Origin of the sequence: Photobacterium swingsii, from assembly GCF_024346715.1 — a bacterium.
Taxonomy (GTDB): Bacteria; Pseudomonadota; Gammaproteobacteria; order Enterobacterales; family Vibrionaceae; genus Photobacterium; species Photobacterium swingsii.
In genome coordinates this window covers 807,283-864,953 of the sequence record NZ_AP024852.1, presented here as the reverse complement: position 1 = coordinate 864,953, position 57,671 = coordinate 807,283, and the positions used below count along the sequence as shown (strand labels likewise).

Here is a 57,671-nt window from a genome sequence, read left to right as displayed (position 1 = left end):
CAGGATCGTTACTGTTTGAGTTCTTAGATGATGACACACTCAAACGTGAAGCTGCTGGCGAGAGCGATAATGAAGTGATCAGCCTAGCGAGCTTGAGCCAAATATTCGGAGATCCAAGCCTGTGCCAGCAAATTTTGCAGCAATACTACCAAGCCTGTTTGACTGATTTTGCAGACTTAAAGCAAGCGGTATTAACGCAAGATACTGATAGTATTCGTCTGATTAGTCACCGAATGAAAGGGGCGGCAAGGATGGTGGAGTATCATGCGTTAGCACAGACCTGCGAACATATGGAACACGAAGTACAGCAATCACAGCAGCCAACAGAAGATGTGTTCAAACAGCAAGTCGACGAGATTGACCACCATATACAGCAACTAGAACAGCAAGTGTCAGCATTCAATGAAAGTACTGTTAATTGAAGACCACGCTTTTCAGCGTCAGATAATGGCAACCCAATTGGCTCAGTTACTGACTGAGCCAAATGATGAGATTCAAACAGCCACATCAGGCCTTGATGCTCTCACCATCATGTCAGGTTATTCCCCCGACTTATTGCTGTGCGACTTAAATATGCCGGAAATGGATGGGATTACCTTTCTCAGTAAAGTCGCTGAACAGGCGTTTCTTGGTAGTGTTGTCATAACCAGTGCGACCAGCCATGAAGTGATTCGCTCAGTCAGTAAAATGTGTGCCGACTATCAATTGAATCTATTGGGTGCGTTAGCAAAACCTGTCCAGCTTGAAACCTTATCAAGCATGATAAACAATGCACGCGAGGCTAAACCGAAAACTTCGCATCAACGCCCTGCGATGACTGTTGATACAAACATCGTTGAACAAGCTTTTGTTCAACGCTGGTTTGTCCCCTACCTTCAACCTATTGTTGATATTACAACAGGTCAATGGGTCTCTTGTGAGGCACTCATGCGCTTACATCACCCACAACAGGGGTTGATCTGCCCTAGTGCCTTTATTGAGCTTGTGAACCAACTAGGAAAAGATGCCGATCTAGCCTTATATACACTGCACTATGTCATCAAGCATGCCGATTTATTGCAAGGTAAACGCGTTGCTATCAACATCAGCTCCGCCACATTAGGTACATCTGGTTTTGTCGATAAGGTGCTGCTATTGGCACAAGATCACCCAGATCTACAGCATAAGGTGTACTTTGAGTTAACCGAATCAGACATGGTGAAAAATACAGGACGTGCTCTTGAGTCAGCTTCTCGACTAGGTATGAACGGCTTCACCCTTTCGATTGATGATTTTGGGACTGGCTTTTCATCACTCAAACAGCTTGAAACCTTACCCTTTGAGTCACTAAAAGTGGATATGGGATTTACTAAAGCAATCACGACCAGCCACACCGCATTGGCCATTGTTGAGTCTTGCCTATTTTTAAGCGAGCGTTTGTCGTTAACCTCTATCGTTGAAGGTGTCGAGAATATTCAGATCTGGCAGCAGCTACAAAAGCTAAACTGCCATCTAGCACAAGGCTATTTTATTGCCGCACCTATGCCAGCCGACAAACTCAACCAATGGCATATCCAATGGCAGCAAAAAGTAACTGAGTTACAACCACAAGGGTGAACATAACGCCAAGTCGACGAATAAAAGCACAAAACCCTTACATTTTCACAGACATTTCCGCTACTTTCACTGGGTGATTTGTAATAAAATGACAGGCAAAACACGCACCACTGCGGAGAAGTAAAGCAATGTCAGTAAAAGGTCGTATTCACTCTTTCGAAACTTGTGGAACCGTTGATGGCCCAGGTATTCGTTTCATCGTATTTATGCAGGGCTGTTTAATGCGCTGCCAATACTGCCATAACCGTGATACATGGGATTTGCACGACGGTAAGGAAGTTACTGTTGAAGAAATCATGAAAGATGCCACTTCTTACCGTCACTTTATGAAAGCTTCTGGTGGTGGTGTGACAGCATCAGGTGGTGAAGCCATGCTACAACCTGAGTTTGTTCGTGACTTCTTCCGTGCTGCTCAGGCAGAAGGTATCCACACCTGTCTTGATACCAACGGCTATATTCGTAAGCACACTGATGTGGTTGACGAAGTGTTAGATGCCGCAGATTTAGTCATGCTAGACATCAAGCAAATGGACGACTCAATTCACCAAAACCTTGTTGGTGTACCTAATAAGCGTGTACTCGATTTTGCACATTATCTCCACAAGCGTGGCCAGAAAACATGGATCCGCTATGTTGTTGTGCCTGGCTACACTGATGATGAAAAATCAGCACATCTACTGGGTGATTTCATTAAAGATATGGATAACATCGAAAAGGTAGAACTGCTGCCTTACCACCAACTTGGCGAGCACAAGTGGGAAGCAATGGGCTTTGAATACCAACTAACGGGGGTGAATCCTCCGCCAAAAGAAACCATGGAAAACATCAAGAATATTATTGCCAGCTACGGCCATAAGGTAATGTATTAATAGGTGCTATTAGCCTAAATCCTTCTAAAGGAGAGCAATTGCTCTCCTTTTTGCTATTCAACCTTCCCCCTCTCTTCGCCGTTTTATTCTGTTTATACCCCTTGTGAACTTTATGAACAAAATGGCCAATAAACCCCTTATTCTCTTTTTTTGCGCTAACTGGCCTAGCCACCAACATTGATTTAACTTTTTGTTAACTTGCTTTATCAATCAGCAGGCTATCCATCTGCTTTACTCCATTATTTCGCTGGTTGACGGCACCTCAATAACAAGGAAGAAAGGATAAAATCATGTTGAGTACCATCAGAAAACAATTGCATCGCCGCCTTGCTATAACAGTTCTCGCCTCTAGCATGGCTGCACTATCGGGTAGTGCAGTGGCAAGTAATGCCCAAACTGACAGCCTAGATAAAATTCACTTTTTGATCCCCGGTGGTGCAGGTGGCGGTTGGGACATGACCGCACGCGGCACAGGTGAGGTACTGAGTAAAGCCGGGCTAGTTGAGAAAGTGTCTTATCAAAACCTATCGGGGGGCGGAGGCGGTAAAGCCATTGCTCACTTGATTGAAACCGCAAAGCGTCAAGATGATACCCTGATGGTCAACTCAACTCCTATCGTGGTGCGTTCTCTCAGTGGTATTTTCCCGCAGTCTTTTCGTGATTTAACCCCCGTTGCTGCCACGATTGCCGATTATGGTGCCATTGTGGTTGCCGCTGATTCTCCTTTTACCGATTGGAAACAGGTCGTCAAACAGTACTCAGAAAACCCACGCAGCATCAAAATTTCAGGCGGTTCAGCACGTGGCTCAATGGATCACTTGATCGCAGCGGCTGCGTTCAAAGGCGAAGGGTTTGATCCTCGTAAAGTCCGCTACATTGCCTACGATGCTGGCGGCAAAGCCATGGCTGCGCTCCTCTCTGGTGAGACAGAACTGCTATCAACGGGCCTTGGTGAAGTGCTTGAAATGAACAAGAGTGGTCAAGTCCGCGTTCTCGCGATCACGGCACCCAAGCGCTTACCTGCCGCGCCAAGTATTCCAACCTTGGTGGAACAAGGTAACGACACTATCTTTGCTAACTGGCGCGGATTCTTTGCGGCGCCAGGGGTTAGCCAAGCGAAAATCGACGCATGGAATCAAGCCTTGTCAGGCATGTACACCACCAATGAATGGGCTGTGGTACGTGATCGAAACGGCTGGATTGATACCTACAAAAACGATAAGGATTTCTTCCAGTTTCTTGAACAACAAGAGAAGCAAATGGGCGATCTGATGCGTGAACTGGGTTTCTTGCAGTAGCCATCTTTGGGTTTGATACCACTCTCACATGAGCCAGCACCTTGCTGGTTCATGTTGACAACCACACCTTTGATTCTGGCTACAAAGAAACGCACACCGCTTTTCAATCAAGCATTAAACCAAAGGTACTGGTCACTTATACCGCAGAAGTGAGAAATATTATGCCGACGTCCCCTTCATCCCTTCACTCAAAAAGCCAAAGGCAACTGCTCAGCCGCGATCGTGTCGGTGCCTTAATTTTTTTAGTGATAAGCCTGATTTATGGCTACCAAAGCCAACAAATTCCACTCTTTCCAGGCGATGAATTTGAACCCTTTACTGCTCGTACCCTACCCAATTTACTGAGTATTGCAGGTGTTATTTTATCGCTACTGCTGGTAGTGATGGCCAAAGATGACCGACACAGTGGCGCAATCACAGGCTTTAACTGGAAGCTATTGATCGGTTTTTTAGTACTAATGGCAGCTTACGGTGTTGGGCTGACATGGCTCGGCTTTTTACTGTCCACCAGCTTATTCCTACTCGGCGGCTTCTTACTGCTCGGCGAGCGACGTAAAAGTGTGTTATTTGGCGCGTCATTCCCGTTTGTTACCGCTTTTTGGCTACTACTTACTCAAGGGTTAGATATTTACCTTGAGCCCGGCTACATCTTTTCTGCGTGGTAAAGGAGTACACGAATGTTAGACGGAATCCTTTCAGGTTTATCCACAGCCATCATGCCAACCAATCTAATGATGGTTATGGTCGGCTGTTTTGTCGGTACGTTTATCGGCATGCTACCAGGGTTAGGCCCTATTTCTGCCATTGCGTTAATGATCCCTATTAGCTACGGCTTGGATCCTGCTTCAGGCCTGATTCTAATGGCTGGCGTTTACTATGGGGCAGTATTTGGTGGCTCAACTTCATCTATATTGATCAATGCTCCTGGGTGTTCATCGACCGTTGTCACGGCTTTCGATGGCTACCCAATGGCACAAAAAGGCCAAGCAGGTAAAGCGCTTGCATTAGCGGCTTATTCCTCATTCACTGGCGGTACCTTGTCTGCAATCATGCTGCTTATTGCCGCGCCTGCACTGGCCTCAGTCTCACTCAGTTTCCAGTCTTCAGATTACTTTGCACTCATGCTCGTCGGGCTATCTGCTGTTGCCGCCTTTGCAGGCAAAGGTCAGGTTATTAAAGCATGGATGATGACAGTACTTGGCCTAATGCTGTCAACCGTTGGCATAGATAAAGGCGTTGGCGTTGAGCGTTTTACCTTCGGGCTCACCGATTTAATGGATGGGTTTAGCTTCTTACTATTAGCAATGGCGACCTTTGCACTCGGTGAAACCTTAATGGGCATCTTAAAGCCCGCCGATGATACCCGTGCAAAAGAACAGGCGCAGCTAGGTCAAATTGGTAGCATGAAAGTTACCAAAGAAGAGTTGAAAGAGGTCGCCCCAGTTTCAATTCGCTCGTCTATTCTTGGCTTTTTCACCGGCGTATTGCCAGGCGCAGGTGCAACCATTGCAGCATTTTTGAGTTACGGTTTTGAGCGCAGTATCGCGCCAAAAGACAAACAGGAAGAATTTGGTAAAGGCAGCATCCGCGGCTTAGTCGCACCTGAGTCTGCCAATAACGCAGCATCTAGTGGTTCATTTGTACCGCTGTTAACCTTAGGTATTCCAGGTTCTGGCACCACGGCTATCATGCTAGGCGCATTAATCGCTTACGGTATTCAACCAGGCCCTCGCTTATTCGTTGATCATCCAGATATTTTTTGGTCTGTGATTATCTCAATGTACTTCGGCAATATTGTGTTAGTGATCTTGAACTTGCCACTGATCCCTTACATATCCAAACTACTCATGGTGCCACGTACCGTCTTGTTACCTATGATCCTGTTCTTTTCGATCACAGGTGTTTATCTGGTTTCATTCAACACTGTCGATGTTTTCATTATGCTATTAATCGCCATGGCGGCTATTGCGCTACGGTTAGCCAATTTCCCGTTAGCACCATTATTGCTTGGCTTCATTCTGGGAGGCTTGATGGAAGAGAATTTACGACGTGCCTTGATGATCAGCGACGGAGAACTGAGTTTCTTGTGGGAGCGTCCAATCACGCTCGCGTTCACTGCCGTTGCTGCTTTAGTGTTAATAACACCTATGATCCGTACCTTGCTAGTACGTAATAAAAAAGCAAGTAGTGAAAAGCTGAAGGCGGGATAAGAAATAAAAGACATGAAATAAGAAATAGCGGCAATATAGCGGTATAACCAAAACGTTCATCCCTATATTGCCGTTGTTTTATATCCGTTTTTACGACTATTTAACGGGTATTTGCTTCAATCATCACAACCACAAAACTAATAAGACTGGCCATAATAAAGAGTGAGAGCAGCGCAGTATGCTGCCACTTAGTTACAGGCTCTTCTGGCAGCATCGCATGTGTAACGGCTTGGTTGTTAGTTGGTTTATTCATTTGTATTTATCTTCTTTTTATAGGCTGAGCACGCACAATAAAGAGAAGTCTTACAACCGCAAACAACCAGTAATGGAAAGCCAGTTTCCACTTTTAGCTATCGACAGTGGCACGTTAACTTTGCGCTATAAAATTCAATAACTTGCTCGCAATTATAAAATTAATAGCACCATTATCTGTAACTTTAATCCGCAATAATAATATCAATGGCGCATCATCATTTATTAAAGCTCATGCAAAAAGCCCTGCTCGTCTACACTCACAGGGCTTTAAACATGTTCGTAATTGAACCAGTCACACTAACTCAATACGTATTGTCAAACGGCATTTCGGTTATAGAGCCGCTTCTAACACTTTACGACTCACATCTAGTGTCATGTCGCCATGCTCACCGAGCGTTGTCATGCCATGCGCTTCTAATTGCGCGACTAAAACATAGATACTCGCAGCATCCAGATCTGCATCACTTAGGCGAACAGGCATCCCCATTTCTTTAAAGAAGGCTTCCGTTTTCACAATCGCTTGATCGATGATTTCATCTTCAGTGCCATCAACTATGTTCCAAACACGTTGTGCATACTGAACTAACTTGCCACGTTTTTGCTCACGCTGCACTTTCATAACAGCAGGCAACACAATTGCCAATGTACGTGCATGGTCGATACCATATTGGCCAGTTAGCTCATGACCAATCATGTGGGTACTCCAATCTTGTGGAACACCAGCACCAATCAAGCCGTTTAAGGCCATGGTTGCAGACCACATAATATTAGAGCGCACTTCCATATCATCTGGCGTCGCTAAGGCTTTCGGCCCTTCTTCAATCAAATTCAGTAATAAGCCTTCAGAGAAGCGATCTTGTACTTTCGCATTCACGGGGAAAGTTAAGTATTGCTCCATAGTGTGAACAAAGGCATCAACCACACCATTCGCCACCTGACGCTCAGACAAACTTAACGTGACTTTAGGATCCAAAACGGCGAATAAAGGCTGAACATAAGGCGACATAAACGCTAATTTAGTCGTACCACGCGTGATCACCGCCCCTGTATTACTTTCTGAACCTGTCGCTGGCAGTGTAAGCACACAAGCCATAGGTACGGCATCTGTCACTTTTGCATGCTTCGACAAAATATCCCATGGCTCAGCGCCTTCAAAACGTGCCGCTGCGGCAATAAACTTGGTACCGTCGACCACAGAGCCACCACCAACAGCAAGTAAATAAGTAATGCCTTCTTCTTTAATTTTCGCAACAGCTTTCATCAAAGTATCAAACTGTGGATTAGGCTCAATGCCTGAAAACTCACTCCATTGGTGATCTTTCAGCGCGTCGCTAACTTGGTCGTATACACCGTTAGCCTTGATGGAACCACCGCCGTAAGTCACAAGTACTTTAGCATCTGTCGGGATTTGCTTAGCGATTGCAGCGATCTGATTTTCGCCAAAGAAAATTTTAGTCGGGTTATGGAAGGTGAAATTAAGCATTGCTCATTCCTTTCGTAATTACGATGTCATTATTATGAATGCAATGGCTATAACACGAGCGGGGGATTCCTACTCGCGCTATAGTCGATTAAATTATTTTAAAGCGTTTAATAAGGCTTCTGCTACTGCTTCTGACGAGGCTGGGTTTTGTCCTGTGATCAGCCTGCCATCTTGAATGGCTAGAGGGTGCCAATCTTGTGCAGACTCAAACTGTCCACCACGTTTTACTAATTCATCTTGCAGTAAGAATGGCACTACTTCAGCTAAACCAACAGCCGTTTCTTCTGAATTTGTAAAGCCAGTCACCGCTTTACCCGAAATAATAAACTCACCATTCTGGTCTTTAGCATTAAGTAACACAGCTGGGGCGTGACACACAGCAGAAACGGGCTTTCCGTCTTGCCAAAATGATTCAATCAAAGCAATTGAGTCTGCATCATCAACCAAATCCCACAACGGACCATGGCCACCAGGATAAAAAATTGCATCAAAGTCTTTCGCTGAAACGTCTGCCAATTTAAATGTATTTGCCAACTGCTGTTGAGCATCTTCATCATGATTAAAACGCTCTGTTGCCTCAGTTTGAGACTGCTCAAGTTCACTATTTGGGTCAATCGGCGGCTGCCCACCAGCAGGAGACGCTAAGGTAATATCTGCATTCGCATCTAAGAAGCAGTAATACGGCGCAGCAAACTCTTCTACCCAAAAGCCTGTTTTGTGTTCGGTATTACCGAGCTTATCGTGTGAAGTTAGCACCATTAAAATTTTCATTAGTAGCCTCGTGTCATCCTATTGAGCAAGTAATGAAAGTCTATGCCCTCACTGGCGAGTAAACAATGGTGATAAACTTGGCATCATTGTTCTAATAATTAAACCAATAAGCTTTTTAAGCGATAGAGGCAAGGTAATGGATGTATCTTTTGAACAACTGAAAAGCATGGTGGTCTTTGCTCAAATAGTAGAGCAAGGCAGCTTTTCTGCCGCAGCACGTAAACTAGGGATTTCACGAGGCGTGGTGAGTTATCACCTTAAAAAGCTCGAGGATCATATTGGGATCCCACTCTTGAATCGAACAACCCGCAGTATCAGTCTCACCGATGCAGGACAACGCTACTACCTACGCTGTAAGCGGATCAGTGAAGAAGCCGCTGCTGCCAATCAACAAGTTGAAAATTTACGGGAAGAGCCAGAGGGAAAAATTACGATTAGCGCGCCTGTTAACATCAGTATGCACACCATAGTGCCGGCACTAAATACCTTTAAAACTCTGTACCCTAAAATAGAAATCGACCTTAACCTCACTGATGACATCGTTAATATTATCCAAGAAGGTGTTGATTTAGCGATCCGCGGTGCACCTTTGGTCGACTCTGGGCTATATGCTCGTAAACTCATGACGATGAAAAACGTGCTTTGCGGAGCACCGTCCTACTTCAACCAACATGGAGTACCTCAAACGCCAGCCGAACTGGCACATCACGAATGGGTGGTCTATAAAAAGACGTCAAAAATTCAAACACTGACCAAAGGAACACGCTCTTACAATGTCAAAATGCAAGGCAGTATTACCACCAATAGTGCCTCTGCAAGAACCGCATTTGTTGTTGGTGGACATGGCATTGGCCGCTTACCCCAATACGATGCCTTGCCGTTGGTAAAAAAAGGGAAACTACAGATGATTTTGAATGATTATCAGCTCAGTGATATTCAAATTTACGGCGTGTACCCGCCACGAGCAGCGGATTCAAAAAAGATGCAGTTACTGCTCGATTACTTGCAGTCGCATTTTACGCAGCAACTCGCCGACAACGATTAAGCAGACTACCAGACTAACGCTTTAGGTAGGCACGCTCTGGTCGCCCAACCGTGCCGTAATGAAGGTCTGCTTCAACTTCTTGACTGGTGATCAAATATTCTAAATAGCGACGGGCAGTGGTACGGCTGGCGCCGATCATTTTCCCTGCCATTTCAGCCGTTAGCTGGTTATGAGAAGCAAATAGCTGTCGCACTTTATCCAGTGTTACCGCATCGATCCCTTTGGGTAAGACAGTATTGCCCGCCCCCAGAGTACTGTGTTCTTTTTGACGTGCAAGCATAGCATCGACGTCGCTTTGGTCGATGGTATTTAACTCAGCAATGGTCACTTGGGTATCAAGGTATTTATGAATGGAGGCCTCTAATCGGCTAAACACCACAGGCTTAAGCAAATAGTCCACCACACCACCACGCATGGCTTCTTGCAAAGTCTCGACGTCGCGCGCAGCAGTGATCAACAGCACGTCGGTTTCCTGTTTTTCGGCGCGAAGCATACTAAGCAGGTCCAGTCCACTTCCATCAGGCAGTTGTACATCTAACAAAACGAGATCTGGCGTCAGCACATCAAATAAGGTCAGTGCCTCTTGGTAATTATGAGCCATCGCTTGTACTTCGATACCGGTAATCTGGCTGAGGCAACGTCGATGCAGTTCAGCAATACCAGCATCATCTTCTACAATTATCACTTGTTTCACTGACATTCTGCACTCCTTGCTATCAATGATGGTCACTCTCCTCGCCCAGTCACAGTGTGGCACAGGTGGTAGGTAAGCGTCTTGCTAATCAGTGAAAAGCCTATACTTGGGTATTACACGCATCGCTTGGCTCACTCTTTGGCAGATAAAGGGTAAATCGTGCCCCTGTCGCTACTTGCTCACTGGCTAATGGTACATTGGTCGCACTGTTTTCCATCTCTAGCTGTCCACCGTACTTTTTCATTAATTGTGAGACCAGGTAAAGCCCAACCCCATGATTAGATTTTTTCTTCGAAGACACACCACGCTGTAACCATAAATCGGCATTTTCCCCGACAGGGATCCCAACACCTCGGTCTTCCACTTCAATGATAATATCCTGACCATAATCACTGATATGAATATGCACTTGACCATTCGTGTGTTTAGCAGACAAGGTGGCATCAAAAGCATTATCAATCAGATTTCCCACTATGGTAACAATATCTTCCGCAGCAATATGAGGCGGTAACCTTTCTAAATGGCAGCCTTCATCAATCACGAGTGTCATACCTAGTTCACGGGCTCGCTCACTTTTTCCTAACAAAAGGCCAGCAATTAATGGCTCTGTGATGGCATCACGTAAGAACCCAATTAAACTCTGATAATGCAGGCTTTCTTGACCTATAAATTGGCACACATCATCATACGCACCAAGTTGGATTAACCCCGCTATCGTGTTTAATTTGTTTCTGTGCTCGTGGGTTTGTGCCCGTAACAATTCTGCGTATTCAGTCACTTTTGACAACTGAAGATTAAGCTCTGTTATTTCATTTTTCAAACGAAAACTGGCCACCGCCCCTATTTGCTTATCCGCCTGAAATAGCGGCTCTCGATTGGCAACGACCTCTTTACCATTGAGAAATAGTTCAACATCATGTTCTGCTTGTTGCGTCGATAATAATCGCTCTAATCGACTATCCGGCAAACTTTGTTGAATCGGCTTATCTATGGCCGATGCCTTGTCGACCCCCAGCATGGCACAAGCACTGCGGTTAATCGCACGTAGGTATCCACGATTATCAATACAAACAATCCCTTCCCGAATCGTTGCCATGATCGCCGCTTGCTCTGCATATAAACGACTAATTTCTTCAGGCTCAAACCCTAATAAGGCACGCTGAAAACGCTTTGCTAGCATACTGGCCAACAAACCATTCGCGATGACCACAATAATTGCCATCACAATTAAAAACATCAAAAAAGGCAGTAATTTATCGTGGATCCCTGTGAGTAAGTAGCCAACGGAGACCACCCCGATAATATTGCCTTGAGCATCAAAAATGGCGGTCTTTCCGCGAACAGAGTGCCCCATCGAGCCTTTCGCATAAGAGATGTAAGACTGACCATATTTAAGGGCTTTATTATTGTCTCCCCCACGCATCGGTTTACCAATGCGCTCTGCAATAGGGTGAGCAAGCCGCACGCCTTGGTGATCACCGACCACAATAAAAGCAGCGCCAATTGCGATACGGAAACGTTCGACGCCTTCCCGTAATACCTTAGTGTCTTGTAACTCAACAGCCTGTATAATCTCAGGCGTTTGAGCAATATACTCTGCAATACCAATTGCCTTTTCACCTAAGTCGGTAGATTCCCATTTTTTGATATAGCTAAAGCCTGCCCCTGAAAGCACGAACAATTCGAGCAACCCAGACATTGTCATGATAATCAGCAGCCGACGGCGAAAATTGAGTTGGCTCCAACGCATCTGATTCCAATTCACTGTTACTCCTTTGTTATGGTTTGCCTACTGCTTGCTGCATCATGGAATGATTACCAACCTTAGCCTGAGTGCTTATTCAACCACGATGAAAGTAATTCTGTTACTGACCACACAATTAACAAAATTGAAACAAGAGACAAAGTCATTAATTCAAAGACTTTTAGCTAGTTCTCGGAATTGAGGTTTTTATAGTGTTATAAACACCAACAAATCAACAACAGATATATCGGAATAAAACTATATAAGCATGATAAAATTGTGGTATAAAGCCACCGCAAACGATTGCGTGACCTGCCATAGCAGCTCAAAGCAGTGCTTCCCCATTGTTTAAAAAGGTATGAGCCCACATGAAAAGCGACATTCAAATTTGCCGCGACACCGCACTCACTCCTATTGACCACATCGCGCGTAATGCGGGTATTGAACCGCAAGATTTAACGCCCCAAGGGACGTTAAAAGCCAAGGTCAAAACATCAATCCTAAAGCGTCTTGCCGACCAGCCTGATGGTAAACAAATCCTAGTCACGGCCATTACACCCACCCCTTTAGGTGAAGGTAAAACCGTGACTACCATTGGCCTATCACAAGGTTTAGCAAAAATAGGCCAAAACGTTATTGCCTGTATTCGCCAACCTTCAATGGGGCCAGTATTTGGTGTTAAAGGCGGTGCTGCGGGCGGGGGCTACTCACAAGTCGCGCCAATGGAAAAGCTCAACTTGCACCTTACCGGTGATATTCATGCAGTGACTGCGGCGCACAACCTCGCTTCTGCTGCTATTGATGCCCGTGTATTTCATGAAGATCGCCATGGTTTCGAGGCATTTAGTGAGAAAACTGGCTTGCCTGCGCTTCGTATCGATCGCAATCGTATTGTTTGGCGCCGCGTTATGGATCACAACGATCGTGCCCTTCGCATGATCACTGTCGGTAAAAACGAAGAAGGAAAAACCATTAACGGTATCGAACGTGAAGACGGATTCGATATTTCAGCAGCGTCTGAGCTAATGGCTATTTTAGCGCTTTCAACTGATCTTGCTGACATGCGCCAACGCATTGGTCGCATTGTGGTGGCTTACAACCTTGATGGCGAACCTGTGACGGCAGAAGATTTGCAAGTGGCAGGTGCAATGGCCGTGACTATGTGTGAGGCCATCGAACCAACCTTAATGCAAACACTCGAAGGCGTACCAACACTGATCCACGCAGGTCCTTTTGCTAATATCGCGCACGGCAACTCTTCGATTATTGCCGACCGTATTGCACTCAAACTCAGTGATTTCACTGTCACAGAAGGCGGTTTTGGTTCAGATATGGGCTTTGAAAAAGCCTGTAACATCAAAGCACAGCAGGCTGGACGTGGTGCTGACTGTGCCGTAGTGGTTGCAACACTTCGCGGCTTAAAAGCAAACTCGGGGTTATACGACCTACGTCCTGGCCAAGCACTGCCAGATGCCATTTTCGAAGCCGATGAAAAAGCACTTATTGCCGGTTTTGATAACCTAAAATGGCATATTCGTAACGCAGCAAAATACGGTGTACCTGTGGTGGTAGCGGTTAACCGTTTCCCACAAGATAGCGACGCTGAACTTAACCAACTCAGAGATATGATTGCTAATGAAACATTCGATACTTATGTCGATGTTGCGATCAGTGAAGCCTTTGGTAAAGGTGGCGAAGGTGCCATTGAACTTGCTCAAGCAGTTGTTAGAGCCTGTGAGACGCCGGCTAACTTCAAGCCGTTATACCAGTTATCACAGCCGCTTGAAGAGAAGCTAATGATAGTAGCTGAAGTCGGCTACGGTTGTCGCGGGGTTGAACTATCTGACTTAGCGAAACAACAACTGGCAGCACTCAAGGCACAAGGCCACGATAACCTTGCGGTGTGCATGGCAAAAACCCCACTGTCAATCAGCCATGATCCAAGCCTTAAAGGGGCACCAAGCGATTTTATTCTGCCTATTCGCGAACTCAAGTTATGTGCGGGAGCGGGCTTTGTTTATGCCCTTTGCGGTAATGTGATGACCATGCCAGGGTTACCCGAAAAACCGGCTTTCATGAATCTTGATATTGATGCCGATGGCAACATCATTGGCCTAAGTTAATCATCAAAGCTCAGCCATAGAAACAACAAGGCCACGCATTGCGTGGCCTTTTTATTAGCTTGTTACTCGCACATTTAAAGCGCCAGTGAAATAAACAAGCCTGCAACCGTTGCATTCAATAAGTTTGCTAAGGTTGCTGCCACCAGCGATTTCATGCCCAGTTTCGCGATTTCATCATAACGCGTTTGTGCCATCAGCCCCATACAGCCCAGTAACACTGCAATTGAACCAAAGTTAGCAAAACCACATAGTGCAAAAGCAATGATCACTTCGGTGCGTTTATCGAGTACACCACTGTCGATCATCGGTGCTAGCTGAGAAAACGCGACAAACTCATTGATGGTTGTTTTGGTACCAAATAACGTTGCCATCTGCTGAGCGGCATCGAAATCCCACAAACCTGCAATATAAGCAAACGGCAAGAATAAGTAACCAAACACTAAATCCAGCGATAAACCTTCAAAACCAGCCAGTGAGCCCGCCCACCCCAATAACGCATTCAGCATCGCAATCAAGCTGATGAAGGCTAACAACATGGCACCAATATTGAGTGCAAGCTGCATCCCCTGAAGGGCACCTTGTGCTGCCGCATCAATAATGTTGGCAGGTTTCTTCTCTTCTTCCGTGCTTTCCGCAGAGTCGCAGGTTTGCTCAGTTTCAGGGATAAGCAGCTTTGCCATCATTAGACCTGCAGGGGCCGCCATGAAAGACGCCGCCAATAGGTATTCCAATGGGATCCCCATTTGGGAATAGCCAACCAAAACAGAACCCGCTACCGACGCCATACCACCGACCATAACCGCAAAAAGCTCAGAACGAGTCATACGCGCAATATAAGGTCGTACTGTTAATGGGGCTTCGGAAATCCCCAAGAAAATATTTGCCGTTGCTGAAATAGACTCCGCGCGGCTAGTGCCCAAGACTTTCGACAAAGCGCGGCCTAGTGTCCCCACCAAAAATTGCATAATACCGAGGTAATACAATACTGCGACAAATGCCGAGAAAAACACCACCACAGGCAATACGCGAAAAGCCATGATGAAGCCACCGCCAGCAAACAGCTCAAACATTTTGTCTGAAACTAATCCACCAAATAAAAAACTAATACCTTCATTGCTGAAATTAATGATGTTTTGTACAGCACTCGAAAATTCGCCCAGTGCAGCACGACCACTCTCGCTATATAACACAATAGCGGCAAAAATCATTTGAATGGCTAACGCACCTAATACTGTGCGCCAGTTAATGTGTGAACGTTTCTCTGATAAAAAATAAGCGATTAAAATTAAAGCCAGAATACCGACCAAACCAGAAATCAATTGCATTGTTATTACTCATCTTATCGAACAATAAAACTTGTTCGCTTCGTTTCATCAACCTATTCCGTTTATCTACGGCTGTAAGGTCAATACCAAATGCGCTCGATTTCCTTTTGCTCTCCTTGATCCATGCCATCCTAGCAATCGATTTCTCATCATTAGTAGATAAACAACATTCAAAACATTGCCATACTTTGCCGAGCTATCGGGGATTTAATGCAATTTTAGAGTTACCGACTTATTTGTCGGGCGCGGAAGATTAAAGGTAACGATACAATTGTTCAATGCTCACAAACTCAGTCGGAGACTTATCAATCAATAAAGGAAATAAACGAATAAGATTAAGGCATCAAAATTTCTGGCGAGTGGTCAAATGTTCACGAATATCCAGTCTATGACACTGTCATGCCTTCCTTAATATGCAAGATAGTGTTTATTCCCCCTCTCCAAACTAAAAGCGAAATGTCATAAAAACAAGATAAAGCCATGTTAAATATAAGGTTGTCTTATTCTCTACATAGCCAACTGATTAACCTTTCACCAGCTTATACTTTTTAACAAAAAAACATGTGCTACACGTAGTCAGATCATGTTTTTTTGCATCCAAACTGCTAATCTCAGCGTCAGAAGATAAAAATTATTAAAGGCCTATCACAATGGAAATGACCAACGCACAACGCTTAATCTTATCTAATCAATACTACCTAATGTCTCAATTAACACCTGAGAATGCAGCTAAATACCGCCGTCTACAAACAATTGTAGAGCGTGGTTACGGCTTACAAATGCGTGAACTAGATAAAGATTTTGGTAACCTGAGTGATGATACTTGCCGTCAAGTGATCGATTTCATGGAAATGCACCACGCGATGCAAGAGTCACACAAAATGCTAAGCGAGGAAGATCAAGGCCAAGTTGATACGCGTCGCCTTAAGTTCTTAGGCTTTGATGCTGCCACTGAATCTCAACTTGTCCATTACGTTCGCTTCCTAACAGAAGAAGAAGGTCTATACCCTCAGTTCGATAAAACTGAGCATCACTTTAACAGCCAAGTCGCTATGCTAGATAAATACCAGCGTATGCTACAAACATGGCGTAACTGTCCACGCCAGTACCACCTATGTGCGACAGAGCTACAACAAATTCTGAGTGCATAACTCGTAACAATACGATGTGTGTAACGATATAAACTGGAGCTTGCTCCAGTTTTTTTGTGAGTAAGATAAATAGATTGCCAACAGATGAGTCACAACTAACTCATATAAGACAGGTTTAAGAATAAAAGCCTATCCAAGCTCAAGAATGCTTTCTCACGCTTTTTTTTCAGTATAATCCCCCGCAACAACCCGATACATTAATTCACTTAGCATCAAATTTAATTAGCCTTCAAAGCTAACCACCTAACATGACGTTGTTCCTATGTACCGCTTTATTATTATTTTGCTGATGCTACTTCCACAGGCAGTGTTTGCTTACAACACGCCTATCATAGTGCTTACAACTTTCAGCCCCAATTCCTTAAGTACATTGATTGCTGACTACAAAGCAAAGCACCCTAACGTCAACATAAAGGTACTGCATCGCCACGAAGATGCCGCGGCTCGACTACTCGGTGATCCAACACATGATATTGACATGGTGATCACAACATCAATCGGTCTTTTTGAGTTACTACAGCGGAGTAAAACGCTCATCACCCTACCAAGCGTTAACGACGAGTTTGCCAATGAAGAAGTGAAAGCAACGCTGCAACACTTCAATAATCGTGTCGCACTATTGGGTTACTCTCGCTATGGTTTTATGTGGAATCAGCGCTATTTGGAAAAGCATAACCTTGATCGGCCTAGTAGTTGGGAAAGCCTGACTCACCCGCAATATTTCCAACATATCATCATGGCAACACCATCACGATCCACTTCAAGCCATTACATGGTTGAGAGCATTTTACAGCAATACGGTTGGCAAGCAGGTTGGAAGCTCTTGTACCAAATCAGCGGCAATCTCGCCTCGGTTTCTATGTTCAATGTCACTGACCAAATATCTCGTGGCTTAGTCGGTGTCGCGCCTGTAGTGGATGCATTCGCGTTCAAAACTCAAAAGCCTTTCCCTTTTATTGGCTTTAGCTATCAGCCAAATAGTCCGGTTTTACCCGCTTATATGGCTAGCATCAAAAATTTACACCACTCCACACAAACGGTAAATTTTTTGCAATACCTAGAAGCATTTCAGGGTAATAAGTCACTGCATCCAAAATCTCAATTAGACTATCGTTTGCCCCATAAAAACGAGGCATTAGAAGTGAGTCAACGTCTTGATTTTTCCCTGATAAATCAACGCAGTGATATTGTAAAAAAACTCTTCACCCACACCATAGTGCACTCCCTTGCCCTGCATAACAAAGCGTGGCAACTCATTCATAAAGTGCAAACATTTAGCCAGCTCACGGCACAGCAACACCAACAGCTAAACCAAGCAATAACACTGGCAACAACACCACCAATTTCTGAGCAAGATGTTGAAGCCATGATCAATGCTAGCGAGCGAGATGCTGCCAAGGCTCAACAAAACGAAAATGATAGTCACTTATGGTGCCTCGATATGTATGAGCGACTCAATGCATCCATTACCATGACAGAAAATATCGTGATGGAGTATGAGGTATATAACCATGGTTAATATCAATACCATAGGTAACCGCCTTATTTTTGCGATTGGCTTTATGGCCCTATTAACCATAGGTGTCAGTGGCGTTGCTGTGTACAACTGGGAAACACTTGACGATCACATTGAAGAAATTGTGACGGTCAATATGCCGACACTTCGCTCTAGCTACCAACTTGAGCGAAACACGGCAGGTCTTCAAGCAGCGCTGAATAAGATTAGCATGAATACTGATCCTGTTGTGCATAAAGAGTTACAGCAAAAGATCACAGCTAAACTCCAGCTGATCAACCTCGCGATAAAAGACACGGTCAGCATGGAGCAATACAATGCGATCCTTGCCACTCAAAAAGGGTTAGCAGAAACCCTAAGCCAATATAACCAGCAACTTGAACAGCGTAACTTACAGCGTAGTACCCTGCTGCAAGTTGAAAATAATATTCACTGGATACACCAAGACCTCATTAATGAATTGCCACTATTACAGCAGGAAGTGGAATGGCAACTCACTCGTATGCTACCCAATATTATAGATACCAATGCGATCATCGACGTGATGACGGAGTTTTCTCTCATTCAGTCAATTACCGTCAAAGAAAATGAGCTTCATCAATTAGCGCAAGAAATCATCTTACAACACCACACGCGCGACCTGAGTAACGCATTTTATTTTATTGGCTACAAAATCGCAGAAGTGCAAACCATGAGTGAGCAGTTGAGCCACTACCCCTCGACTTCGACCTACCGCGAGCACCTAAATGACCTTATTACTATTGTTGCCCCTAATGGCCAACTAGAACAGCAACTGCGCAAAGATTCAGAAATCTATCATGCGATCACGCAATACGAACAAGATATTCAGCAACGGTTAGCACGCCAAGAGGCTCTAATTCAAAAAATGGTGACCGATGCCGATGCCAGTTTAATCAACCTAAATGATCAAACTCGCAATGCGATTATTATCAGTAACTTAATTCTATTGGGGGCTGTCTGCTTATCCATACTACTGGCTATCATACTATCCATTTACTTAGTAGGACGCGGCATAGTCAAACGCTTAAATACCTTAGGTCGACATTTGCGTGAAGTTACTAAAGGCAATTTAAACGTTGAAATTCAAGTCACAGGCAACGATGAGATCGGCTTAATAGGTGAAAGTCTTCGCCAGTTCTGCCTCCAAATGCAAGAAATGGAGCGAACTAACGCCCTTAACCTCATCAACAATACTCAAGCCAGTATCATCACCTGTGACCTCGTCGGGCAAGTTGAATCGGTAAACTCCAGTGCGCAGCAACTGTTTCAGCAGCAAAACAAAGCGGAAGACATGGTGGTATGGCAACTTTTTAACAGTAATATTGACTCACGCTTAGAGTCTCTATTTCACCCAGCTAGCCCACTGCTCGAAAATGGTGCGTGCAACCTAACACTCAAGCACTTCCACAATGCAGAGCATCTCTATTTACGTCTCGATTTCCGTCTCTTTAAGCAAGGCACGACAGATAAAGTCATTATCACAATGACAGATATCACCGAACAAGAAAAAGCGGCACGCTGGCTAGAAAGCATCGTGTATGAAAAAACCGAATCACTGACGAGTCGAAACCGTCAGCTTCGCGCTGAAATCGAAGATCGTAAACGCATAGAACAAGATCTCCGCTCAACCCAGGATGAGCTGATTCAAGCCGCAAAAATGGCAGTGGTTGGTCAAACTATGACATCACTCGCACATGAGCTAAACCAACCCTTATCCGCCATTTCCACCCATGTATTTGCGACTAAAATGGCGGTTAAGCAAAGTAGAATCGATAAGTTACCGAGTAGCCTTGAGAAAATAGAAGGCTTGACCGCACGTATGGGACGCATTATTGCCAGTCTTCGTAACTTCTCGAAAAAACAATCGGCTGACAATCCATTAAAGAATATTGCGGTTTACGACTCCGTTGACCAAGCAATGCAAATTGTTGAAGGGCGAGCACGCGTACAGAAAACAACGATCGAAAATGCAATCTCGCCTGAACTAACAATCAATGCTGATGACGTTCAATTTGAACAAGTTTTAGTAAACTTACTCGTCAATAGCTGTGATGCTGTCGCCAGTTGCGACAATCGCCATATCCGAGTGCATTTACTATCACAAAACAATAATACAACCCTGATCGCTGTAAGTGACTCAGGAAAAGGCTTTGATGCCACCATGATGGAGAAACTCTTCACACCATTCACCACAACCAAGGATGTGGGGCTTGGGCTTGGTTTAAGCATCTGCCGCTCAATTTTGACCCGATTTGGGGGAAGCATTTCCCTCGCGTCTGCCCTTGAGGGGGGCGCCATGGTGATACTGGAGTTACCTACACATGAAAATAACCAATGATATTCAAGTTCTCGTCATTGATGATGACCAAGATGTTGTCGAGGCATATCAAAACCTCTTAGAGATTGCCGGTTATAGTGCACTTGCTGAAACCGATCCAACGAAAGCCATTGAGATGCTTCATAAAGATTGGGCGGGAGTGGTCGTAACGGATATGTATATGCCTGGATTAAGTGGGATGGATCTGCTTGAGCAGATCAAACACTTAGATTCAGAGCTACCTGTCATAATGATCACAGGCCATGGTGATATTCCAATGGCTGTTGATGCTGTTAAGAAAGGGGCTATCGATTTCTTGCAAAAACCGCTGCAGCCAGAACAGTTATTGGATCTGCTTGAGCGCTTTTTGCCGCAGCGCCAACAGATCATTGATCAACGCATCACCCTGCTTAAAGGCGCTAGCAGCGTTTTATTGGGTGACAGCCCTCTGATCAATAAAGTTCGCGATCAGATTGCAGAAACAGCGCCAACCTTGAAGGATGTACTGATTGAAGGTTGCCAGGGCACGGGGCGAAGCACAGTCGCTAAATTATTGCATGACGGTAGTCTTATTCGCCAAGGGCCTTACGTCACTCTAAAAGGGAGTGCTGTCAGCACAACACCGGATTTACAACGCAGCATGATTTCTGCACGCAGTGGCACGTTGTGCTTGCACAACCCGCAAGACATGCCGAAAGAAACCCAGCAATGGCTATGCCGTTTCTTATTAGAACAAGAACGTCAGGGCAAAAAAGAAGTGCGCGTGCTGGCTGTCACCAACATCAATCCTGAGCAACAGGTAGAAACCGAAGTCTTTCTCCCTGAATTGTTCTACTTCTTGAGTCAAATTCGTTTAAGTATACCGACAGTACAACAACGCACCTGTGATATTGCGATGTTGTTTAAGCACTTTTTAAAACAAAGCTGTTTAACCCTGAAAAAGCCATTACCGTCGGTCGATAAAGCTTATATCAACACACTGAATCGCCATGATTGGGCGGGCAATGTGTTAGAGATAAAAAATGTCGCAGAACTTTATGCAATTGGTATTGTAAAATTAGCAGGACAAGAGCGCACTAAACCGCTGGAACAAATGAGTAGTCCGCTCGATGATTTAGTCGATAGCTATGAAAAACAAGTGATTGAAGACGCCCTTTACTTATTTGCTGGTCGCATTAATGAAGTATCGAGCTACTTACAAATTCCTCGTAAAAAGCTGTACTTGCGAATGAAAAAGCACAATTTAGATAAAGCAGAATACAAAGTACAGCCAAGTTACTAGTACAACAGGTAGCCTTTATCAGACATGAAATAAGCGCCCAATTCACATTTGAATTGGGCGCTTTTATTTTCATCAAATAACAATATCACGCTGGCCTGTTACGCCAACAAGTCTATCGCCTGATTATCCCCTATAAACCTAATGCCCAACGCATAAAATCTTTACGGCGCTTCTCATCGGCATTTTTATACAGGTCACGTAGTAATGCATCTGCTTGCTGAGGCGTTAAATCACTGACATCTATTTTCGCTGCATTTACAGCAGCAACACCCGTTCCAGCCACTGCGGTTGACGACAATACTGGCGCAGGTGATGCCGTTGAGCCAATTTGCTTTGCTAAAATGGCATTGTAATCAGCAGTCATTGGCGAACCTTCATACTCAACACGTGTAGTTTGATGCGCTATCGTTTGACCTTCAGCATCAACCAAAGTAAACGTCGGCGCCTTAGCATAACGTTTGACTTCTTGCGGTGTATCTATACGTGGAGCAACCAAGATAACCTCTTCCCCATCATTAGCAGTAAAGGTCACTAACATAGGTTTAGAGCTAACAAACCCTAGTGATTGCGCCGTAGAATGTGGGTTAGTAGGACTATCAAAACGCACCAGAATATGTTGATCGCCCTCTGGTAGTGCTACTTGCTTAGTCGCCTTTTTGATACGTACTTGTTCCGTTGCCAAAATCTCAAAATTATTTGGCACTTTAATCACAACATCTGCCCATGCCGCCTGCGCCATCAGTAACGCTGGTAATGTTAATGCCATTAATGTTTTTTTCATTTTTATCCCTTATTTACTGAGTGCGTGATTGCGGTATACCGAATAGATGAAAGCCAGCGCAAAACGCTGGCTTGTCTTAGAGCAGTAAATATCAAATTACGATTCGATTAGAATTCGTAACGAAGACCTACGTGGTAGTAATCTTCTTTAGCGTTGTTCCAATCACCCCAGATATTAGTGTTCTGGCCGTTTTCACCGTTTTGACCGTTACGATTTACGTAACTAGTGAATAGAGAAGAACGGTCAGTCAGCTTGTACTGAACTTCAGCTGTTAGATCTTTATATTCAGCATTGTCACCACCTGTATTTTCTACATTACGGTAACCACCACGAACAACCCAGTCGTTTTGGAAGTCGTAAACAGCTGTTAGCTCGTAGCCTTTATCTTCAGATGCATCTGTGTTGTTGGTGTAGCTTACTTTGTCTTGAGAGTAAACCGCACCTAGCATTAGATCGCCGATGTAGTAACGAGTACCTACAGCCCAGAAATCGTACTTGTCAGCATTATCAGTACGATTATCTTCAGCGTTGTTTTGTTGGTAAGCAACAACTGGTGCTAGTTTACCTGCGTTACCCATATCTAGAGTGTAACGACCAGCTACATTGTAGCCGCTCTTCATGTGTTCGTTGCCAAGAATGTAAGCTGCTGACAGATCAAAATCACCAAAGCTGTTTTGGTACTGCAATGTGTCATCTTGACGGAAAACTTGTGTTGCGTTGCCATTCACAATGCCAGCTTGACGTGCAAGCGTTACATCAGACAGTGCGAATACATCCGCGATATCTGTTGCCATGATAAGGCCAGAAGCCACACGACCCGCAGTTACTTTACCCATGCTGCCCATATCAACACCGGCCCACACGTAACGAGCAGTTAGGTCTTTATTGCCATTTTTGCCTTCAGCTGCATTTACTTGGTACTCAGCCCAACCGATCACAGACATCTGATCGTTGATAGTTTGAGAACCACCAAGACCTAGACGACCATCGAATTGACCAATCGTTTTACTAGTGTCTTCGTTGTTGTCACGGTTAGTCACGTTGAAACCTAGACGACCAAATACGTCTACGTTTGAGCCATCTTCACCTTGGTAAATAGTTGCTGCTTGAGCAGTACCTGCTACAAGCATTGCAGGAAGTAGTGCTGCTAGAATTGTTTTTTTCATTTTTCTGAGTCCTAATATTATTTTTAGTTATCCCTACTCAGCATGTTCATGGCAGTGGATCCTTTTTGAACAAACCGAATAATTTTGCTTTTCATCCATGAATAATGGCTAAACCCTGATGCCATCAAATTTCCTATAAAAAGCATGGGCACTTACACATTTTTGGAGCAAAAAAAGCCAAGTATTTATGTCTTTATCAGTACATTAAGCACTCGGATTAGGCATTAAGATAGCGATTAAACCTGAATCGACCCTGAATAAAAACAGCGTTGTTTTGTATTCAGAAATAATTATTTTTGTTTGTGATTCGGATCGTATTTCTCAAAGCTCAATATGAAACATACGACACCAATATGTGCTTGTAGCAGCTGGTTGCAGCTAAATAGTCCGCGGATTACAATAGGGCTCTCATTTTTATCTCGGTTAACTTCATGCCTTATCAGTGCCCTCTTTGTCATCAATCGCTTACTCAACAAGCCAATACTTGGCGTTGCGAGAATAATCACCAGTTTGATCTTGCAAAAGAAGGCTATGTGAACCTGATGCCCGCTCATCACAAAAGCTCTAAAAATCCGGGAGATAACAAAGAAATGATGCAAGCGCGTCGTTTATTCCTAAATACTGATCACTATCAACCGCTGCGTGATCATGTGGTAAACACGCTAAGCAAGAGTATGATGCAAGGTGCAACCAACCTCTTAGACATAGGTTGCGGCGAAGGTTACTACACCTCAGCTTTTTCTAAGCTGAACAAGCAGTATCCTGAGCTAAACGTGCATGGGCTTGATATTTCAAAAATAGCAGTACGTTACGCAGCAAAACGTTACCCTGAATGCCACTTTTGCGTCGCTTCTAGCCACCGTTTACCTTTTGCAGATGATTCTTTAGATGCAGTGGTACGTATTTATGCTCCTTGCCGTCCAGAAGAGCTTCAACGCGCAATCAAAGAAAATGGCTTGCTTGTTACTGTGACACCAGCAGCAAGACATTTGTATCAATTAAAAGAGCTTATTTATTCAGATGTGCGCCTGCATAATATTGCCCCAGAGAATATTGACGGTTTTACTCTGATAGAAGATGAGCAACTGCATTACGAAATGTGCTTACAAGGCGAAGAAGCAACAGCCTTAATGCAAATGACGCCATTCGCTTGGAAAACATCGCAAGCAGTATGGGATCAGCTGGGACAGGAAAGTCAGTTTAGCTGTGAAGCGGATTTTTCAATTCGTGTATATCGTAAAAACAGCCAGTAACAAGTTCGTTTTCTTTCTTCTAAGAGCACAACACTGATTGAAATTGATTCTCATTAATTATTGAGAATCAATTTCATCTACTCTATTATCCAGCCTTTCATCTAGAGTTATATCAATTACATCCACTAACAAAGCAAAATAGCGCACCGTTGGTGGTTCTGGTATCACTGCTATCGATTAGCAAACACTCTGCACACCAAAGGTTTGGGAATATTTCATGAAAAGCATGAAACAATGGCTTTCTCTCGGCTGTATTAGTTTATTGGTTGGTTGCTCGGCGCAGTCTTCATCATCACCAAGTTCAATCAAGGCCGCACCTAGTGCTGTTACAGCAAGCACTCTCGCTCCGACATTTTATGACTACACCATTCGCTCACCAGAGGGTGAAGTACTTTCTATCGCGACACTAGCAAGTCAGATCCAAGATGCAGACATAGTGCTGGTCGGCGAATGGCATGGCCATCCTGCGGCGCATTTATTACAAGCACAATTACTTGCAGCTTTATACAGCCAAAACACCAGTCTTGCACTTTCGATGGAGCAATTTACCCGCGATAAACAAGCTATTGTTAATGACTACCTCGCCGATAAGATTGGTGAAGCCAGCTTAAAGGAAGAGGCCAATGCATGGCCCAATTATATTTCTGACTACCGCCCTTTAGTTGAATTTGCGAAAGCCAATAATTTGGATGTTATCGCCTCTAACGCCCCAAAACCTATCGTACGCTGTATTGGTAAGTACGGAGAGAACTACCTTGATCGCTTACCCAAAAATGAGCGTACTTGGGTTGCAGATTCTCTGACACTGACAGAAGATGCGTACCAAGATAAATTCATTAATTCGATGCACCATGGTGATGAAGCCCAAACTAAGCGCCAATTTGCCGCGCAAACCGCATGGGATGACACCATGGCAGAGAGCATGGTGAACTATTTAGCATCGCATCCAAACACCCAGATTTTACATACCGCTGGCCGCTTTCATGTTGAAGAAGGCTTAGGTACGGCATCACGTATTCTTTCACGCAATCCAAACTTAAAAGTCGTGATGGTCACGCCTGTGTCTTCAGACACGACCTTGAACCCAAAGGCACCGGATTATCAAGTCGAGATGCAACCCTTACCGAAACAATACATGAGTAAGGAAAAAATGATTGCAGCGATGACTAAAATCCACGGCCGCAACAAATCACTGCAGTGCTATGAATCGCAGCCCAAAGAACAATAACGGATAAGAGAAAAATCGAGAGAAGGTTGAGCCCCATCGGCGGCCAAGCTTTTTACTTCACGCTGCTTCGTACAGGAGTACTTAGCAGCTGAGGTACTGGGACTCAAAGGGAGAGATACAGCTGTATCTCAAGGCGCTATCGCCTCTCCATCCAATGGAAAACAAATAGCCCTATAAATTGATTATCTCCCTATATCCTGTCACCGAACTGAACATAATCTGGAATATCCTCGCCCATTGAGTAAATATTCCAATAAAGAATGATATTTCAGAGTTGGCTCGCATTTTAGACACTAATAAACCTCATAACGCCAATTTCGACATCATCCCCCCACTTAAACTCAAAAATTAGTGACTACCACCACCAAATGTTTCACCCTTGTTAAAATTTAGATGTTTTTTCTTTTCCCTTTGCGCTAAAACATTATGCCAAGCCAATAAAATTGCCTGATACCGGCGGCAATAAAAAGTGTACGGAAACAGCATTCAGCAAGGAGCTAGTATGAAAGGAAAAAAATTACTGTCAGCGGTGTGTATCGCCGCCTCGTTAATGGCAACGTCATCGCTTGCAGTAGCCGAAACCGCGCGCGTTGCCGTCTCTCAAATTGTTGAACACCCCGCTTTAGACGCAGCTCGCCAAGGTTTACTCGATGGTCTGAAAAAGAAAGGGTATGTCGAAGGTGAAAACCTCGAATTCACTTACCAAACTGCGCAAGGTAACCCTGCAATTGCAGTACAGATAGCCAAACAGCTTGTTGGCGAACAACCCGATGTTTTAGTGGGTATCGCCACACCAACCGCGCAAGCACTTGCAGCCTCAACTCGCTCGATCCCTGTTGTTTTTACTGCCGTTACCGATCCTATGGGTGCCAAACTCGTCACAAGCATGGATAAACCCGCACGCAATGTCACAGGGTTATCTGACTTATCACCCGTTGCACAGCATGTTGATTTAATGCATGAATTAGTGCCAAACATGAAAACTATTGGCGTGGTATTTAATCCTGGTGAATCAAACGCTGTCGCTTTAGTTGAATTACTAAAATCAGCCGCCAAAGAGAAAGGCTTTAGTGTGATTGAAGGCACTGCGCTTAAAAGTGCGGACGTCCAATCCGCAGCACAAATTGTGGCAGCCAAGGCTGATGTTATTTACGCCCCAACGGACAATACGGTGGCCAGTGCCATTGATGGCCTTGTTAATGCAGCTAACCAAGCGAATAAACCTATCATTGGTGCTTCAACAACCTATGTCGAAAACGGTGTTCTTGCAGCACTCGGATTTGATTACTACCAAGTAGGTGTACAAACTGCTGATTATGTTGATGCGCTTTTAAAAGGACAGAAAGTGTCTTCACTGCCAGTAAAAGTTGCGAAAGGCTCCGACCTTGCACTCAACAAAGCTGCGGCTGCAAAGCTAGGAATTACATTGCCTGAGTCTGCACTTAAACGCGCCACCTCTATCAAACAATAAGCATCAGACACCACGAATTAACGCAGAGCGTTAGTTCGTGGTAACCACCCAATCTAAGGTCACTCACGGCACAACTGTATTAGCAACAGACCTCATCAATAAACACAAAGGATAGTACCACAAGCAGATTTCCCCCTACTTGCGGTACCAAAGACAAGGAGTAGTTAATGTCTTTTTTCGCCTTTATCGGTACGCTTGAAATTGGCTTAGTCTACGGCTTGGTCGCTCTTGGGGTTTACCTTACCTTTCGCGTCCTCGACTTTCCCGATTTGACCGTCGATGGTAGTTTTCCAATGGGAGCTGCCGTCGCAGCTACTGCCATAGTAACCGGTGTTAATCCATGGATAGCGACAGGGCTAGCAATTGTTGCTGGCGGATTATGTGGCTTGGTCACAGGTTTTCTCGCCATTCGCTGTGGGATCCTCCATCTCCTCGCCAGTATTCTCACCATGATTGCCGCTTTCTCTATCAACATCCGCATTATGGGTAAGCCTAATTTAGCGCTACTAGGTGAAGATACGATCTTTACACCTCTTGAGTTTTTCGCAATGGATCATGGCATTGATGCCGGTGTGATCAGACTTGCTATGGTGTTCTTACTGGTTCTCTTCAGTGCTTGGTTTATTGTTCGTCTGCTCGCCAGTGATTTTGGCCTTGGCTTGCGTGCAACAGGGGTAAACAGCCGTATGGTGAATGCACAAGGTGGCAATACCGCACTGTACACTTACCTTGGTCTTGCCCTATCTAATGGCTTTGTCGGCTTCTCTGGCGCGTTATTTGCCCAGACCAATAGCTTTGCTGATGTCACATCAGGGGTCGGTACTATAGTGGTAGGCCTGGCAGCGGTGATCTTGGGACAAACATTAATTCCGGGCCGTAAAATCTGGATCGCGGTTGTTGCAGTGATCCTTGGTTCAGTTCTTTACCGATTAGCCGTTGCCTTTGCGCTTAGTAGTGGCATGTTCGGCTTACAAGCATCCGATCTTAACTTGATCACTGCACTGTTAGTGGCCATCGCACTCATTGCCCCCAAAATGAAATCATCACTACAAAAGAAAGCCAAACAACGAAAATTTAAGCGCTCACCTAACCGCTCAAAACATCTCGCCTAACAAGGAGGTAATAAGATGATTGAATTAAACGATATTCGCGTTACCTTCAACGAAGGCACTATTTTAGAAAACCCAGCATTGCGTGGTGTATCACTGACCGTGCCAGAAAAACAATTTGTGACTGTGATTGGATCGAATGGCGCAGGTAAATCAACGCTACTAGGGGCGATCAGTGGGGAAACCCAAATGACGGATGGCCAGGTGCTGATTGATAATCTTGATGTCACACATCACAGCGTCCATGAACGAGCACGCTATGCAGCGCGTGTTTTCCAAGATCCACTTGCAGGAACATGCGGTTCACTGACGATAGAAGAAAACATGGCACTGGCTTATAAACGTGGTGGACGTCGAAGCTGGAAACATGCTTTGTCATCTAACCGTCGAAAGCTGTTTCAAGAACGCATTAGTATTCTAGGGCTGGGGTTAGAAGATCGTCTAGGCGATAGTATAGGTTTACTGTCTGGCGGCCAACGCCAAGCCGTGAGCCTTGTTATGGCCACCTTAGCTGACAGCAAATTATTATTGCTGGACGAGCATACTGCAGCACTGGATCCGCGCATGGCGGCATTTGTTCTAGAGCTAACCAATACCGTGGTGAATGAGTTTAACCTGACGGTTATGATGGTTACCCACTCAATGAAAGATGCACTGGCGTACGGTGAACGTACTGTCATGCTTCACCAAGGTAACATTGTTTTGGATGTAACGGGGCAAGAACGTAAAGGCATGGATGTTAAGCAATTACTTGAAATGTTCAGCAAAGTGCGTGGCGAAGAGCTTGCTGATGACAGCCTACTACTAAGCTAACCTCCCTATTACTTATATAGTGCAACCAAGAAAACAGCAGGCAGAGATTGTCGGCTGTTTTTTTACTAATGATTGCTCAAAATAGATTCATTATCGCCTCTGCCGTCAAATTGAAGTAAAATGTGATCAGCGCCTGCATAGCAGAGCCCAAATTTGATTTAGGAAAACGATGAAAAAAACATTTGCTTTAACTCACCCAAAAAAAGCCGTACCTCGCGTTGTAGAAGCTGTTAAACACGAAGTGAAGAAATACCTGAAACGCGAGCGCAACAAAGCGCTACCAAAGGGTGCAGATTACTGGGATTTTGATTGTAAGTTTGGTCACACTGAGCAAGAAGCAAAAGTGATCCACGTGAAAGAAATCAACAAGTGTATTGATGAAGCGGAAACACTGGCGCTTGAGTCGTTCTACCTTGAAATTCTGGCGAAGCCAGCAACTCGTGCTAAACGTCAACTTTTAGAAGCAGACGACGAGTTTTAATCTTAACAACATAATGTTGAGACACTAAAAAAGCCCATTATTGGGCTTTTTTGCTATCTGCTATCTGCTATCTGCTATCTGGACAAGACTAAAACCAACGTTCCAATGAAGTGCTATCAAGTTGCTTAAAAGCACTGTTCAACACTTGCGCCAATTCTACATAGCGTGGTTTCGCTTTTACAGGCTCCATTGCTGTGCCTTCACTTTCTAGCTTTTCATGAAGTTCACGATACCAAGTCGCTAATGATGGCGGTAAGTCCGTCCGACTACGTCGCCCCAACCACAACAAACCCTGCAATGGCATACTCAGCGCAAACAATGCCACAATCATCGCTTGTGGGATCGCATCATAATTATGGAATACCATCTGACTCAAAACGCTGATCACAGCCACTGCCGGCATGACACGAATCGCGAATTGTGTCGCTTTAATATAGCGCGGCTCAGGAAACATTGGAGCCAGCTCTTTGCGCATTGGCCAGATAGCCATGTAATCCTGCCCATTACGGAACAGTGACCAAATCGATTTTCGACTCATAAAACACCAAACTTCAAATTTTAGTACAACAATTCAAATTAAGTGATAATAAACTTGATTCAAATTAAACTTTTCTAAAAATCTTTTTGTTATATTGCGTAACAATCGCTATCCTACAGCACGCCTCAATTAATTGTTGCTCGTAATCCTTATTATGGCAACTCTAAGGCAACCTCAAGGATGACCCAGAATTGCGGGTTTCTCAATTCTCAGTTCTACGGATAGACACGAATTTGACCCAGATTAGGCCGACCGAACAAAAAGTCGTCTATTCTATGGGTACTTTTTTATTCAAATGAATATCAACTTTCAGACAGATTATAGGTAGTCACTCTCATGTCTAAGCTGGTTCTAGTACTTAACTGCGGTAGCTCTTCTCTTAAGTTCGCAATCGTTGATCCTGTATCAGGTGAAGAACACCTAACAGGTCTTGCAGAATGTCTGCACCTTCCAGAAGCTCGCATCAAGTGGAAACTTGATGGTAAGCACGAAGCACAGCTAGGTAACGGTGCTGCACACGAAGAAGCTCTAGCATTCATGGTAGATACTATCATTGCTTCTAAACCTGAGCTTGCTGACAGCCTAGCAGCTATCGGTCACCGTGTTGTTCACGGTGGTGAGCAATTCACTCAATCTGCTCTTATCACTGACGAAGTACTTCAAGGTATCGAAGACGCTGCGACTTTCGCACCACTTCACAACCCTGCTCACATCATCGGTATTAAAGCAGCTCAACACGCTTTCCCAGCACTGAAAAACGTTGCTGTATTCGATACTGCGTTCCACACAACGATGCCAGAAGAAGCGTACCTATACGCACTTCCATACAACCTATACAAAGACCACGGTATCCGTCGTTACGGTGCTCACGGTACTTCTCACCTATTCATTACTCGTGAAACTGCACAGCTTCTAGGTAAGAAAGAAGAAGAACTAAACATCATCAACTGTCACCTAGGTAACGGTGCTTCAGTTTGTGCAATCAAGAACGGTAAATCTGTAGATACTTCTATGGGTCTTACTCCTCTTGAAGGTCTTGTTATGGGTACACGTTGTGGTGACCTAGACCCTGCAGTTATGTTCCACCTTCACGACAAGCTAGGCATGAGCGTTGCTGAAATCAACACTATGTTTACTAAAGAGTCTGGCCTACAAGGTCTAACTCAAGTGACTTCTGATTGTCGTTTCGTTGAAGATAACTACGGCGAGAAAGAAGAAGCAACACGTGCAATGGACGTGTTCTGTCACCGTCTAGCTAAGTACGTTGCTGGCTACACTGCAACACTAGAAGGTCGTCTAGACGCAATCACTTTCACTGGTGGTATCGGTGAAAACTCTGCACCTATCCGTGAGATGGTTCTTAACCGTCTAGCTATCCTAGGTGTTGAAGTAGATAGCGAAGCTAACCTTAAAGCACGTTTCGGTAAAGAAGGTACTATCACTTCTGCAAACAGCCGTATTCCTGCAATGGTTGTTTCGACTAACGAAGAACTAGTAATCGCAGAAGATACAGCTCGTCTGACTGAAATCTAATCTGAGATTATCAGGTTGTTTACTGTAAACGGCCTCTAACGGCTGGCTTAGGCCGGCCGTTTTTCATGGTTAACCCCATGAGTTTTTAATTTTATTGTGGTGTTGTTCCATAGTTGTTTCTAACCACTTGTGGCCTAAAACGATTACGGAACAGCGCTGTATTGTTCAATAGTTTGAGGAATTCATAGTGTCCCGTACTATTATGCTTATCCCAGTTGGCGCTGGTGTTGGCTTAACAAGCGTTAGTCTTGGTGTTGTTCGTGCAATGGAACGCAAAGGCGTTCGTGTTTCTTTCTTTAAGCCTATCGCTCAACCACGTCACGGTGGCGATCAGCCAGATCTAACAACAACTATCATTCGCGCAAACAGCGACATGAACGTTGCAGATCCTGTATCAATGGCTCGTGCAGAAGAACTTCTTCGTAACGACCAAAGCGATGTTCTTCTAGAAGATATCGTTGCACGTTTCAAAGCAGCAACAGCAGACGCTGAAGTAGCATTAATCGAAGGTCTAGTACCAACTCGCAAGCACCCATTTGCGAACCAGATTAACTATGAAATTGCTAAAACGCTTGATGCTGAAATCGTATTCGTTGTGACCCCGGGTACTGATAACCCATCACAACTTAAAGAGCGTATCGAAGTAGCATGTTCTAACTTCGGCGGCACTAAGAACGAGCAAATCTCTGGCGTTATTGTTAACAAACTAAACGCACCAGTAGATGCTGACGGCCGTACTCGTCCTGACCTATCTGAAATCTTTGACGATGCTGAAGGTACTGTTCCTTCAAACGTTGAAGTTATGCAAGTGTTCAACTCTAGCCCTATCCGTGTACTTGGTTGTGCACCTTGGAGCCCAGAGCTAATCGCAACACGTGCAACGGATATGGCGAAGCACCTAAATGCTGAAATCATCAACGAAGGTGAAATCGCTACTCGTCGCATTAAGAGCATCACTTTCTGTGCACGCTCTATCCCTCACATGGTTGAACACTTCCGCCCAGGTTCACTGCTAGTAACTTCAGCAGACCGTCCTGACGTTATCGTTGCTGCATGTCTTGCTGCAATGAACGGTGTTGAGATCGGTGCACTACTACTTACTGGCGGCTACGAGCTACCAAAAGCAGTAACTGATCTATGTGAGCGCGCATTCGAAACGGGTCTTCCAGTAATGACTGCTCAAGGTAACACTTGGCAGACATCGCTAAACCTTCAAAGCTTCAGCCTTGAAGTACCAGCAGACGATAAAGAGCGTGTTGAATTCGTTAACGAATACATGGCTAGCCACATCGATGGCCAGTGGATTGAATCGCTAACTGAAGGTTCAACGAAAGAGCGTCGTCTAAGCCCACCAGCATTCCGTTACGAACTAACTGAACTTGCTCGTAAAGCGGCTAAGCGCGTTGTTCTTCCTGAAGGTGATGAGCCACGTACAGTAAAAGCTGCGGCTATCTGTGCTGAGCGCGGTATCGCGGAATGTGTACTTCTTGGTAACCCAGAAGAAATCAAGCGTGTTGCTGAGCAACAAGGCGTTGTTCTTGGTGCTGGCGTAACTATCATCGATTCTGAAGCTGTACGTGAAAACTACGTTGCTCGTCTTGTTGAGCTACGTGGCGCGAAAGGCATGACTGATGTTGTTGCACGTGAAAAACTTCAAGATTCAGTTTTCCTTGGCACTATGATGCTAGAAAACGATGAAGTTGACGGCCTAGTTTCTGGTGCTGTTCACACAACGGCGAACACCATCGTTCCTCCGTTCCAAATCATCAAAACTGCACCTGATGCATCTATTGTATCTTCAGTATTCTTCATGCTTCTGCCTGATCAAGTACTGGTATACGGTGACTGTGCAATCAACCCAGATCCAAACGCTGAGCAACTTGCTGAAATCGCTATCCAATCTGCAGATTCAGCGAAAGCATTCGGTATCGAACCACGCGTTGCTATGATCTCATACTCTACTGGTACTTCTGGTAAAGGTGCAGACGTAGATAAAGTACGTGAAGCAACTCGCATTGCTCAAGAGAAACGTCCTGATCTAATCATCGATGGTCCTCTACAGTACGATGCTGCAATCATGGAAAACGTTGCTGCTTCTAAAGCGCCTAACTCGCCAGTAGCGGGTAAAGCGACTGTATTCGTATTCCCTGACCTAAACACAGGTAACACGACTTACAAAGCGGTACAACGTTCAGCAGACCTAGTATCTATCGGTCCAATGCTGCAAGGCATGCGTAAGCCTGTAAATGATCTTTCTCGTGGCGCACTAGTAGACGATATCGTATACACAGTTGCACTAACTGCGATTCAGGCTAAACAAGCTGAAGCAAATAACGCTTAATCGTTTTAACGACTAAACGTTAATTGAAACGCCTCCATTTTTGATGGGGGCGTTTTTTTTCGCCTTTCTTTTATCATGCCCAGTTTTAGTACTCGCTTTTAGTCTTATACCAATCTGGGTAAGTAAATATTCAGGTGGTTGCGCAGGAAAAAACACTGAAAACAAGGCGTAGATTGCAGATAGCTAGTTGTTCTATCTACAAAACCTATAACGCAGTTATCATTGATTTTAACCAGCAAGAACGATCAGTTACTTAGTTAGATTAGTATTAGCCCTTATAACCATTCCAATCTTACACGTCAGTCCGTATGCTAGTTAGCACGCTACTACGCTTACGGATAAGCTTTACTTTCATGGATGTCATCAACACCCTTGGCCTTTTTATCGGCTCATTGATTTCAAACACCCTCGCCTCCCTCTCAGGCGGTGGCGCAGGGCTGATCCAGTTTCCCTTACTGATATTTCTTGGGCTCCCTTTTAGCATTGCGCTTGCTACCCACAAAGTTGCCAGTGTCGCCCTTGGTGTCGGTGCCGCCATCAAACATATCCGATCTGGCTCGTTAAACTGGACTTTAGCTGCGTATGTCGTGGCAGCTGGGTCTCTTGGCGTTATCCTCGGCGCCAATGTGATCCTTTTTGTACCAGGGCGAATTGCTGAAGCCTTACTCGGTGGCTTAATTGTAGGGCTTGGTCTCTATTCACTGTTTCAAAAAGAGCTCGGTCAAACAGAGCAACCACAGCACCGTAATCACGTCGGCATGCTCTTAGGCGGACTTGGTTTAGCACTCATCGGTATTCTCAATGGCTCACTGACGGCGGGGACGGGTTTATTTGTGACGCTATTTCTGGTGCGCTGGTTTGGTTTTGATTACAAACGAGCAGTGGCGCTGACCTTGGTGAGTGTCGGACTATTTTGGAACGGCATAGGTGCCGTCACCATGTACACCGCAGGCGCAGAAATATATTGGCCTTGGATCCCAGTGTTATTACTCGGCTCACTATTAGGCGGTTATCTTGGCGCTCACCTTGCCACACAGAAAAGTAACCGCTTGATCAAGCGATGCTTTGAGCTACTGACTTTTGTTATTGGCTTTAAATTACTATTTGGTTTTTAATCAATCGCTTTAGCACTTAAATGAAACGTACAGGAAGATCGCGACATGGAAAAAGCAAAAATTGATATTTATTACTGCCGTCAATGTAATTGGATGTTGCGCTCAACTTGGCTCACCCAAGAATTACTGCACACCTTTAGCGAAGAAATTAAGACTGTTAGCCTTCACCCAGATACCGGTGGTCACTTTCGTATCATATGTAATGGTGAGCAAATTTGGGAACGTAAAGTCGATGGTGGCTTTCCTGAAGCGAAGGTATTGAAGCAGCGAGTACGCGATATCATCGATCCTGAACGCGATTTGGGCCACTCAGATAGCAAGTAGTAATCACTAGTAACAATAGAAGAATAAAACAACGGGCGATGAACACATTTCACCGCCCAGAGTTCGTGCTACTCAATACCGTGAAATTACACTATTCCGTTAAGTAAAATTCAATACTGGTAACAACGCGAATATCTTTCTCAATTTTATACAAATCACCGTATTCTTGCCCCGCATCGGTAATTGAGAAATTACCTTGGCGTGCAGAACGGATACTGCCCACTTTAACTCCCGCATTTTCAGCGAACTCATTGGCAGCAATACGCGCATTCTTAGTCGCCGTTTTCAGCATTTCAGGCTTAATTTGATTCAGCTTGGTAAATCGGTACGTCGGCGCATGGTTCGAAATATTGTAGCCTTTCGCTATTAACTTGTTGACCGCAGCACGTACCTTGGCGATTTCATGGGTCTTGGTCGTTTCTAAGCTAATGGTGCCCGTTAAGTCATGATCTTGTTCGACAACCACTTGGTTTTCATCACGGTATTCATAGGTACTGTAATCGATCAAACCAATCGTAATTTCGTCGTCAGTAAAACCATTCGCTTTCAATATATCGACAATTTCTTGCTGCTGCTTTTCGGCAACTTGATACAACGAAGGGATCGCTGCTTTACTCTTCACTTGGTTTGAAAAACTCAGTGACCAGTTTGCGATATCAGCCTCAACACGCTGCTCCGCTAACCCTTTCACTTCAGCCGTATTCATTGCGACTTTGGCGTTATACATTGTCTGACCAATGAAATAACCACTCGCCCCTAGCCCCGACGCAATCAACAAACTACCAAGCGCTATCCCTAATAAATTCTTGTTCATATTCTGCCTATTCATACGTTGTCGCGCACATCAGTGTTACGCTAATGTCACTAAGCATTGCACCTTTGTGCTTATTGTTCTAGCGCTGCATGTTAGGTTTCTGTCAAAGCCTGCTCACCTCATCCCTAAACACCTAAAAGCCAAGTATTACTGACAAATCACATTTTCATTCAATAACATCTAAAAGAGTTTTAGCTACAAAAAAACGCACCGAAGTGCGTTTACTATCATCATTTTCACTCACGGGTCACGTGATATTAATCACTCAGTACAACTGAACACAAGGTCTCGCCCGTAAAGCTTACCACTGACAGTTTATTGTCTTCTAACAGACCAAAACTGGCTTGGTGCTCACCACGTGGAATAGTGGTTGAGCCAGGGTTAAACGCAAAATAGTCGCCATGTGCTTGTGCTACGGGTAAATGCGTATGACCCGAAACAATCACATCGCCTTGGCGTAATCGAGGGTGTTTATCCGCATGGTAAAGGTGGCCATGGGTCAGAAATAAGCGGCGCCCCGTTGGCAGGAGAACCCAGTTGTAATCCGCCATCATAGGGAAGTCGAGCAGCATCTGATCAACATCGCTGTCGCAATTACCACGTACAGCCAAGATACGATCGGCATATTGGTTTAATTGATCAGCAACTTCTATCGGCGCATAACCAGCAGGCAGGGCATTACGAGGGCCATGGTTTAACACATCCCCCAATAAGATTAAGTGCTCAGCGCCGCTTTGTTCAAACGCAGCCAGCATGGTACGGGTGCTCTCAGCACAACCGTGTAAGTCAGAGGCAAAAAACAATTTCATCGTAACAAATTCATAGGTTCTGAGATGAGGAACATGTTACGCCCATCGTGCTCAGATTGCGAATTTGTCCCCCATATAGCCGTTACTCGTCTCGCAGCATGCCGTTGAGTACAATATTGTTGTAACTCACCATCCCTAACACTTTGCCATCTTCGATCACTGGTGCACGGCTCACCCCAAAGCGTTCAAACAAACGCGCACAATAACGCACATCCATCGAACCACTCACAGATAAGGCCGGCTTGGTCATGATTTCATACACGTTCGTCCGCTTTGGAGAGCGGTCTTTCGCTAATACGTTTTTGGCGATGTCATTCATAAGCACAATACCAAACTCATCATCCGCATCACGCTTATTCACGATAAGCGCTTTTACTTGCTGCTGCTTAGCAATACCAATGGCCTCCGCCACTGTCGTCACACCTTCAACCATGGCATAAGTATTCATCATGACATCACGAACTCTAACGATCGCTGCCTCACTCATAATTTATCCTCCACAACTTTTGTCAGCTGCTCGACTTGGTGGGCAACGCCAACGGCATCTTCTACATCAATTTGAACCGCAATACCCTGCCCCGATGTTGAATCAAATTCACCGACTTGCTCGATAGTTTCAAGAATATGGCGCGCAAGGTGCTCTTCCACTAAAAATAAAATCACATCGCGCTGAACTTCAAGTGATAAGCCAAAGAAGGTGGTTTTCTTATGAAGCCCTTCTCCACGGGCGTTATTAATAACGGTAGCCCCTGTAGCTCCAGCTTCCCGTGCAGCATCAAGCACTGCATCACTTTTATCATCTTCAACAAACGCTACTAGCAATTTAAAGCGCATTCTCTGATCTCCTTTCTCGCCATACCGATAGTTGGGCATAACCCATTACTGTCATCATCGGAAACAAACTGGCAAATGCAATCAAACCAAAACCATCTAGCATGGGATTTCGTCCCGGCACTGTCGAGGCAAGACCAAGCCCTAAAGCTGTAACAATTGGCACTGTTACGGTTGATGTGGTGACCCCACCTGAGTCATACGCCAATGGCACTATCATCTTGGGCGCAAAAAAGGTTTGCACTACAACAATGATGTAACCAACCAAAATGTAATAATGCAGAGGGTCTCCCGCCACAATACGGTAGCTTCCCAATGCGATCCCCATGGCAACACCAAGTGCGACAGCAATACGCAGCCCGTTGACTTTTATCGTCCCCCCTGAGACTTGGCTGGCCTTAATTGCCACCGCAATCAAAGAGGGTTCTGCAATCGTGGTGCTAAAGCCGATAGCCGCGGCAAACAAGTACACCCAATAATACTCAGACCAGTCAATGTGTAACGGGATCACTTCATCACTATCGAACAAAAAGGCAGGGGCCGTTAGCTGCTGTGCCATCGACTCACCTAATGGAAATAGCGCCAGCTCTAGCCCCATCAGGAAAAAAGACAAACCAAAGATAACCAACACAAAGCCAGCCACCACTTTGCGCCAATTTTTAACGGGGCGACGTAACACCGCAAACTGAAAGCCAAACATAATGATCACGATCGGCATCACGTCACGAACAGTACCAAAGAAGGTCGACAGGAAATGTTGGGCGGTGCTAGCAATTAGGCTCATACCAAGACTCCTTTCAAGCTATCCATAAGCCATATGCCATCACAAAGATCATTGGAGTGAGAGAGGCAAAAGCGATCAAGCCAAATCCATCAACCATAGGGTTTCGTCCTTTAATGGAAGAGGCAAGACCGACTCCGAGCGCAGTGACTAGAGGGACGGTAATAGTCGATGTCGTCACCCCGCCCGAATCATAAGCAATACCAATAATGCTTGGAGGAGCAAACCATGTCATCACCATCACTAAGCTATAGCCACCAATGATCATTCGATGGATTGGCCAACCTTTCAGGATACGAAGCACACCCAATACAATCGCGACGCCCACCGATAAAGCAACCGTTAGGCGTAGTCCTGAGGCGTAATCTTGCATCGCACTTTCATTACTCGCGATCATGCCACCTTCTGCTGCAACTTCTGCCGCTTCTGACGCCACTGCCGTTAATGCAGGCTCAGCTATGGTGGTCCCAAAACCCAAACAAAAAGCAAAAAACAACAGCCATGCCGCACTCCCTTTTCGAGCAAAGGCTTGTGCCATCGACTCACCAATAGGGAACAGCCCCATGTTTAAACCGATAACAAATAACGTCAACCCAAGCACCACCAGCAATAAACCAAACCCTATGGTGCCAAGTTGAGGAAGGGGTTGTTGCAACACAATAATTTGGAAAAAACCAATGACGACTATGATGGGTAATAAATCGCGCAAACTAGAGAGCATAGACTGTAAAAATGCCGTGAATCCTTTCACTCATCGCTCCCTTGTGATGCCTCCATACTCTAGTGATAGTGTTAATTTACACTAGGTTACAATTTGAAATGTAGACAGCGCGAAGTGGCACACAAATATGACTATTGTTAAATTTATCCCTTGTTATTAGCATGGTTTTTAGCCATTCTAAAATGGTCTCGTATCCAAAAATTCCCCCTCAATTATTTGCCTTTAAAATTCTATTTTTGCATCTCCGTTATACTTAATCTGCTGGTTATCACTTCGCACCAACACCATCGTGTAATACATCCAGATACAAATTGGTGATCTATCAAGGCATTATCGGGGTATCATCTAGTACAACTCATACCAATCTGGGTAAGTAAATGTTCAGGTGATTGCGCAGGAAAAAGCACTGAAAACAAGGCGTAGATTGCAGATAGCTAGTTGTTCTATCTACAAAATCTATAACGCAGTTATCATTGATTTTAACCAGCAAGAACGATCAGTTACTTAGTTAGATTGGTATCATAAGACTGTTACAAACGAATACCCACACGGCATTTGAAGGGAGAGGTTAAAATGAACATACTCGTCACTGGCGGAACAGGCTTTATCGGCAAAGCGCTTCTTCCTCACTTCAACCATGATCAGGTAACCGTCTTAACCCGAGATACTACCCGTGCTTATCAACGTTTAGGCCACCATATAAAAGTCATTAACCAGCTGATTGAATTAGATAATCTCGATAGTTTTGATGCCGTGATTAATCTAGCGGGTGAGCCTATCGTGAATAAACGCTGGAGTGAAAAGCAGAAACAAAAGATTTGCGATAGCCGCTGGCAAATCACCCAAGAATTAGTGAATAAGTTAAGGGCGGGACACAATCCCCCCCACACTTTCATTAGTGGTTCGGCTGTTGGTATCTACGGCGATCAAAAAGAAGATATGTTTGATGAGAGCCTGCAAGTAAACAAGGATGATTTTGCCCATCATGTCTGTCAGAAATGGGAAGATATCGCGCTGCAAGCACAGTCAGAACAAACCCGAGTCTGCTTACTTCGCACAGGTATCGTGCTCGCTAAACATGGCGGCGCATTAGCAAAAATGCTACCGGCCTATCAGCTAGGGCTAGGCGGCCCTCTTGGTGGTGGTAATCAGTATTTCCCTTGGATCCACTTGCAGGATATGGTCAAAGGCATTCTGTTTTTACTCAAGCACCCTTCAGCACAAGGTGCGTTTAATTTCACCGCCCCGTCACCTGTCACCAATAAGCAGTTTAGCCAAACCTTAGCCAAGGTACTACACCGCCCTCATGTATTGAGTACACCAGAATGGTTGCTAAAAATGGGGCTTGGTGAATCCGCTTGCCTGCTACTTGACAGCCAGCGTGCACTCCCAGCTCGACTTGAAGCTGAAGGGTTTAAATTTTGCTTTCCAGAACTGGAGCACGCCTTAAAAGAAACCCTTCATACCGTGAAATAGCCGCACAAAGTGCGGCCAACACATTAACTTTTTAACGGCTGAAGTAATTTAGGCAGCATGCTTTGCGCCAAGGCTAATACCAGCCCAACCGCAATCACAGGTAAACCAAGCCAAAGTGATGGGTGCCATTGTGGCGAGAGTTCAAACCCAAAGTGCACTAACGCTGCCACCATACCCTCCGCCCCCATAGTGGCCATCAGACCCGCAATCAGTGCCATCATACCGTATTCAGACCATACCGTTGCACTGATCCGCTGTCGGCTCGCCCCTAACGTACGATAGAGCTTCATCTCTTGTTGGCGCTGAGACAAGCCAAGACGTAATAACGTCAACACCAGTAAGAGCCCGCTTACCACCCCTAGCGCAGCCAGTACTGATAGCGACAATGACACTTGCTGTAACATTAACTGAATGCGTGACGCCATGATCCGTAGGTCCATCAGGCTCACGGTTGGGTAATCACGACCCAGTTGATTGAGCAAAGGACTCTGATCAGCGCCGATCCGAAAACTCACCAAGAAAGTCGCGGGAAGCTCTGCCACCACATCTGGTGAAAAGATAAAATAAAAATTAGGTCGCATATTGCGCCACTCAACCTGACGGATACTGCCGACCATCGCTGAAAATGGCTGACTGTTCACGGTAAATGCCAACTCATCACCAACTTGAATACGCAAGCGCTCTGCAATGCCTTGCTCAACCGATACTGTCCCTTCTCCTCCCCATGCTCCCGCTATAACTTTATTATGTACGGGGGGTGATTCACGCCATGTGAAATTTAACTCACGGCGTAATGCTTCATCCGACTGCTCTTGATCACTCTCCACTCGCGTATTTGTATTGTCTTGCTGAGTCTGAGTCCCCTTAAGGAATTGCTTGCCATTGGAGGCCACCAGACGCCCACGGATCACAGGATACATCGAAGAATGCGCAATGTTTTGCTCATCTAAAGCTGCCAGATAAGGCTGAGTTTCCGCTTCACTAATATTGAGTGCAAACACATTCGGGGCATCAGACGGCAAAGTCTGCTGCCAATCCGCGAGCAAATCTGTTCGTAGCAGCCATATCACCGCTAGCAGCATCAGTGATGCTGTTAATGCTGCAAGTTGTGCCCCAGTCGCTAAAGGGCTTCGACCAATACGACTCAGCGCCAACTGCATCGCAGGTCCCCACCTTTTTTTCCGCAGCAAAGCTACGACAGCCACGCCGATTACCGCCAGTAAAAATAACATGACGGCTAACCCTAACAGGGTTAACCACATTAAAGTGTTATCACCAAACCAAATTAATAAAGCCCCAAGGGGCACTAGCACCAATCCAAAGCGCCAAGGTGATGCTTGACTTACACTAAATAGCCCTGAACCGGATTGCGCAGAACCTTCAGGCTGCATAACTGCAATGGCAGGGGTATTCACGAGTTTGATTAATGAAATCCCCATGCCAGGGATCGCCACGAGCAAAGCCACTAATATACTGGTAAGTACAGGCATTAACCCCATAGGTGGCAGTGGATCAGGTAAAATATCCCCCAATGGCAATCGTAATAAGGTCTCCAGTAAAGCCCCTAAACCGACACCAAGTACAGCTGCAAAAGCAAACAACATCAATAACTGACCAGCCAACCAACGCCATAACCATGCCTTACGTGCACCAAGACTTTTCATCATAGCGACAGTCTCTCGACGGCTAGTCGTGTAGTGCTGACAAGTAAGAACCAAGGTGGCACTGGCCATGATAATGACCAGAATGAGGGTTAAGGATAAATATTGACGAGCTCGATCAATCAAATCCCCCGTACGACCTTGGGTTGATTCACTGATCCAACGCTGACCCGCTTGCAATTCAATGCTCTGCCTAAAAGAGGCCACGGCGTCATCTGCACCAACAAAGTACATTCGATACTGTACGCGACCACCAAGCTGCACCGCTCCAGTCCGCGCAATATCATCATAATGAATAAGCACGGCAGGCATCTGACTAAATGGGTTAAACGACAATTCAGGATCTTGCGCGATTAAACCAGAAACGGTGAACTGCGCATCACCTACCATGACATCATCACCCTCTTTCACCGCGAGTAATGAAAATAACCGTTCAGCTAACCAGAGTTCCCCCGGCTGCACATGCTGTGATTGAACGCGCGCAGCCCCACCAGACGATAAGGCTAAATTGCCACGTAGCGGAAAATCATTGGCTACGGCTTTTACGCTCACTAGCTGCATATTTTCATCACTAAATGCCATAGTGCCGAATCGTGTTTGCGCAGAAACGGTTAAACCGCGCTGTGATGCAGAGGCCAAAATACCATCATCAATCGGGTTACCCGACACCAAAACCAAATCTGCCGCCAACACGGATCGCCCCTGATCTGTCATGATCTTCTCGACCCGTACAACGAGTGCTGACAGCGCAAACACACACGCAATTATGAGCGTTAATGCCACAGCAACAGGCCATAACTGCCCTTGCCATAACTCTCTCCAGCTCCAACGAGATAATAAATGCGGCGAACGCTGCTGTGTTGCTACCGATGTTTCACTGAGTTCACTCATGCTGCTGCCACCATACCGCCTTCAATACGAACGACGCGATCACAACGCTGTGCAAGTTGTGGGTCATGGGTCACCAAGACTAACGTGGTGCCATGATCGCGGTTTAACGCAAAAAGAATTTCAATAATAGTGCTAGCAGTGTGCTGATCGAGGTTACCCGTTGGCTCATCAGCAAACAGGATTTTTGGCTTGGTAATAAATGCACGGGCCAAGGCGACACGTTGTTGCTCACCACCAGATAGTTGTGTGGGTAAATGGCTTTCACGCCCTTGCAGACCCACTTGGGCAAGCAGCTCCATTGCACGGGTAGCATCCCCCTCTTCACCGCGAATAATCGCCGGTAATAGCACATTCTCAAGTGCTGTTAGCGAAGGTATTAACAAAAAACTTTGAAAAACAAAGCCAATCGATTCACTGCGTAAAGCCGCGCGCGCTTCGTCATCTAACGCCGATAATGACTGCCCGAGTAATTCAATATCACCCGATGTCGGAATATCCAAACCAGCCAATAGTGTCATTAAGGTTGATTTACCTGCACCAGATACACCAACCAATGCAATACTTTCACCCTGCTCGACCTCAAGCGAAACATCCTGCAGAATAGTAATAGACGATGTTGTCGTAGCCACGTGCTTAGATACGGACACAGCTTTAATCACGGATGTAGACATGAAACGATTCCTTTCAGTTTTAATTTTTATTGTTACGCTCCCCTTAGTATCAATCACGGGATACTGCGGCACCTTAATGATACTAGGGGATAGCCTCAGCGCAGGCTACAACATGCGAGCTGAACAAAGTTGGCCAATACTCCTTGAGCCTAAACTCCGCCAGCAAGGTCATGATCTAACCGTAGTCAACGCCAGTATATCTGGGGATACCACGGGCAATGGGCTCGCACGGCTACCAAGTTTATTAGACCGTCATCAACCAGATTACGTCATAATCGAGCTCGGTGCGAATGATGGATTACGAGGCTTTCCTCCTAAAACAATTCGTAACAATTTAGCGGCAATGATCGAAGATATTCACGCCACAGGTGCTCAGAGCCTGTTAATGCAAATTCAAGTCCCCCCTAATTATGGTAAACGTTACAGCCAGTTGTTTAGCGCACTCTACCCTGAACTGAGCCAAAAATATTCGTCGCCTTTGCTGCCTTTTTTTCTTGAAGAAGTGATTTTGAAGCAAGAATGGATGATGGATGATGGCCTGCACCCGAAAGCTGAAGCGCAGCCGTGGATTGCGGATTACATGGCAAAAGAGCTCAATAAGGTGTTAGAGAAATAACCGAGTAACATCAGAAACAAAAAGGGCTAGCCGACGCTAGCCCTTAAAAATCACTTTGAAACTAATGGGTCAAGCGGCTGAATAAGTTTACCTTCTTTGCTATACATCGCGCGGTTCAAATATAACTGACCACCATCACGATACATTGTTATCAAAAAATGCATTTCACCAGTTGGATCAGCATTAAACTTATAAAAGGTACCGGCAACATGAGTAAGAGGATGCATATCTTTACCCGACCGAATAATCATACCTTCAATCTCTAACTCATTCTTACCATCAACAAATTTAGTGCCTGTTTTCCACGTGGTATCAAGTTTACGTAGTTCAAAATCCATCGCATCATCGACAATATTTAAGTAAAGATTACCGTTCAAGTCACCATGCTCGATAGTTACAGGTCGAACAAGCTTAGGCTGAGGGTTAATTCCTGCTATTTCATCAATTTCAATTTTATTGTTGAAACCTTTCTTCGAAAACTCAAGATTTTTTTCCAAAGGAACCAGTGTTTGATAAAACTCATTACCTTGAATTTTAGTTAAAAGTCCAAAGTCATACCCAGGTAACAATGCACTATTTTGAGTCAAGTTCTTGGCTTCATCATAATTAACATTTTGATAAAGCACTCCCTTTTCAACAGTTGGATTCGGCTTGTCGTCTTCAGAGTTACCGCCACATCCGACCAAACCCACAGCAACAAGTAAAGATAACAAAAGTGTCTTTTTCATAAAATTTAGCTCTACGTTGAATGATGCGGAAATAATACGAAAAGATTTCACATTGAACAACACTTCGTTATTCATAAAGCCAAATAAAATTTAAAATGCTAGCCGCAAACGTATGCAACAATAACCACAAAAACAAAACACCACATACAACCAATCGTAAGGAGATTTGTTCTGCGTTAAACAGGCTTATAGAAATATGATGTACCACGACCAGAACAGAAAAAGCTGGTTTTCGTTTTATATTTCACAGATCCTAACAACAGAAGAATCATAGAAGCAGGAAGCAAATGACAAGCTCAATTTTAATCACAGGCTGTAGTACCGGTATTGGCCGCCACTGCGCTTTCGCCCTTCATAAAGCCGGGCATAACGTAGTCGCTAGTTGCCGAAAACAAAGTGATGTGGATGCACTGCAAGCTGAGGGACTACAATGCGTTCAACTTGATTTAACCGATACAGATTCCATTCATCAAGGTCTCGAACAAGCTCTGAAACTGACCGGTGGCAAATTAGATGTCTTGTTTAATAATGGGGCTTACGGCCAAGCAGGTGCACTGGAAGACCTTCCCACTCAAGCCTTACGTGAACAGTTTGAAACCAATGTCTTTGGTTGGCATGAACTCACGAAAGCTGTGATCCCCATTATGCTCAAACAAGGTAGTGGTAAAATTGTGCAAAACAGCTCAGTGCTGGGTTTAGTGGCGATGAAATACCGTGGGGCATATAACGCCAGCAAATTCGCTTTAGAAGGTTATACCGATACATTACGCCTTGAGCTTATGAATACTCCTATTCATGTCTGTTTGATTGAGCCAGGGCCAATCGAAAGTCATTTTCGTGATAATGCCAAAAAAGCGTTTGAAAAGTACATTAATGTCGACAATTCTCGTCATATCAAAAACTATCATAAGACACTGGAGAGATTGGGCAAATCTTCGCCATCTAATAAGTTTACTTTGACATCAGAGGCCGTTTTACGCCCCTTATTACATATTATTGGCAGTGATAAGCCTAAAGCGCGCTATTTCGTTACACAACCAACTTATATCTTTGGTTTCTTACGCCGGATCTTACCTTCGTCATTACTGGATCGTTTACTCAATAAAAGTGATTAACCCTTAGCAGACCTGACTTGATAAAAGATCGTAAGGAAAGGCACTTATGATCTTTATCCGTATATTCCCACCAATATTAAGCTGTTCAATAAGCGTCCAAATTAGAAACTACTTGCGTTTATGCGGCCTTATTGATTGTTTTAAATCAGATAAACACCCTTTCCCTTACGATATACTCAAGTTTCATCAAAAAACACCAGTAACGTAATATAACTGTCACAGAGTGATCGTAAATTAGTCACTGTTGAGCAAACCCTCATCGCCCCCTATATAAAAACGAGAACGATACTGAGGAAGACCATGTCCTTACGACAACTAAATTTACTTTGTGTCTGTGTGACACTCGCATTACTACTAACCTTCAACGGTTAAAAAGGAGAGCCCAGCTCTCCTTTTTGCTTTTTCATTCCCCTGCATCCCCTTGATATTAACGTCACTATCCCCATATAGTGAATATCAAACAGTTTATGGAATGAATGGCATGTACCAAAACTCAGCTATCGAAATCAACGAACAAAATTTACAACAAGTTATTGAGCAATCAATGCAAACTCCCGTTGCTATTAGCTTTTGGGCGCCATCTATGCCTGAAACCGCTGAAGTTAACGCCTTACTCAATAAGCTGGCTGCTGAATACCAAGGTTTACTCACAGTGGCGACATTAAACTGCGAAGCGCAACCTGCAGTTGCACAACAATTTGGCGTTCGTGGACTGCCAACAGTGGCTCTATTCAAAAATGGCCAACCCGCAGACGGCTCTGCTGGTCCACAAACAGAAGATAGCCTGCGCACCATGTTGGCAAAACATTTACCAAGCCAAGATGAGATTGCATTAAAACAAGCGCTAAACTTGGTTGATACCCAAGCGTTCAATCAAGCACTACCAATGTTGCGTGAACTTGCACCTAAGTTTCCACAGCAAGCGATTGTAACCTTAGCCATTGCTGAATGTTTAGTGGAAACACTCCAGTTTGATGAAGCAGAAACCTTACTGGCTACTGTTACCATGCAAGATCAGGATGCAAAATATAAAGGCTTAATGGCGAAACTAGAGCTTCATAAGCAGGCAAGTGAATCACCTGAAATTCTATTACTGGAAGAAAAACTTGCTGCAGACCCAAGCGATAAACAAGTCGCTTATGAGCTTGCCGTTCAATACAGCCAAGTTAATCGCCAAGAAGAATCATTAGAGCTTTTAATTGGCTTGCTACGCAAAGAAATGAACTTTGCTGACGGTAATGCGAAGAAAACAATGATGGATATCCTTGCCGCACTGGGTCAAGGCAATGCGATTGCTGCACAGTACCGCCGCCAACTTTACTCACTCTTGTACTGATCATAACAAGGGTAGAATTGAGCTAATAATCTGCTTCTACTTTAAAGAGAATTAGATTGAGGTTTGAATATCGAGATAAAAGCCATGTTTTTCATGGCTTTTTTTATGGATGTGGAAATGCAGCGGCTAATCTAAATGTTTTTGTCACAGCACGAAGAAGAGGCAAACAATGGATTTTGTAAACCTTCAATAATTGGACAAACCGCCCCCTCATTACCAGGACACTGGTTGGTCAAGGTTTCCAATGTGTGTTTCATTTGCTGTAATTCAGCAATTTTGTGATCGATTTCTACCAATTTCTCTAGCGCCTTCTCTTTCACATCGGCACTTTTCCGCTGAGGATCACGAGATAGCCCCAGCAAGGCTTTCGCTTCATCTAAGGTAAATCCAACTAAACGCGCACGTCGAATCAGATTGAGTTCGGCAATATGGCTCTCGTTATAGCGGCGATAACCATTGCTCGCCCGCTGCGGTGAACTAATAATGCCTTTATCTTCATAAAACCGAATCGTCTTGGTGCTCAAATCGGTTTTTTTAGCTATATCACTAATGTTCATTCTTTTACCTTTCGCACGTCAGTGACACGTGCTCTGTCACAGCCAGATTTATTAGCATCGCATAAATAGTGTTGACCTTCCAGTTGATGGAAGGTTTATGCTATGACCTAACTCGTATTCCATCGACAGTGTGCTAGCAAAGCAATCGACTCATTGATCTACCATGCTGCCGCCTTATACCTATTTGATTAAGGTTAAAACTATGGCTGAATTTCATCTACCTTTAAGCCAAGTTCGCTGCATGAACTGCGCTAATAAAATAAAAGCGGCTTTAACAGCGCTACCCAATACCACCGCGGATGTCGATACAAAAAAAGCAAAGGTGAGCACTGAAGAACCCTTACGCGCGATCTTTTCCGTTATCGAAGATCTCGGTTATGGCGTCGGTCAACAACATTCATTACCACTAGCAGGCTTGTCATGCGGACGCTGTGTTGCCAAGGTACAGCAAGCTTTCGATCAACACCCACTCGTCAGTAAAGCCACAGTCACTAAGCACCAGCTCGATATTTCTGGACTTATTTCTACGCAAGAGATCAGTGAAATTGTTACTGTTTTAGGTTACCGGGTTGAACAACAACCGACTATCACCTTGGCACTCAGTGGACTAAGCTGCGGAAAATGTGTCGCTAAAGTGGAGAAAGCACTGGGTGAACAAGCGGATATTAGCCAGTTTAGTGTGACGAAGAATAGTGCTGTCATTTCCAGTGCCCTCACAACAACCACGCTTATTGAAATCATTGAACAGCTAGGCTTCCAAGCCACCATCGCCTCACCTGAATTTAGTGATACCACAGCGAACACTGATACTGAAATATCAGCAAGCACTGAGCAAACAAATGCAGAAACAAACCAAAAACAGCACCAAGCCGATATTGGCACTAGAACGGCCACTCAGGTTGAAGATCTGGCTAACCAACAAACGACGCAGTTTTTACTAACAGGCATGACATGCGCCAGTTGTGTTTCTTCGGTAGAGAAAGCAATTCTCAGTGTCGCAGGGGTACTAACGGCTAATATTAACTTGGCTGAACGCACTGCATTAGTCAGTGGTACTGCCGCTGATGTTGATATTATTACTGCTGTTATTGAGGCGGGTTACGGTGCAGAAGTCAGCGAAGATGAACACTCTCGTCGCCAGCGCCAACAAGAGCAGCAAACCACCAGCTATAAAACCCATATCCGTAACGCAATCATCGCACTGAGTATCGGTGTTCCATTGATGGCTTGGGGAGTATTTGGTGGCAGCATGATGATAGACTCCACAGCAAGCCAAATGGGCTGGGGATTTATCGGGGTCATTGCGCTTGTACTCTTAGTTACTACAGGCCGTCACTTTTACGTCAATGCTTACAAAGCCTTTCTACATCACCGTGCAAGCATGGATACCTTAGTTGCACTGGGCACTGGTGCAGCATGGGTCTACTCCACCCTAGTGGTCATTGCACCAGACTGGTTCCCGCCGCAAGCTCGCCATGTTTATTATGAAGCGTCTGCGATGATCTTAGGCTTAATTACACTGGGGCATGCGCTGGAAGCAAAAGCGCGAACACGTACCTCTCAAGCCATAGAGCGTTTGATCGATCTACAGCCTCAAACCGCTATCATTGTTCGCAACGGTGAGGAAATCGAAGTCGAACTTGATCAGGTTCAAAAAGGCATGCTGGTACGTTTACGTCCTGGCGCAAAAGTACCGGTAGATGGTGTTGTTGAACAAGGCGATAGCTACATTGATGAATCCATGCTGACCGGTGAGCCACTAGCCGTAAACAAACAGTCTGGTGACACGATTCATGCCGGTACTATCAATCAAAATGGCAGTCTGCTGTTTAAAGCCGAGCAAATCGGTAACGACACCATGCTAGCGCGTATCATCCAACTGGTTCGCCAAGCACAAAGTAGTAAACCTGCACTGGCAAAGCTGGCCGATTCAATCTCCGCCATTTTTGTACCTGCTGTCATGATCATTGCAACAGTTACCGCAATGGCATGGTACTACTTCGGTCCGCAACCTTCCGCTGTGTATATGTTAGTCACAGCAACCACAGTGCTCATTATTGCCTGCCCATGTGCGCTTGGCTTAGCCACCCCAATGTCGGTTACCGTTGGCATTGGCCGTGCTGCTGAATACGGTGTACTTATTCGAGATGCAGAAGCCATGCAAGTTGCTGCTAATATCGATACTGTCGTGTTGGACAAAACAGGAACAATTACGGAAGGTAAACCACGTGTCACTGAAACCATTAGCTATAGTGATTACAGTAAACAAACCCTGCTCAGCTTAGCAGCAAGTTTAGAGCTTCATTCTGAGCACCCGCTTGCAAAAGCCTTTGTTCAAGAAGCACAAGCACAATCGCTAACACTGGATGACAATGCCCAATTTAAAGCAATACCAGGGTTAGGTGTTGTCGGGAATCTTAGTTCGCCAGCAACGAAAACTCACTATGAGCTACTGCTAGGCAACGCTGCTCTACTGGAACAGCATGGTATCTCGACTGAAATGGCACAAGCAGATAACTTGAAGCTCGCACAAACAGGCGCAACTGTTGTGTTCTTTGCAGTAAACCAAAAATTAGCGGGAGTCTTTGCTGTCAGCGATCCACTACGCGCCGATTCGGCGGCAGCCATCAGCCGGTTGCAAGCCATGAAGCTCAATGTCGTCATGCTTACGGGTGACACCGAAGTCACTGCAGAAGCCATTGCCAAACAAGCAGGCATTGATCGTGTTATTGCTGGCGTATTACCCGATGGTAAAGCGCAGTTAATTACCGACCTTCAGCAGCAAGGACAACGCATTGCCATGGTGGGAGACGGTATTAATGATGCCCCAGCCCTTGCTCAAGCCGAGGTTGGTCTTGCAATGGGAAGTGGTAGTGATGTCGCAATTGAAAGTGCACAGTTCACTCTAATGCGCCACTCTCTCCATGGCGTGGCAGATGCTTTACAGCTTTCTCAAGCCACACTGAATAATATGAAGCAGAATCTCTTTGGTGCCTTTATTTATAATTCGCTAGGGATCCCAATTGCTGCAGGGCTACTCTTTCCTTTCACAGGAACCTTACTAAGCCCTGTCGTAGCAGGTGCAGCAATGGCTCTGTCTTCCATTACTGTTGTTAGCAATGCGAATCGACTACGTCTATTCACCCCAAATAAGAAGGAGAGCTAAGATGGTACTCATTATCGGGGTCGCCCTTATTGCATTTATTGTTTGGTGGTTTTGGTTACACCCCTCTCGATAAGTCACCAATAACGGCTGTGACATAACATTAACGCGCCATAGGGATAAATTGTTCAAGTTTAAGAGCTATGATATATCTAACTGAAACAATGACCTTTGGTGCGTTATGCTAAAATCTTTCATCTCGAAGTTGTTTATCGTTTTACCTTTTTTGGCTTCCAGCGCCTTTGCTGAACCTATGGTTTGGCACGCCACTGATGGTCACCGCCAATTTACAATTTTAGGCTCTATCCACGTAGGTACTCAAGATATGTACCCACTACCTGAAATTTTCCTCAACCACTGGCAAGCCGCTGATGGATTAATCGTTGAAGCCAATATTCTTGATACCAAGATGCCATCTTTCACCTTTAATCCGCCTCTCACTCATGCACTACTTAATGAGTCAGACACACAAAAGCTCAACCAAATAGCCAAACAGCTAAAACTCGCCCCCAATGACCTGGCTTATGCCCCACCATGGTATAGCGTAATGAGTATTCAATTAGCACTGGCTTATAACCTTGGACTGCAAACGGAATTAGGGGTCGATTATATTTTACTAGAACGAGCCGCAAACCAATCAATGCCCATTCATCAATTAGAGAGTGTTGCCAAACAGCTTGATATGATGAAGAAGCTACCAAACAATGGGTTAGACATGCTGCTGGAGACCATTCATGATTGGGATGAAGTCGATGATCAACTCGACTGCCTCATTGCCGCTTGGCAAGACGGCGATAAAGAAAAACTCGACCGTTTATTTATTGCGAGTAGTTACTCAGATGAAACAGATTTTATGCTCATTGATCAGCGTAATACCAACTGGGTTGAACAACTGAGCGATATGAAAAAATACCCGGCAGGAAATTACATGCTAGTCGTCGGTGCCTTTCATCTAATTGGTAAGCAAGGACTCCCAAACCTATTAAAAGAAAAAGGCTTTAGTGTTCAGTTGCTAACCCAAACCGAAAAATCCCAGTGTGAGTGGTGATCGACATAATCAATCAAGTTTCAGCTTCACAATCACCCCTCTCAAGGATGGAAGTATGCCGCTAAAAGCGTTTTTATTATCACTAGCTTTACTAACAGGCTGCACATCTATACCGGATAACGTTGAACCTGTTCAATCTTTTGACATTAACCGCTTTCTTGGCCAATGGTATGAAGTCGCTAGGTTAGATCATTCCTTTGAGTCTGGACTATCCAATGTCACTGCAACTTACGCGCTGCGTGATGACCAAGGTATCAGTGTTATTAACCGCGGATTTTCAGCAGAAAAAGAACAATGGAGCGAAGCAATAGGAAAGGCCTATTTTGTCGATAAAAACGATATTGGCCACCTAAAAGTCTCTTTTTGGGGACCTTTCTATTCATCGTACGTTATTTTTGAATTAGGTGAGAATTACGATTACGCCTTTGTGTCTGGCTATAGCAAAGACTACTTATGGCTACTATCACGTACACCACAAGTCGACCCTAGCATCATGGAAAAATTTATCACTGATGCGAACAAAAAAGGTTTCGATACTTCAACATTAATTAGGGTTGAGCAGGAATAGGTTCAGCTAAACAAAAAATGCCCCGTCTTTCGATGGGGCATTTCATTTATCAGCAGACACTTAATAATGTGCTGTTTGATGCTTACAACGATAAATATCAGCGTAAACTGAAGTTGGTGCACCGTGCTCTGTCGCAACAATCTTAGTGACTTGGTAACGATTACCCGACATCATGTACGCTTCATTCGCAAGATTCACCTCTAGGTTTTCAGGCGTCGTTTCTTTAATGAACTGAGAGCCCAACACCTTACAAGCCGTATTTTCAATTTCAGCAAAAGTGATCGCTTTTACTTGGTGCGCGCCCGGCAAAAGCTTAACTGCGTCAGCATTGTTAGTTTCTTGAGGAGCATTTGCTGAACACTGGTAAATTGCAGCCACTACGCTTGATGGGCGACGCTTACGGGTTTCCAATACTTCAACAATGCTGTAATGACTACCACCACTTTGGAAAGTCACATTTTTTAACTCACGATCCACATTGTTAGGGTGAGCATCTTTAATGGTGTGGGCTTTTAATAACTGACAACCTAGCAGGCGAGCTGAAGTCTCTGAAATCTTAGCAATGTTTTGAGCACCAGGCTCAATTCGGATCTTTTTCGTTGCACAGCCAGTTAAAGTTAGAAGAATACAAGAGAATAGAATTAGCGCTTTCATGACATACACTTATAAATTTTTGATGCGCAATTTTAGCACCACTACGCATCAAGTCTAATAAACGCATTAATTTACCGCTATTTATCGTCCATTTGAACAAAATACAGACAAAACAAGAGCCTAATAAAATAAAATAAAATAAAATAAAATAAAACTGTATATGCCAGTGGAGACATATACAAAAAAGCAGAGATACGCTACCAAGCTACGCTACACACCTCATAAATGTTCTATCGCTTGAACGAAAAAAGCCTCGTCTTTCGACGAGGCTTTAAAGATGGTCGGTGAAGAGCCTGCTTTTGAAGATCTGGGAACCCCCGACCCTCTGATCCGCCACTCTACAGAGCTGCGATGCGCGGCCAAACTGCGCCATCCACTACACAAATCCACATTCGCTTGAACGAAAAAAGCCTCGTCTTTCGACGAGGCTTTAAAGGTGGTCGGTGAAGAGGGATTCGAACCCCCGACCCTCTGGTCCCAAACCAGATGCGCTACCAAGCTGCGCTATTCACCGAGCTGTATATTTTACATCCTACCAGATTATTCTGCTCGACATACATCCAACAGAAATAAAGTGGTCGGTGAAGAGGGATTCGAACCCCCGACCCTCTGGTCCCAAACCAGATGCGCTACCAAGCTGCGCTATTCACCGACATAGTATATTTTAAATCTTACCAGATTATTCTGCCCGATATACATCCAACAGAAATAATAGTGGTCGGTGAAGAGGGATTCGAACCCCCGACCCTCTGGTCCCAAACCAGATGCGCTACCAAGCTGCGCTATTCACCGACTGACTCAACAGGATTGCTGTCGAGGTCGCTTATAATACTCAGCACGGTAAATTACGCAAGCACTTAACGTGTTTTTTTTCACTTTAAAAGATCAGTTGCTTATCTAACGCGCATTTTGCTTAATATCACGCACTTAGAGTGATCTGACACACAAAGCAAAGTACAACTTGCATACAGTTTTAATACCATTGATCTAGATCATCATAACAAATCGTTATCATTGGGTATCGTGTCAGCATTATTCAGCGATGCTAAGGATTAACATGGACTTTTGGTTAGATCTCCTCTTCGGTAATGCCGTTGGCCTATCTTCAATGATCGTGATCTTTGGCGCACTAGGATTAATGATCTTTTTCGGTGGGTTCTTTGTTTACAAAGTGCTCTCGGCACCCTCTCCTCACTAGAGCCATTAAGCAAAATACATTTTTGCTGACCCGGGGTCTTTATTGTTTGCACGACCGCAAAGAGTAGCTTGACCCTGGTCACTTTTCTTCTGGCCTATGACGTAGCTTCAGTCTGAAAATTCGCTCAGATTGAAGCCTTCCTATTTAATCATTTCACGCCACAACATTTCCAATTACAAATTGATATACTAGAAAGACCCGTTTCTTAAGCTATATCATCATGTCAGATAACGATGAACTCGATCTCTTTAAAGAGATGATGGCCGACGTTGCGCCAATCACCCAAGATAAAATTGAAACCACGGCCAAGCATCAAGTAACTGATGCGCATCTTGCACGCCGTCTTGCCGCACAAACCCTGACCAACAATGATCCTGAATACCTCTCACTGGATTACGCCAAAATGTGTAAACCTGATGATATGTTGGAATTTAAGCGAGATGGCGTTCAAGAGGGTGTATTTCGGAAAATGCGCCTAGGTAAATACGACATTCAGGCGCGCCTTGATCTTCACCGTAAAACATTAAAACAAGCCCGCGACGAAGTGCTGCAATTTCTACGTCAATGTCACCGGATGGATATTCGTACCGTCATTATCGTGCACGGCAAAGGTGAACGTTCAAACCCACCAGCCTTAATGAAGAGCTATGTTTCAACTTGGCTAGAGCAAATCAGTGAAGTAATGTGCTACCACTCGGCACTTCGCCAACATGGTGGCAACGGTGCGTTATATGTGATGCTAAAGAAATCACCTGAGAAGAAGCTCGAAAATCGAGAACGTCATCTCAGCAAAAAAGGCTAACCGCAAACATTAAAAAAGGAGCTCATCGCTCCTTTTTTGTTTCAATCGCACATTCTGCTACGCCATGTAAACGACTCGCATAGCCAGCAAGATCAACACAACGCCTGAGACACGATCAATCCAATGTGCTTTGGCACGTAGCTTCTCTAAGACCTTTGGACGCGACAAAATAATCGCAATAAGGGTATACCACAAACCATCGACAATGATGGGCGTCGCCACAATAATCACACGGCTACTTAATTCTGCACTTAGCGCAACGAACTGACTAAATAAAGCAATAAAATACAACGCTAATTTAGGGTTTAATAATGAGATCATTAAACCATCACGTGCCGCTTCAATCATGGTTGTTGACTCACCTGCTTTTAACTTAGCAGCAATTCCCCCTTTTGAACGCAGTGCATTCACCCCAAGGTAAGCTAAATATCCAGCACCTGCGTAGCTAATAGCAGTAAAAAGCGTCGGTGACTGTTTTAGAACTACCGCGAGTCCTAAAATGCCAAGTAAAGCATGAATCCCCACGCCCAAAGAGTGTGACCAGGACGTGATCATCCCATGCATACGTCCACTGGCGAGACTATGCTTAGCAACGACAGCAAGGCTAGGACCCGGTGACATTGCACCTAAGGCCGAAATAAGAAAGAGGGAAAACCAAATACTTAGCGTCATTCGCTAACTCCGTGCAACTGTTATTTATCAAACTGTCGGTGACAATATCAAGGCTGCACTATTAATTGAAATCAAAAGAAATCATCAAGCTTATGATTTCAACTCATATCCATTGAGTACATAGAATCACGCATAATCCGCAACACATGCTGACGCAACCACTGATGTGAGAGGTCGCTGTGATATTTAGGGTGCCACATCAACCAGTATTTATGCTGTTCAACGGGTATAGGCAATGGCAAAAAATGAAGGGGATAAGTTGGTTTCATGTTATGAGCAATATGCTCTGGCACCACCATCAACATATCGCTGCGGCACAAGGTATTGAATGCTGCAGTAAAAAATGGCACTCGAAATTTCACATCTCGCTCACACCCCTGAGACGCTAAATAACGATCAATGAAGCTGTCTTTATCACCGCCACCAGAAACGGATATATGACTATATGCAAGAAAGTCATCAAGTGAGATTTCTGTTTTTTGCGCCAACGGATGCGCTTGGCTCATTACACATACCGGGTAATCAGCGCCTATCGATTCACCACAAAGACCTTCTGGCAAACTTGGTAACATCGAAGAGAATAACTGAATATCCCGTTGCCCTAACTGATGATAAAAGTCTTGCTGCCAAAGTTGGTATTCTACGGAAACGTGAGGGGCATGGTGACGCAGTGATTCGACAACATCAGGCAAAATATACTGTGCCA

At 44.7% G+C, this 57,671-nt stretch carries 53 protein-coding genes and 3 tRNA genes (2 of these 56 only partly in view); 31 read left to right on the top strand and 25 right to left on the bottom strand.

The features are described 5' to 3' along the window. The 6 genes from OCU77_RS04310 to OCU77_RS04285 form a co-directional block, all read left to right on the top strand. Positions 1-422, top strand: partial view of a transporter substrate-binding domain-containing protein gene (locus tag OCU77_RS04310; RefSeq protein WP_048899738.1) — the 3' portion only. It extends 3,808 nt beyond the left edge of the window; only the last 422 of its 4,230 coding nucleotides appear in the window; its start codon lies beyond the left edge, outside the window; its stop codon occupies positions 420-422. Beyond that, complete coding sequence (locus OCU77_RS04305; RefSeq protein WP_107302322.1) at positions 403-1,596, top strand: EAL domain-containing response regulator; 1,194 nt, start codon at positions 403-405, stop codon at positions 1,594-1,596. The genes OCU77_RS04310 and OCU77_RS04305 overlap by 20 nt, the downstream gene beginning before the upstream one ends. A gap of 128 nt (positions 1,597-1,724) precedes the next feature. After that, complete coding sequence (pflA, locus tag OCU77_RS04300; RefSeq protein WP_048899737.1) at positions 1,725-2,465, top strand: pyruvate formate lyase 1-activating protein; 741 nt, start codon at positions 1,725-1,727, stop codon at positions 2,463-2,465. A gap of 353 nt (positions 2,466-2,818) precedes the next feature. Continuing rightward, entirely contained in the window at positions 2,819-3,763 is a 945-nt protein-coding gene (locus OCU77_RS04295) for a tripartite tricarboxylate transporter substrate binding protein (RefSeq protein WP_244915151.1), read from the top strand. Between the two features lie 161 nt (positions 3,764-3,924). Continuing rightward, complete coding sequence (locus OCU77_RS04290) at positions 3,925-4,428, top strand: tripartite tricarboxylate transporter TctB family protein (protein WP_048899785.1); 504 nt, start codon at positions 3,925-3,927, stop codon at positions 4,426-4,428. 12 nt (positions 4,429-4,440) lie between these two features. Continuing rightward, positions 4,441-5,973 (top strand): tripartite tricarboxylate transporter permease, encoded by a 1,533-nt coding sequence (locus OCU77_RS04285; protein WP_048899736.1) that lies wholly within the window; start codon positions 4,441-4,443, stop codon positions 5,971-5,973. A 100-nt stretch (positions 5,974-6,073) separates the two neighbouring features. On the opposite strand, the gene OCU77_RS04280 is transcribed toward OCU77_RS04285, so the two are convergent. The 3 genes from OCU77_RS04280 to OCU77_RS04270 all read right to left on the bottom strand — a co-directional run bounded on the left by OCU77_RS04280 (position 6,074) and on the right by OCU77_RS04270 (position 8,482). After that, positions 6,074-6,226: a hypothetical protein gene (locus tag OCU77_RS04280; RefSeq protein ID WP_160314727.1), complete on the bottom strand. Its 153-nt coding sequence runs from the start codon at positions 6,224-6,226 to the stop codon at positions 6,074-6,076. A gap of 333 nt (positions 6,227-6,559) precedes the next feature. Continuing rightward, positions 6,560-7,711 (bottom strand): iron-containing alcohol dehydrogenase, encoded by a 1,152-nt coding sequence (locus OCU77_RS04275; RefSeq protein ID WP_048899735.1) that lies wholly within the window; start codon positions 7,709-7,711, stop codon positions 6,560-6,562. A 93-nt stretch (positions 7,712-7,804) separates the two neighbouring features. After that, complete coding sequence (locus OCU77_RS04270; RefSeq protein WP_048899734.1) at positions 7,805-8,482, bottom strand: type 1 glutamine amidotransferase domain-containing protein; 678 nt, start codon at positions 8,480-8,482, stop codon at positions 7,805-7,807. 136 nt (positions 8,483-8,618) lie between these two features. On the opposite strand from OCU77_RS04270, the gene OCU77_RS04265 reads away from it, so the two are divergent. Further along, positions 8,619-9,527 carry a LysR family transcriptional regulator gene (locus OCU77_RS04265; protein WP_048899733.1) on the top strand — a complete coding sequence of 303 codons (909 nt, stop codon included), beginning with the start codon at positions 8,619-8,621 and terminating at the stop codon, positions 9,525-9,527. 13 nt (positions 9,528-9,540) lie between these two features. Here the strand turns inward: OCU77_RS04265 and OCU77_RS04260 are convergent, their stop codons facing one another. Then, entirely contained in the window at positions 9,541-10,227 is a 687-nt protein-coding gene (locus tag OCU77_RS04260) for a response regulator (protein ID WP_107302320.1), read from the bottom strand. Positions 10,228-10,321: 94 nt separating this feature from the next. Beyond that, positions 10,322-11,971: an ATP-binding protein gene (locus OCU77_RS04255; protein WP_107302447.1), complete on the bottom strand. Its 1,650-nt coding sequence runs from the start codon at positions 11,969-11,971 to the stop codon at positions 10,322-10,324. Positions 11,972-12,333: 362 nt separating this feature from the next. Between OCU77_RS04255 and OCU77_RS04250 the strand changes: the two genes are divergently transcribed. Continuing rightward, positions 12,334-14,088, top strand: coding sequence for a formate--tetrahydrofolate ligase (locus OCU77_RS04250; protein ID WP_048899731.1), 1,755 nt, complete (start codon positions 12,334-12,336; stop codon positions 14,086-14,088). A gap of 74 nt (positions 14,089-14,162) precedes the next feature. On the opposite strand, the gene OCU77_RS04245 is transcribed toward OCU77_RS04250, so the two are convergent. Then, a complete protein-coding gene (locus OCU77_RS04245; protein ID WP_048899730.1) occupies positions 14,163-15,413 on the bottom strand; it encodes a NupC/NupG family nucleoside CNT transporter in 1,251 nt (416 codons plus the stop codon). Between the two features lie 650 nt (positions 15,414-16,063). On the opposite strand from OCU77_RS04245, the gene OCU77_RS04240 reads away from it, so the two are divergent. From OCU77_RS04240 to OCU77_RS04225, 4 genes are all read left to right on the top strand, one after another. Then, complete coding sequence (locus OCU77_RS04240) at positions 16,064-16,564, top strand: YfbU family protein (RefSeq protein WP_048899729.1); 501 nt, start codon at positions 16,064-16,066, stop codon at positions 16,562-16,564. A 262-nt stretch (positions 16,565-16,826) separates the two neighbouring features. Further along, positions 16,827-18,083 (top strand): ABC transporter substrate-binding protein, encoded by a 1,257-nt coding sequence (locus OCU77_RS04235; RefSeq protein WP_107302319.1) that lies wholly within the window; start codon positions 16,827-16,829, stop codon positions 18,081-18,083. Further along, entirely contained in the window at positions 18,076-20,439 is a 2,364-nt protein-coding gene (locus tag OCU77_RS04230; RefSeq protein WP_048899727.1) for an ATP-binding protein, read from the top strand. Before OCU77_RS04235 ends, OCU77_RS04230 begins: the two co-directional genes overlap by 8 nt. Further along, complete coding sequence (locus OCU77_RS04225) at positions 20,423-21,700, top strand: sigma-54-dependent transcriptional regulator (RefSeq protein ID WP_048899726.1); 1,278 nt, start codon at positions 20,423-20,425, stop codon at positions 21,698-21,700. The genes OCU77_RS04230 and OCU77_RS04225 overlap by 17 nt, the downstream gene beginning before the upstream one ends. Positions 21,701-21,830: 130 nt before the next feature. Here OCU77_RS04225 and OCU77_RS04220 read toward each other — a convergent pair whose 3' ends face one another. Next, complete coding sequence (locus OCU77_RS04220) at positions 21,831-22,481, bottom strand: DUF2057 domain-containing protein (protein WP_048899725.1); 651 nt, start codon at positions 22,479-22,481, stop codon at positions 21,831-21,833. A 107-nt stretch (positions 22,482-22,588) separates the two neighbouring features. After that, complete coding sequence (locus tag OCU77_RS04215) at positions 22,589-23,647, bottom strand: porin (protein ID WP_048899724.1); 1,059 nt, start codon at positions 23,645-23,647, stop codon at positions 22,589-22,591. A gap of 431 nt (positions 23,648-24,078) precedes the next feature. Here OCU77_RS04215 and rlmA point away from each other — a divergent pair, with 431 nt between their 5' ends. From rlmA to OCU77_RS04185, 6 genes are all read left to right on the top strand, one after another. Beyond that, positions 24,079-24,900, top strand: a complete 822-nt coding sequence (gene rlmA, locus OCU77_RS04210; protein ID WP_048899723.1) for a 23S rRNA (guanine(745)-N(1))-methyltransferase — start codon at positions 24,079-24,081, stop codon at positions 24,898-24,900. A gap of 226 nt (positions 24,901-25,126) precedes the next feature. Continuing rightward, positions 25,127-26,128: a ChaN family lipoprotein gene (locus tag OCU77_RS04205; protein WP_084711836.1), complete on the top strand. Its 1,002-nt coding sequence runs from the start codon at positions 25,127-25,129 to the stop codon at positions 26,126-26,128. A gap of 502 nt (positions 26,129-26,630) precedes the next feature. Beyond that, positions 26,631-27,599 carry an ABC transporter substrate-binding protein gene (locus tag OCU77_RS04200; RefSeq protein ID WP_048899721.1) on the top strand — a complete coding sequence of 323 codons (969 nt, stop codon included), beginning with the start codon at positions 26,631-26,633 and terminating at the stop codon, positions 27,597-27,599. A gap of 167 nt (positions 27,600-27,766) precedes the next feature. Next, on the top strand, positions 27,767-28,711 hold the full coding sequence (locus OCU77_RS04195) for an ABC transporter permease (protein WP_048899720.1): 945 nt from the start codon (positions 27,767-27,769) through the stop codon (positions 28,709-28,711). A 15-nt stretch (positions 28,712-28,726) separates the two neighbouring features. Beyond that, entirely contained in the window at positions 28,727-29,521 is a 795-nt protein-coding gene (locus tag OCU77_RS04190) for an ABC transporter ATP-binding protein (RefSeq protein WP_048899719.1), read from the top strand. 169 nt (positions 29,522-29,690) lie between these two features. Further along, positions 29,691-30,002 carry a DUF6172 family protein gene (locus tag OCU77_RS04185; protein WP_048899718.1) on the top strand — a complete coding sequence of 104 codons (312 nt, stop codon included), beginning with the start codon at positions 29,691-29,693 and terminating at the stop codon, positions 30,000-30,002. Positions 30,003-30,090: 88 nt separating this feature from the next. Here the strand turns inward: OCU77_RS04185 and yfbV are convergent, their stop codons facing one another. Beyond that, positions 30,091-30,540, bottom strand: a complete 450-nt coding sequence (yfbV, locus tag OCU77_RS04180) for a terminus macrodomain insulation protein YfbV (protein WP_048899717.1) — start codon at positions 30,538-30,540, stop codon at positions 30,091-30,093. A 336-nt stretch (positions 30,541-30,876) separates the two neighbouring features. Here yfbV and OCU77_RS04175 point away from each other — a divergent pair, with 336 nt between their 5' ends. From OCU77_RS04175 to OCU77_RS04160, 4 genes are all read left to right on the top strand, one after another. Beyond that, entirely contained in the window at positions 30,877-32,073 is a 1,197-nt protein-coding gene (locus OCU77_RS04175) for an acetate kinase (RefSeq protein ID WP_048899716.1), read from the top strand. 202 nt (positions 32,074-32,275) lie between these two features. Beyond that, the gene (pta, locus tag OCU77_RS04170; RefSeq protein WP_048899715.1) at positions 32,276-34,414 is read left to right on the top strand and encodes a phosphate acetyltransferase; all 2,139 of its coding nucleotides are present in this window, start codon (positions 32,276-32,278) and stop codon (positions 34,412-34,414) included. 353 nt (positions 34,415-34,767) lie between these two features. Then, complete coding sequence (locus OCU77_RS04165; protein WP_048899714.1) at positions 34,768-35,529, top strand: sulfite exporter TauE/SafE family protein; 762 nt, start codon at positions 34,768-34,770, stop codon at positions 35,527-35,529. A gap of 45 nt (positions 35,530-35,574) precedes the next feature. Then, entirely contained in the window at positions 35,575-35,853 is a 279-nt protein-coding gene (locus OCU77_RS04160) for a SelT/SelW/SelH family protein (RefSeq protein ID WP_048899713.1), read from the top strand. A gap of 91 nt (positions 35,854-35,944) precedes the next feature. On the opposite strand, the gene OCU77_RS04155 is transcribed toward OCU77_RS04160, so the two are convergent. The 6 genes from OCU77_RS04155 to OCU77_RS04130 all read right to left on the bottom strand — a co-directional run bounded on the left by OCU77_RS04155 (position 35,945) and on the right by OCU77_RS04130 (position 39,809). Continuing rightward, a complete protein-coding gene (locus OCU77_RS04155) occupies positions 35,945-36,667 on the bottom strand; it encodes an SIMPL domain-containing protein (RefSeq protein WP_048899712.1) in 723 nt (240 codons plus the stop codon). Between the two features lie 257 nt (positions 36,668-36,924). Further along, the gene (gene yfcE / locus OCU77_RS04150; RefSeq protein WP_107302317.1) at positions 36,925-37,476 is read right to left on the bottom strand and encodes a phosphodiesterase; all 552 of its coding nucleotides are present in this window, start codon (positions 37,474-37,476) and stop codon (positions 36,925-36,927) included. 82 nt (positions 37,477-37,558) lie between these two features. After that, complete coding sequence (locus OCU77_RS04145) at positions 37,559-37,963, bottom strand: CBS domain-containing protein (protein ID WP_048899711.1); 405 nt, start codon at positions 37,961-37,963, stop codon at positions 37,559-37,561. Then, complete coding sequence (locus tag OCU77_RS04140; protein ID WP_048899710.1) at positions 37,960-38,310, bottom strand: P-II family nitrogen regulator; 351 nt, start codon at positions 38,308-38,310, stop codon at positions 37,960-37,962. The genes OCU77_RS04145 and OCU77_RS04140 overlap by 4 nt, the downstream gene beginning before the upstream one ends. Continuing rightward, positions 38,300-39,091, bottom strand: coding sequence for a DUF1538 domain-containing protein (locus OCU77_RS04135; protein WP_048899709.1), 792 nt, complete (start codon positions 39,089-39,091; stop codon positions 38,300-38,302). Before OCU77_RS04135 ends, OCU77_RS04140 begins: the two co-directional genes overlap by 11 nt. Before the next feature lie 13 nt (positions 39,092-39,104). Next, positions 39,105-39,809: a DUF1538 domain-containing protein gene (locus OCU77_RS04130; RefSeq protein ID WP_084711835.1), complete on the bottom strand. Its 705-nt coding sequence runs from the start codon at positions 39,807-39,809 to the stop codon at positions 39,105-39,107. A 573-nt stretch (positions 39,810-40,382) separates the two neighbouring features. On the opposite strand from OCU77_RS04130, the gene OCU77_RS04125 reads away from it, so the two are divergent. Beyond that, on the top strand, positions 40,383-41,285 hold the full coding sequence (locus OCU77_RS04125) for a TIGR01777 family oxidoreductase (protein ID WP_048899707.1): 903 nt from the start codon (positions 40,383-40,385) through the stop codon (positions 41,283-41,285). 23 nt (positions 41,286-41,308) lie between these two features. Here OCU77_RS04125 and OCU77_RS04120 read toward each other — a convergent pair whose 3' ends face one another. Both OCU77_RS04120 and OCU77_RS04115 read right to left on the bottom strand, forming a co-directional pair. Continuing rightward, positions 41,309-43,837, bottom strand: coding sequence for an ABC transporter permease (locus OCU77_RS04120; RefSeq protein ID WP_048899706.1), 2,529 nt, complete (start codon positions 43,835-43,837; stop codon positions 41,309-41,311). Then, on the bottom strand, positions 43,834-44,508 hold the full coding sequence (locus OCU77_RS04115) for an ABC transporter ATP-binding protein (RefSeq protein ID WP_048899705.1): 675 nt from the start codon (positions 44,506-44,508) through the stop codon (positions 43,834-43,836). Before OCU77_RS04115 ends, OCU77_RS04120 begins: the two co-directional genes overlap by 4 nt. Between OCU77_RS04115 and tesA the strand changes: the two genes are divergently transcribed. Then, a complete protein-coding gene (gene tesA / locus OCU77_RS04110) occupies positions 44,507-45,124 on the top strand; it encodes a multifunctional acyl-CoA thioesterase I/protease I/lysophospholipase L1 (protein ID WP_048899704.1) in 618 nt (205 codons plus the stop codon). The genes OCU77_RS04115 and tesA overlap by 2 nt on opposite strands. Positions 45,125-45,174: 50 nt before the next feature. Here the strand turns inward: tesA and OCU77_RS04105 are convergent, their stop codons facing one another. Continuing rightward, complete coding sequence (locus OCU77_RS04105; RefSeq protein ID WP_144414921.1) at positions 45,175-45,852, bottom strand: hypothetical protein; 678 nt, start codon at positions 45,850-45,852, stop codon at positions 45,175-45,177. 287 nt (positions 45,853-46,139) lie between these two features. On the opposite strand from OCU77_RS04105, the gene OCU77_RS04100 reads away from it, so the two are divergent. Together OCU77_RS04100 and OCU77_RS04095 are read left to right on the top strand one after the other, a co-directional pair. Then, complete coding sequence (locus OCU77_RS04100) at positions 46,140-46,967, top strand: SDR family oxidoreductase (RefSeq protein WP_048899702.1); 828 nt, start codon at positions 46,140-46,142, stop codon at positions 46,965-46,967. 481 nt (positions 46,968-47,448) lie between these two features. Then, positions 47,449-48,303 carry a co-chaperone YbbN gene (locus OCU77_RS04095; protein WP_048899701.1) on the top strand — a complete coding sequence of 285 codons (855 nt, stop codon included), beginning with the start codon at positions 47,449-47,451 and terminating at the stop codon, positions 48,301-48,303. 131 nt (positions 48,304-48,434) lie between these two features. Here the strand turns inward: OCU77_RS04095 and cueR are convergent, their stop codons facing one another. Then, a complete protein-coding gene (cueR, locus tag OCU77_RS04090; RefSeq protein ID WP_048899700.1) occupies positions 48,435-48,860 on the bottom strand; it encodes a Cu(I)-responsive transcriptional regulator in 426 nt (141 codons plus the stop codon). Between the two features lie 202 nt (positions 48,861-49,062). Here cueR and OCU77_RS04085 point away from each other — a divergent pair, with 202 nt between their 5' ends. The 3 genes from OCU77_RS04085 to OCU77_RS04075 all read left to right on the top strand — a co-directional run bounded on the left by OCU77_RS04085 (position 49,063) and on the right by OCU77_RS04075 (position 53,639). Continuing rightward, on the top strand, positions 49,063-52,026 hold the full coding sequence (locus OCU77_RS04085) for a cation transporter (RefSeq protein ID WP_048899699.1): 2,964 nt from the start codon (positions 49,063-49,065) through the stop codon (positions 52,024-52,026). Positions 52,027-52,204: 178 nt separating this feature from the next. Then, positions 52,205-53,071 (top strand): TraB/GumN family protein, encoded by an 867-nt coding sequence (locus tag OCU77_RS04080; protein ID WP_048899698.1) that lies wholly within the window; start codon positions 52,205-52,207, stop codon positions 53,069-53,071. Positions 53,072-53,126: 55 nt separating this feature from the next. Further along, the gene (locus tag OCU77_RS04075) at positions 53,127-53,639 is read left to right on the top strand and encodes a lipocalin family protein (RefSeq protein ID WP_048899697.1); all 513 of its coding nucleotides are present in this window, start codon (positions 53,127-53,129) and stop codon (positions 53,637-53,639) included. A 60-nt stretch (positions 53,640-53,699) separates the two neighbouring features. Here the strand turns inward: OCU77_RS04075 and OCU77_RS04070 are convergent, their stop codons facing one another. The 4 genes from OCU77_RS04070 to OCU77_RS04055 form a co-directional block, all read right to left on the bottom strand. Continuing rightward, the gene (locus OCU77_RS04070) at positions 53,700-54,293 is read right to left on the bottom strand and encodes a hypothetical protein (RefSeq protein ID WP_048899696.1); all 594 of its coding nucleotides are present in this window, start codon (positions 54,291-54,293) and stop codon (positions 53,700-53,702) included. 437 nt (positions 54,294-54,730) lie between these two features. Next, positions 54,731-54,807, bottom strand: a tRNA-Pro gene (locus tag OCU77_RS04065). A gap of 61 nt (positions 54,808-54,868) precedes the next feature. Continuing rightward, positions 54,869-54,945 (bottom strand) — tRNA-Pro (locus OCU77_RS04060). 63 nt (positions 54,946-55,008) lie between these two features. Beyond that, positions 55,009-55,085, bottom strand: a tRNA-Pro gene (locus tag OCU77_RS04055). 265 nt (positions 55,086-55,350) lie between these two features. Here OCU77_RS04055 and OCU77_RS04050 point away from each other — a divergent pair. Then, positions 55,351-55,491, top strand: coding sequence for a DUF3149 domain-containing protein (locus OCU77_RS04050; RefSeq protein ID WP_048900999.1), 141 nt, complete (start codon positions 55,351-55,353; stop codon positions 55,489-55,491). Positions 55,492-55,711: 220 nt separating this feature from the next. Beyond that, positions 55,712-56,293, top strand: coding sequence for a DNA endonuclease SmrA (smrA, locus tag OCU77_RS04045; protein ID WP_048900998.1), 582 nt, complete (start codon positions 55,712-55,714; stop codon positions 56,291-56,293). Positions 56,294-56,350: 57 nt separating this feature from the next. Here smrA and OCU77_RS04040 read toward each other — a convergent pair whose 3' ends face one another. Then, complete coding sequence (locus OCU77_RS04040; RefSeq protein WP_048900997.1) at positions 56,351-56,965, bottom strand: LysE family translocator; 615 nt, start codon at positions 56,963-56,965, stop codon at positions 56,351-56,353. Between the two features lie 98 nt (positions 56,966-57,063). Then, a protein-coding gene (locus OCU77_RS04035; RefSeq protein WP_048900996.1) for a LysR family transcriptional regulator crosses the window boundary here: on the bottom strand, positions 57,064-57,671 show its 3' portion. The gene runs 310 nt beyond the window's last position; 608 of the gene's 918 nt are visible here — the last part of the coding sequence; its start codon lies off the right edge, out of view — the gene reads right to left on this strand; it ends in the stop codon at positions 57,064-57,066.

What these genes read in the sequence shown, in the direction of transcription:
- OCU77_RS04305 (WP_107302322.1), top strand. Translation starts at nt 403, where the DNA reads ATGAAAGTACTGTTAATTGAAGACCACGCTTTTCAGCGTCAGATAATG.
- pflA (WP_048899737.1), top strand. Translation starts at nt 1,725, where the DNA reads ATGTCAGTAAAAGGTCGTATTCACTCTTTCGAAACTTGTGGAACCGTT.
- OCU77_RS04295 (WP_244915151.1), top strand. Translation starts at nt 2,819, where the DNA reads ATGGCTGCACTATCGGGTAGTGCAGTGGCAAGTAATGCCCAAACTGAC.
- OCU77_RS04290 (WP_048899785.1), top strand. Translation starts at nt 3,925, where the DNA reads ATGCCGACGTCCCCTTCATCCCTTCACTCAAAAAGCCAAAGGCAACTG.
- OCU77_RS04285 (WP_048899736.1), top strand. Translation starts at nt 4,441, where the DNA reads ATGTTAGACGGAATCCTTTCAGGTTTATCCACAGCCATCATGCCAACC.
- OCU77_RS04280 (WP_160314727.1), bottom strand. Translation starts at nt 6,226, where the DNA reads ATGAATAAACCAACTAACAACCAAGCCGTTACACATGCGATGCTGCCA.
- OCU77_RS04275 (WP_048899735.1), bottom strand. Translation starts at nt 7,711, where the DNA reads ATGCTTAATTTCACCTTCCATAACCCGACTAAAATTTTCTTTGGCGAA.
- OCU77_RS04270 (WP_048899734.1), bottom strand. Translation starts at nt 8,482, where the DNA reads ATGAAAATTTTAATGGTGCTAACTTCACACGATAAGCTCGGTAATACC.
- OCU77_RS04265 (WP_048899733.1), top strand. Translation starts at nt 8,619, where the DNA reads ATGGATGTATCTTTTGAACAACTGAAAAGCATGGTGGTCTTTGCTCAA.
- OCU77_RS04260 (WP_107302320.1), bottom strand. Translation starts at nt 10,227, where the DNA reads ATGTCAGTGAAACAAGTGATAATTGTAGAAGATGATGCTGGTATTGCT.
- OCU77_RS04255 (WP_107302447.1), bottom strand. Translation starts at nt 11,971, where the DNA reads ATGCGTTGGAGCCAACTCAATTTTCGCCGTCGGCTGCTGATTATCATG.
- OCU77_RS04250 (WP_048899731.1), top strand. Translation starts at nt 12,334, where the DNA reads ATGAAAAGCGACATTCAAATTTGCCGCGACACCGCACTCACTCCTATT.
- OCU77_RS04245 (WP_048899730.1), bottom strand. Translation starts at nt 15,413, where the DNA reads ATGCAATTGATTTCTGGTTTGGTCGGTATTCTGGCTTTAATTTTAATC.
- OCU77_RS04240 (WP_048899729.1), top strand. Translation starts at nt 16,064, where the DNA reads ATGGAAATGACCAACGCACAACGCTTAATCTTATCTAATCAATACTAC.
- OCU77_RS04235 (WP_107302319.1), top strand. Translation starts at nt 16,827, where the DNA reads ATGTACCGCTTTATTATTATTTTGCTGATGCTACTTCCACAGGCAGTG.
- OCU77_RS04230 (WP_048899727.1), top strand. Translation starts at nt 18,076, where the DNA reads ATGGTTAATATCAATACCATAGGTAACCGCCTTATTTTTGCGATTGGC.
- OCU77_RS04225 (WP_048899726.1), top strand. Translation starts at nt 20,423, where the DNA reads ATGAAAATAACCAATGATATTCAAGTTCTCGTCATTGATGATGACCAA.
- OCU77_RS04220 (WP_048899725.1), bottom strand. Translation starts at nt 22,481, where the DNA reads ATGAAAAAAACATTAATGGCATTAACATTACCAGCGTTACTGATGGCG.
- OCU77_RS04215 (WP_048899724.1), bottom strand. Translation starts at nt 23,647, where the DNA reads ATGAAAAAAACAATTCTAGCAGCACTACTTCCTGCAATGCTTGTAGCA.
- rlmA (WP_048899723.1), top strand. Translation starts at nt 24,079, where the DNA reads ATGCCTTATCAGTGCCCTCTTTGTCATCAATCGCTTACTCAACAAGCC.
- OCU77_RS04205 (WP_084711836.1), top strand. Translation starts at nt 25,127, where the DNA reads ATGAAACAATGGCTTTCTCTCGGCTGTATTAGTTTATTGGTTGGTTGC.
- OCU77_RS04200 (WP_048899721.1), top strand. Translation starts at nt 26,631, where the DNA reads ATGAAAGGAAAAAAATTACTGTCAGCGGTGTGTATCGCCGCCTCGTTA.
- OCU77_RS04195 (WP_048899720.1), top strand. Translation starts at nt 27,767, where the DNA reads ATGTCTTTTTTCGCCTTTATCGGTACGCTTGAAATTGGCTTAGTCTAC.
- OCU77_RS04190 (WP_048899719.1), top strand. Translation starts at nt 28,727, where the DNA reads ATGATTGAATTAAACGATATTCGCGTTACCTTCAACGAAGGCACTATT.
- OCU77_RS04185 (WP_048899718.1), top strand. Translation starts at nt 29,691, where the DNA reads ATGAAAAAAACATTTGCTTTAACTCACCCAAAAAAAGCCGTACCTCGC.
- yfbV (WP_048899717.1), bottom strand. Translation starts at nt 30,540, where the DNA reads ATGAGTCGAAAATCGATTTGGTCACTGTTCCGTAATGGGCAGGATTAC.
- OCU77_RS04175 (WP_048899716.1), top strand. Translation starts at nt 30,877, where the DNA reads ATGTCTAAGCTGGTTCTAGTACTTAACTGCGGTAGCTCTTCTCTTAAG.
- pta (WP_048899715.1), top strand. Translation starts at nt 32,276, where the DNA reads ATGCTTATCCCAGTTGGCGCTGGTGTTGGCTTAACAAGCGTTAGTCTT.
- OCU77_RS04165 (WP_048899714.1), top strand. Translation starts at nt 34,768, where the DNA reads ATGGATGTCATCAACACCCTTGGCCTTTTTATCGGCTCATTGATTTCA.
- OCU77_RS04160 (WP_048899713.1), top strand. Translation starts at nt 35,575, where the DNA reads ATGGAAAAAGCAAAAATTGATATTTATTACTGCCGTCAATGTAATTGG.
- OCU77_RS04155 (WP_048899712.1), bottom strand. Translation starts at nt 36,667, where the DNA reads ATGAACAAGAATTTATTAGGGATAGCGCTTGGTAGTTTGTTGATTGCG.
- yfcE (WP_107302317.1), bottom strand. Translation starts at nt 37,476, where the DNA reads ATGAAATTGTTTTTTGCCTCTGACTTACACGGTTGTGCTGAGAGCACC.
- OCU77_RS04145 (WP_048899711.1), bottom strand. Translation starts at nt 37,963, where the DNA reads ATGAGTGAGGCAGCGATCGTTAGAGTTCGTGATGTCATGATGAATACT.
- OCU77_RS04140 (WP_048899710.1), bottom strand. Translation starts at nt 38,310, where the DNA reads ATGCGCTTTAAATTGCTAGTAGCGTTTGTTGAAGATGATAAAAGTGAT.
- OCU77_RS04135 (WP_048899709.1), bottom strand. Translation starts at nt 39,091, where the DNA reads ATGAGCCTAATTGCTAGCACCGCCCAACATTTCCTGTCGACCTTCTTT.
- OCU77_RS04130 (WP_084711835.1), bottom strand. Translation starts at nt 39,809, where the DNA reads ATGCTCTCTAGTTTGCGCGATTTATTACCCATCATAGTCGTCATTGGT.
- OCU77_RS04125 (WP_048899707.1), top strand. Translation starts at nt 40,383, where the DNA reads ATGAACATACTCGTCACTGGCGGAACAGGCTTTATCGGCAAAGCGCTT.
- OCU77_RS04120 (WP_048899706.1), bottom strand. Translation starts at nt 43,837, where the DNA reads ATGAGTGAACTCAGTGAAACATCGGTAGCAACACAGCAGCGTTCGCCG.
- tesA (WP_048899704.1), top strand. Translation starts at nt 44,507, where the DNA reads ATGAAACGATTCCTTTCAGTTTTAATTTTTATTGTTACGCTCCCCTTA.
- OCU77_RS04115 (WP_048899705.1), bottom strand. Translation starts at nt 44,508, where the DNA reads ATGTCTACATCCGTGATTAAAGCTGTGTCCGTATCTAAGCACGTGGCT.
- OCU77_RS04105 (WP_144414921.1), bottom strand. Translation starts at nt 45,852, where the DNA reads ATGAAAAAGACACTTTTGTTATCTTTACTTGTTGCTGTGGGTTTGGTC.
- OCU77_RS04100 (WP_048899702.1), top strand. Translation starts at nt 46,140, where the DNA reads ATGACAAGCTCAATTTTAATCACAGGCTGTAGTACCGGTATTGGCCGC.
- OCU77_RS04095 (WP_048899701.1), top strand. Translation starts at nt 47,449, where the DNA reads ATGTACCAAAACTCAGCTATCGAAATCAACGAACAAAATTTACAACAA.
- cueR (WP_048899700.1), bottom strand. Translation starts at nt 48,860, where the DNA reads ATGAACATTAGTGATATAGCTAAAAAAACCGATTTGAGCACCAAGACG.
- OCU77_RS04085 (WP_048899699.1), top strand. Translation starts at nt 49,063, where the DNA reads ATGGCTGAATTTCATCTACCTTTAAGCCAAGTTCGCTGCATGAACTGC.
- OCU77_RS04080 (WP_048899698.1), top strand. Translation starts at nt 52,205, where the DNA reads ATGCTAAAATCTTTCATCTCGAAGTTGTTTATCGTTTTACCTTTTTTG.
- OCU77_RS04075 (WP_048899697.1), top strand. Translation starts at nt 53,127, where the DNA reads ATGCCGCTAAAAGCGTTTTTATTATCACTAGCTTTACTAACAGGCTGC.
- OCU77_RS04070 (WP_048899696.1), bottom strand. Translation starts at nt 54,293, where the DNA reads ATGAAAGCGCTAATTCTATTCTCTTGTATTCTTCTAACTTTAACTGGC.
- OCU77_RS04050 (WP_048900999.1), top strand. Translation starts at nt 55,351, where the DNA reads ATGGACTTTTGGTTAGATCTCCTCTTCGGTAATGCCGTTGGCCTATCT.
- smrA (WP_048900998.1), top strand. Translation starts at nt 55,712, where the DNA reads ATGTCAGATAACGATGAACTCGATCTCTTTAAAGAGATGATGGCCGAC.
- OCU77_RS04040 (WP_048900997.1), bottom strand. Translation starts at nt 56,965, where the DNA reads ATGACGCTAAGTATTTGGTTTTCCCTCTTTCTTATTTCGGCCTTAGGT.